At 39.6% G+C, this 57,671-nt stretch carries 52 protein-coding genes and 1 tRNA gene (1 of these 53 running past the window's edge); 9 read left to right on the top strand and 44 right to left on the bottom strand.

Going from position 1 to position 57,671, the window contains the following annotated elements; genetic code table 11:
* The 9 genes from G585_RS0110970 to G585_RS0110930 form a co-directional block, all read right to left on the bottom strand.
* Positions 1–93 carry the start of a glycoside hydrolase family 3 protein gene (locus G585_RS0110970; RefSeq protein ID WP_022775000.1) on the bottom strand. It extends 2,316 nt beyond the left edge of the window, so only the first 93 of its 2,409 coding nucleotides appear in the window; it begins with the start codon at positions 91–93; the stop codon falls past the left edge of the window.
* Positions 94–230: 137 nt separating this feature from the next.
* Positions 231–611 (bottom strand): hypothetical protein, encoded by a 381-nt coding sequence (locus G585_RS0110965; protein ID WP_022774999.1) that lies wholly within the window; start codon positions 609–611, stop codon positions 231–233.
* Positions 612–629: 18 nt separating this feature from the next.
* On the bottom strand, positions 630–1,613 hold the full coding sequence (locus G585_RS0110960; RefSeq protein WP_022774998.1) for a transglutaminase domain-containing protein: 984 nt from the start codon (positions 1,611–1,613) through the stop codon (positions 630–632).
* 18 nt (positions 1,614–1,631) lie between these two features.
* On the bottom strand, positions 1,632–2,720 hold the full coding sequence (locus tag G585_RS0110955; RefSeq protein WP_022774996.1) for a hypothetical protein: 1,089 nt from the start codon (positions 2,718–2,720) through the stop codon (positions 1,632–1,634).
* Between the two features lie 190 nt (positions 2,721–2,910).
* Complete coding sequence (locus G585_RS0110950) at positions 2,911–4,647, bottom strand: hypothetical protein (protein ID WP_022774995.1); 1,737 nt, start codon at positions 4,645–4,647, stop codon at positions 2,911–2,913.
* Positions 4,648–4,790: 143 nt separating this feature from the next.
* Complete coding sequence (radA, locus tag G585_RS0110945) at positions 4,791–6,173, bottom strand: DNA repair protein RadA (protein ID WP_022774994.1); 1,383 nt, start codon at positions 6,171–6,173, stop codon at positions 4,791–4,793.
* Between the two features lie 56 nt (positions 6,174–6,229).
* Positions 6,230–6,640 carry a hypothetical protein gene (locus G585_RS0110940; RefSeq protein WP_022774992.1) on the bottom strand — a complete coding sequence of 137 codons (411 nt, stop codon included), beginning with the start codon at positions 6,638–6,640 and terminating at the stop codon, positions 6,230–6,232.
* A gap of 81 nt (positions 6,641–6,721) precedes the next feature.
* Entirely contained in the window at positions 6,722–9,307 is a 2,586-nt protein-coding gene (locus G585_RS0110935) for an ATP-dependent Clp protease ATP-binding subunit (RefSeq protein ID WP_026663941.1), read from the bottom strand.
* Positions 9,308–9,324: 17 nt separating this feature from the next.
* Positions 9,325–9,702, bottom strand: coding sequence for a GntR family transcriptional regulator (locus G585_RS0110930; protein ID WP_022774989.1), 378 nt, complete (start codon positions 9,700–9,702; stop codon positions 9,325–9,327).
* 152 nt (positions 9,703–9,854) lie between these two features.
* On the opposite strand from G585_RS0110930, the gene G585_RS17905 reads away from it, so the two are divergent.
* Complete coding sequence (locus tag G585_RS17905; protein WP_022774988.1) at positions 9,855–12,479, top strand: translation factor GTPase family protein; 2,625 nt, start codon at positions 9,855–9,857, stop codon at positions 12,477–12,479.
* A gap of 61 nt (positions 12,480–12,540) precedes the next feature.
* Here G585_RS17905 and G585_RS0110920 read toward each other — a convergent pair whose 3' ends face one another.
* The 3 genes from G585_RS0110920 to G585_RS0110910 form a co-directional block, all read right to left on the bottom strand.
* Positions 12,541–13,566: an SH3 domain-containing protein gene (locus G585_RS0110920; RefSeq protein ID WP_022774987.1), complete on the bottom strand. Its 1,026-nt coding sequence runs from the start codon at positions 13,564–13,566 to the stop codon at positions 12,541–12,543.
* Positions 13,567–13,579: 13 nt separating this feature from the next.
* On the bottom strand, positions 13,580–15,364 hold the full coding sequence (locus G585_RS0110915) for an ABC transporter ATP-binding protein (RefSeq protein WP_022774985.1): 1,785 nt from the start codon (positions 15,362–15,364) through the stop codon (positions 13,580–13,582).
* 74 nt (positions 15,365–15,438) lie between these two features.
* Entirely contained in the window at positions 15,439–17,220 is a 1,782-nt protein-coding gene (locus G585_RS0110910) for an ABC transporter ATP-binding protein (RefSeq protein WP_022774984.1), read from the bottom strand.
* A gap of 220 nt (positions 17,221–17,440) precedes the next feature.
* Here G585_RS0110910 and G585_RS0110905 point away from each other — a divergent pair, with 220 nt between their 5' ends.
* Positions 17,441–19,132 (top strand): sensor domain-containing diguanylate cyclase, encoded by a 1,692-nt coding sequence (locus G585_RS0110905; protein WP_022774983.1) that lies wholly within the window; start codon positions 17,441–17,443, stop codon positions 19,130–19,132.
* A gap of 67 nt (positions 19,133–19,199) precedes the next feature.
* Here G585_RS0110905 and G585_RS0110900 read toward each other — a convergent pair.
* The 12 genes from G585_RS0110900 to G585_RS20060 all read right to left on the bottom strand — a co-directional run bounded on the left by G585_RS0110900 (position 19,200) and on the right by G585_RS20060 (position 28,631).
* Positions 19,200–19,272 (bottom strand) — tRNA-Thr (locus tag G585_RS0110900).
* Between the two features lie 53 nt (positions 19,273–19,325).
* Complete coding sequence (locus tag G585_RS0110895) at positions 19,326–19,850, bottom strand: DUF4364 family protein (RefSeq protein WP_022774981.1); 525 nt, start codon at positions 19,848–19,850, stop codon at positions 19,326–19,328.
* A 15-nt stretch (positions 19,851–19,865) separates the two neighbouring features.
* The gene (locus G585_RS0110890; protein WP_022774980.1) at positions 19,866–21,014 is read right to left on the bottom strand and encodes an NAD(P)-dependent malic enzyme; all 1,149 of its coding nucleotides are present in this window, start codon (positions 21,012–21,014) and stop codon (positions 19,866–19,868) included.
* Between the two features lie 13 nt (positions 21,015–21,027).
* Positions 21,028–22,830 (bottom strand): DUF5722 domain-containing protein, encoded by a 1,803-nt coding sequence (locus G585_RS17900; protein ID WP_022774978.1) that lies wholly within the window; start codon positions 22,828–22,830, stop codon positions 21,028–21,030.
* A gap of 8 nt (positions 22,831–22,838) precedes the next feature.
* Positions 22,839–24,173 (bottom strand): replication-associated recombination protein A, encoded by a 1,335-nt coding sequence (locus tag G585_RS0110880; RefSeq protein ID WP_022774977.1) that lies wholly within the window; start codon positions 24,171–24,173, stop codon positions 22,839–22,841.
* A 148-nt stretch (positions 24,174–24,321) separates the two neighbouring features.
* Positions 24,322–25,761, bottom strand: coding sequence for an MATE family efflux transporter (locus tag G585_RS0110875; protein WP_022774975.1), 1,440 nt, complete (start codon positions 25,759–25,761; stop codon positions 24,322–24,324).
* Positions 25,762–25,808: 47 nt separating this feature from the next.
* Positions 25,809–26,234 carry an HIT family protein gene (locus G585_RS0110870; RefSeq protein WP_034482051.1) on the bottom strand — a complete coding sequence of 142 codons (426 nt, stop codon included), beginning with the start codon at positions 26,232–26,234 and terminating at the stop codon, positions 25,809–25,811.
* 19 nt (positions 26,235–26,253) lie between these two features.
* Complete coding sequence (locus G585_RS0110865; RefSeq protein ID WP_022774973.1) at positions 26,254–26,739, bottom strand: NUDIX hydrolase; 486 nt, start codon at positions 26,737–26,739, stop codon at positions 26,254–26,256.
* The gene (locus G585_RS0110860; RefSeq protein WP_022774971.1) at positions 26,718–27,680 is read right to left on the bottom strand and encodes a DMT family transporter; all 963 of its coding nucleotides are present in this window, start codon (positions 27,678–27,680) and stop codon (positions 26,718–26,720) included. Before G585_RS0110860 ends, G585_RS0110865 begins: the two co-directional genes overlap by 22 nt.
* Before the next feature lie 102 nt (positions 27,681–27,782).
* A complete protein-coding gene (gene dtd, locus G585_RS0110855; protein ID WP_022774970.1) occupies positions 27,783–28,238 on the bottom strand; it encodes a D-aminoacyl-tRNA deacylase in 456 nt (151 codons plus the stop codon).
* Positions 28,235–28,444 (bottom strand): DNA/RNA nuclease SfsA, encoded by a 210-nt coding sequence (locus tag G585_RS20115; protein WP_022774968.1) that lies wholly within the window; start codon positions 28,442–28,444, stop codon positions 28,235–28,237. The genes dtd and G585_RS20115 overlap by 4 nt, the downstream gene beginning before the upstream one ends.
* On the bottom strand, positions 28,383–28,631 hold the full coding sequence (locus G585_RS20060) for a hypothetical protein (protein ID WP_081644817.1): 249 nt from the start codon (positions 28,629–28,631) through the stop codon (positions 28,383–28,385). The genes G585_RS20115 and G585_RS20060 overlap by 62 nt, the downstream gene beginning before the upstream one ends.
* Positions 28,632–28,767: 136 nt before the next feature.
* On the opposite strand from G585_RS20060, the gene G585_RS0110845 reads away from it, so the two are divergent.
* From G585_RS0110845 to G585_RS0110830, 4 genes are all read left to right on the top strand, one after another.
* Entirely contained in the window at positions 28,768–29,208 is a 441-nt protein-coding gene (locus tag G585_RS0110845; protein WP_022774967.1) for a LytTR family DNA-binding domain-containing protein, read from the top strand.
* Positions 29,209–29,679, top strand: coding sequence for a hypothetical protein (locus G585_RS0110840; RefSeq protein ID WP_022774966.1), 471 nt, complete (start codon positions 29,209–29,211; stop codon positions 29,677–29,679).
* Positions 29,680–29,780: 101 nt separating this feature from the next.
* Positions 29,781–30,476 carry an ABC transporter ATP-binding protein gene (locus G585_RS0110835; protein ID WP_022774964.1) on the top strand — a complete coding sequence of 232 codons (696 nt, stop codon included), beginning with the start codon at positions 29,781–29,783 and terminating at the stop codon, positions 30,474–30,476.
* A gap of 2 nt (positions 30,477–30,478) precedes the next feature.
* Positions 30,479–31,270: an ABC transporter permease subunit gene (locus G585_RS0110830; protein ID WP_022774963.1), complete on the top strand. Its 792-nt coding sequence runs from the start codon at positions 30,479–30,481 to the stop codon at positions 31,268–31,270.
* Here the strand turns inward: G585_RS0110830 and G585_RS17895 are convergent.
* Positions 31,211–32,140, bottom strand: a complete 930-nt coding sequence (locus tag G585_RS17895) for a nucleoside hydrolase (protein ID WP_022774961.1) — start codon at positions 32,138–32,140, stop codon at positions 31,211–31,213. The genes G585_RS0110830 and G585_RS17895 overlap by 60 nt on opposite strands.
* Positions 32,141–32,213: 73 nt before the next feature.
* Complete coding sequence (locus G585_RS19710) at positions 32,214–33,338, bottom strand: tocopherol cyclase family protein (protein WP_022774960.1); 1,125 nt, start codon at positions 33,336–33,338, stop codon at positions 32,214–32,216.
* Positions 33,339–33,571: 233 nt separating this feature from the next.
* On the opposite strand from G585_RS19710, the gene G585_RS0110815 reads away from it, so the two are divergent.
* Both G585_RS0110815 and G585_RS17890 read left to right on the top strand, forming a co-directional pair.
* A complete protein-coding gene (locus tag G585_RS0110815; protein ID WP_022774958.1) occupies positions 33,572–34,381 on the top strand; it encodes a hypothetical protein in 810 nt (269 codons plus the stop codon).
* On the top strand, positions 34,368–35,165 hold the full coding sequence (locus tag G585_RS17890) for a hypothetical protein (RefSeq protein ID WP_022774957.1): 798 nt from the start codon (positions 34,368–34,370) through the stop codon (positions 35,163–35,165). The genes G585_RS0110815 and G585_RS17890 overlap by 14 nt, the downstream gene beginning before the upstream one ends.
* 363 nt (positions 35,166–35,528) lie before the next feature.
* Here G585_RS17890 and G585_RS0110800 read toward each other — a convergent pair whose 3' ends face one another.
* From G585_RS0110800 to G585_RS0110735, 14 genes are all read right to left on the bottom strand, one after another.
* A complete protein-coding gene (locus G585_RS0110800; protein ID WP_022774956.1) occupies positions 35,529–36,953 on the bottom strand; it encodes a flippase in 1,425 nt (474 codons plus the stop codon).
* A 31-nt stretch (positions 36,954–36,984) separates the two neighbouring features.
* Complete coding sequence (locus G585_RS0110795; protein WP_196802908.1) at positions 36,985–37,800, bottom strand: ATP-grasp fold amidoligase family protein; 816 nt, start codon at positions 37,798–37,800, stop codon at positions 36,985–36,987.
* A 104-nt stretch (positions 37,801–37,904) separates the two neighbouring features.
* A complete protein-coding gene (locus G585_RS0110790; protein ID WP_022774953.1) occupies positions 37,905–39,065 on the bottom strand; it encodes an O-antigen ligase family protein in 1,161 nt (386 codons plus the stop codon).
* 12 nt (positions 39,066–39,077) lie between these two features.
* Positions 39,078–40,232, bottom strand: a complete 1,155-nt coding sequence (locus G585_RS0110785) for a glycosyltransferase family 4 protein (RefSeq protein ID WP_022774951.1) — start codon at positions 40,230–40,232, stop codon at positions 39,078–39,080.
* Entirely contained in the window at positions 40,232–41,272 is a 1,041-nt protein-coding gene (locus G585_RS18990; protein ID WP_022774950.1) for a glycosyltransferase family 2 protein, read from the bottom strand. Before G585_RS18990 ends, G585_RS0110785 begins: the two co-directional genes overlap by 1 nt.
* Positions 41,273–41,301: 29 nt before the next feature.
* Positions 41,302–42,108, bottom strand: coding sequence for a LicD family protein (locus tag G585_RS0110775; RefSeq protein ID WP_022774948.1), 807 nt, complete (start codon positions 42,106–42,108; stop codon positions 41,302–41,304).
* Positions 42,086–43,174, bottom strand: a complete 1,089-nt coding sequence (locus G585_RS0110770) for a glycosyltransferase (protein ID WP_022774947.1) — start codon at positions 43,172–43,174, stop codon at positions 42,086–42,088. Before G585_RS0110770 ends, G585_RS0110775 begins: the two co-directional genes overlap by 23 nt.
* 221 nt (positions 43,175–43,395) lie before the next feature.
* Positions 43,396–43,896 carry a gamma carbonic anhydrase family protein gene (locus tag G585_RS0110765; protein WP_022774945.1) on the bottom strand — a complete coding sequence of 167 codons (501 nt, stop codon included), beginning with the start codon at positions 43,894–43,896 and terminating at the stop codon, positions 43,396–43,398.
* A gap of 22 nt (positions 43,897–43,918) precedes the next feature.
* Positions 43,919–44,911, bottom strand: coding sequence for a hypothetical protein (locus G585_RS17880; protein WP_022774943.1), 993 nt, complete (start codon positions 44,909–44,911; stop codon positions 43,919–43,921).
* Between the two features lie 343 nt (positions 44,912–45,254).
* Positions 45,255–46,004 (bottom strand): SIMPL domain-containing protein, encoded by a 750-nt coding sequence (locus G585_RS0110755; RefSeq protein WP_022774942.1) that lies wholly within the window; start codon positions 46,002–46,004, stop codon positions 45,255–45,257.
* Between the two features lie 136 nt (positions 46,005–46,140).
* The gene (locus G585_RS17875) at positions 46,141–46,800 is read right to left on the bottom strand and encodes a hypothetical protein (protein WP_022774940.1); all 660 of its coding nucleotides are present in this window, start codon (positions 46,798–46,800) and stop codon (positions 46,141–46,143) included.
* Between the two features lie 17 nt (positions 46,801–46,817).
* Positions 46,818–48,809: a 2-isopropylmalate synthase gene (locus tag G585_RS0110745; protein ID WP_022774938.1), complete on the bottom strand. Its 1,992-nt coding sequence runs from the start codon at positions 48,807–48,809 to the stop codon at positions 46,818–46,820.
* 445 nt (positions 48,810–49,254) lie between these two features.
* A complete protein-coding gene (locus G585_RS0110740) occupies positions 49,255–50,115 on the bottom strand; it encodes a sugar phosphate isomerase/epimerase family protein (protein ID WP_022774937.1) in 861 nt (286 codons plus the stop codon).
* A gap of 60 nt (positions 50,116–50,175) precedes the next feature.
* On the bottom strand, positions 50,176–51,330 hold the full coding sequence (locus G585_RS0110735; protein ID WP_022774935.1) for a Gfo/Idh/MocA family protein: 1,155 nt from the start codon (positions 51,328–51,330) through the stop codon (positions 50,176–50,178).
* Between the two features lie 220 nt (positions 51,331–51,550).
* Here G585_RS0110735 and G585_RS18985 point away from each other — a divergent pair, with 220 nt between their 5' ends.
* Positions 51,551–52,384 carry a helix-turn-helix domain-containing protein gene (locus G585_RS18985; protein WP_022774933.1) on the top strand — a complete coding sequence of 278 codons (834 nt, stop codon included), beginning with the start codon at positions 51,551–51,553 and terminating at the stop codon, positions 52,382–52,384.
* Positions 52,385–52,389: 5 nt separating this feature from the next.
* Here G585_RS18985 and G585_RS0110725 read toward each other — a convergent pair whose 3' ends face one another.
* From G585_RS0110725 to G585_RS17865, 4 genes are read right to left on the bottom strand one after another with little or no spacing between them, the layout of a single operon-like run.
* On the bottom strand, positions 52,390–53,904 hold the full coding sequence (locus G585_RS0110725; RefSeq protein ID WP_022774932.1) for an AAA family ATPase: 1,515 nt from the start codon (positions 53,902–53,904) through the stop codon (positions 52,390–52,392).
* A gap of 21 nt (positions 53,905–53,925) precedes the next feature.
* On the bottom strand, positions 53,926–55,374 hold the full coding sequence (locus G585_RS0110720; RefSeq protein WP_022774930.1) for a vWA domain-containing protein: 1,449 nt from the start codon (positions 55,372–55,374) through the stop codon (positions 53,926–53,928).
* Positions 55,358–56,548, bottom strand: a complete 1,191-nt coding sequence (locus G585_RS0110715) for a DUF362 domain-containing protein (RefSeq protein WP_022774928.1) — start codon at positions 56,546–56,548, stop codon at positions 55,358–55,360. The genes G585_RS0110720 and G585_RS0110715 overlap by 17 nt, the downstream gene beginning before the upstream one ends.
* Before the next feature lie 19 nt (positions 56,549–56,567).
* Entirely contained in the window at positions 56,568–57,488 is a 921-nt protein-coding gene (locus G585_RS17865; protein ID WP_022774926.1) for a leucine-rich repeat protein, read from the bottom strand.
* Positions 57,489–57,671: the final 183 nt, after the last annotated feature.

The raw sequence follows: 57,671 nt of genomic DNA, 5'->3' as shown, positions 1-57,671 counted from the left end.
TGATATTTCAATATGCTCTTTACTGCCTGTTATCCTTGTGTCTCCATATAATGGAATTCCGGGCTGATATAATAGCCTTGCCCATTTCTTCATTTTAGTTCCCTCCAAATGCATTACATTATTAATCCACGTGGACTCATTCTACCATTTAGTTCTTTAATTTAAAATCTGTTTTCATGCTGTTTTTTGCAAAAAAATAAAGAACCTTTGCGGTTCTTTATCCTTTACTATTATTCAACTATCTTACTGCCATCATTGTAGGTTATAACCCAGTAGCCTTCGCCGGTTCCGCAGTCCTCATAATATACTTTATCGATTATTACTTTTTCAGGTTCCTTTTCACTCTCCTCATTATCAGATGATCCAGTAAAAGAAATAGCTGTTTTCCCTTCCGCTGCTGTTGCAGTAGTTGCATCTTCTATTTCGGTTATCTCATCTGCATATATCACAGGCTCGTTACTGGCCTCTACCACAGGAATATCCTCTTTTCCAAGTGCTCCATTTAATGCCTCCCTATAAAAAGGAACTGTAGTATACAGCATTATGTTAAGCATGAAAAGGAAAACAAATGTAATAGGAATCGCCATAAATATACCCGAAAATCTTCTCATAAAAGGTAACCCTCTTTCTTAATAATAGACAGTCCAGGTCAGCTGTTTTTCCAATGGCCCCGCCGGATAACTGTCATATGTCTGTTTGTAATATCCTCCCCCTTTAGCATCCTGCATCTCTGAATCAAAGATGTACCATTTGTCTCCCAATTTAACTTCAGTCCAGGCGTGGGGCGTTCTCCCACCAAGCGAAGACTGAACCATTCCGCTGCACACTCTTGAGTCAAACCCGATTCCCTTTGCTATATATGCAAAAGCTGCTGCGTACCCATAACAGTTCCCCTTGCCATTCAAGAGCATGTCTGTCGCATAACTTCCTGTCCAGTTTCCTATAGGAATATCCATCTTTCTCTCATAAGAAACTGAAGAAACCAGATAATTAAAAGCGCATTCAAGCTGCTGCCTCTGGTTCATGGACTCTGTAGTACTTGCTTCCAAAACTGAAGCAATGAGCTTTTTTAGATCTGTGTCAGGCTCCACCGTATTTCCTGAAGCATCTTTCCATTTAACCCCGAAAGCTGTGTGAATGAAATGTGCCCCTGGAACCTGCCATTCCATGAGATTGCTCTCAGCCTGCGCCTCGATCAGCTGCCTTATATCTGCCCTTAAGCTGTCTGCCACGCCGTACAGAGCATTTTTTCCGATAGATGTGACCGTTTCCGGAATATACGCCCCTGTCAGAGCTGCAGGAAAGCACAAAAGCTCTGTTTGGTCTTTGTTATAAAGGCAATTGCTGTATGAAGAATAAAAAGGATTGTTCTCGCTTACAGTAATTGACCTAAGGGCCATCAGCCCTCTGAATGCGTTGGAGGAGATGTCCGTCACATCACTTCCTATGTGGATCGTAGAGATATCCGGTGTTCCTCTGAAGGTAGCTGAATCAATCGTAGTTATCCCACTTGCCCTTGCTCGTATAGAGCTGTTCATGAGAGCCATCATAACCATAAATATTATAAGAAAAACACATATAATATTTGTTGCATTTACTTTACTTTTTCTCATATGTCTCGCCTAAATATATCAATAGTCATTAGCTTGACCGCTCATTGGATTATCATTCTTAGGTAAATCTTCTGTACTTGCCTCTCCATTATCCCCATAAGGAGGTCTCGTATTTATGATATTACTAAGTGTTGCATAATTTACATAATTCTGAATATCCTGTTCCACGCCGCCTTCAAGGGGATGTTTTCCATACCCGGCTATCCCCAGAATTCCATCAGCATAAGCTTCATGATTATCACATGCTATCTGGCAATATTGCTGAGCCCACGTATTTGCATTTACATGAACCCATTTTAAAGGTGCTGCCCCTGGGTTATTCTGCTGGATAGTTGCATCCAGATAATCCAGGATCAACCCTAATGCCCTTGTAGCTCCAGCACTTGTAAATTCATGAGCACAAAACACTCCATATGCCGTCCTATATACCTTGCTATTTGTTTTTTTTACCTCATCCTGAGTCAGTTCTCTTCCAGCATTGCAATATGCCTGTACAATACCAGTGGCATAGGCTACCATCTGTATCTCAGACACTACAGGCACGTTACTTGCATTATTAGAATTATTTGTATTTTTTTTACTTTTCTTATTATTGTTATTATTGGTTACCATAACCTGATTATAAATACTATTCGCCAGCTGCTTGGCTATACTCCTCGCTTCAGCATCCTGACGTCTGTTCATACCCCCATTGTTATGAAGTTGTTCCGGAATAACTACCATTCCATCCTTTTTTTCTTTAGTCAGCTGATTTGAAGGAACTATATACTCATTACTACTTCCCCAAGCGTGAGCTCCCCTTGTTATTAACTTATTAGCAACTCTCTTTTCTTTTATTCCAAATATTGCATAGTGTTCTACCAATTTGGCTGGGTCAGCTCCAAAAGCAATTCTGAGATCATTGTAGTTTAAAAAATAATACAGTGGATTATATCCATACTTAGTACCATAATCCACCCCATTATACACAGTAGTCCCTTTGGCAAGGGTATTATACGTATCTTCTGACAAATCAACAGAATCATCGTATGCATAACAATTTAATGGAACAGCAAAAGTAAAAGCAATTATAACAATATAGCAAACTACTAACCATTTTCTAAACATTTCACCCCTCCAATACATAATATTTTCAAAAAGGCACAGACTATCCTTGAAATGCTTACATGAATATTATCGTCATTTTATAATTTTTTTTAACCTTTTAATGAAAAAATTCAAAAAATACATGAAATCTTTTGTAAAAGAAATGTGCCAGATGATATGTGTTGCTTAGCATCCCATATCACCTGGCACATTATAAGATCATAGTCAAAATTAAGAAAAAGCAAATAGCTAATGTTCTCATACTTAAAGATACACTTGTATCACCTGTCGCAGACATCCTGGCTCCCAAAACAGATGAGCCGGGAACAACACTAAACAAATCCTCATCAGCCTCCAAAAGAGTTACATCAGCGCTGCTGCTCAAAATAGCCGATGTATCAGGTGCATTGACGCTTAAAGATACGTTTTCACTAGTGTCATCTTTAACTGTTGATGTCTCGTAGTTTAAGGCGGCCTCATTCCCACTTGCATCAACAAGAACAAGTCTTCCCTTCTGGCACTTTACAACATATTGTGAAGAAACATCCCTACCCTCACTATCCACAATAACAACAGAAGTTATCTCGTTGCAGCTCTCGCCTACTCCTGTCTGGCTTCCATTGAACACTACTTTGGATATAGTATGTCCATCCTTTAATTTGCCGTCAACGATGGTGTAACTATCATTGGTGAGAGTCCGCCCATCATCATTTTTAACTGTGCTGCCGGCTTCGATAGTGATCACGTTACTCACATCTATCGCAGCCTGTTTTGTCTTTATCTCAACAGAAGACTCGCTCTTTAATGCTGTGATAACACCTGTAACCGCATCTTTAATTCCAACCCTGATATTTTCAGGTTCAATTTCTTTTCCATCAAAAATAAATGGAATAGTCAGTCCTTTTTCTGATAAATCCTTGGCGGTAACATAGGCATAGGCAGCATCAATGCTCACCCAGTATTCCCTGTTTTTGTATTTAAATGTTGTACCATTGCCATCAGATGCTGTTACTGTTAAGACATCTGTTCTAAGGAACTTACCAAAGGCATCATAAATCTTCTCTGTAAGTGTCTCTGGCTCTTTTTCATCAATGATCCTGATCTTAAATCCATCTCCCACAAGATGAGCTTCGCCATCATCAGGAACTATGGGATTATTACAGATAGTTTCAATCTCTATTGATATTTCAGGTTCCTCTGTATCATCTGCAGAGACAGATGAACTCTCTGAAGCAGATGACGCCTCCGAAGAAGCACTTCCGGCACTTTCCGATGATGCTGACGATGCAGAAGTTGCTTCACCTGAGTTTTCTGATGAAGCACTAGAAAGAGCCTCTGAAGAGGCTTCTTTTGATTCCCCATTGCCGGGATCGTCTGTAATCTCAGAAATCGGATCTTCTGAAGGCTCCTCAGTAGGATCTTCTACCGCTTGTCTTGTCCTTATAACACCGTCAACATGCATTACATAGTCTATATTTTTGATAACATACCATTGAATATAATGGACAGAAGGATCAAAATCGCTTCTAACTGACTGAATCTCCTCCAAAGAAGGGACCTTGCTCAGGGACTGCAAAACTTCATTATCACAATAAAGATCATCCTCTGAAGGTTCGTCTTCAAGATCAGTTCCAACAATCTCATCAAAGCTGTTTACAGCTCCAAACTTATAAATCCCATCAGAATAGTTAGATGTTGGATATGATGAAATTTCATATGGAATATCAGAATCTATTCCATTAAGAAGGTAAAAATATGTTGAACAATAAAAAGCTGTATCCAGTTCAGTAGCTTCATCTATTGCAATTTCTGTACCTGAATCTGTAGCGGCATCCGAGCTGTCATCATCAGCGTATGACACAAAAGCAGTAAGTCCACTACTTAAAACTGCTATCACTGCCATCAACATTATCAAACTAAATACTACAGCTCTTTTTATCCCTTTCACCTTGATTCTCCAGTCATTGCCACCAGGCTTTTCTGATTTACCTCGTTAAAAACATATCTTCATAAATATAGCAGAAGAACAATCATACAATCAATCACAATTTGCCATAAAAATGATAAAAAAAGACCAAATATCTTTCAGCCTCAGATAAGGCCCATGGCATCACTGACTGAATAAACACCTATTATCTCAATTCCCTTACAGCTTGATTTAAGCTTTTTTTCAAGAGCTTTAGGAACGATGCAGCGCTTAAATCCAAGCTTCTTTGCTTCCTGAACGCGGGCCTCTGCCATATTTACTGACCTCACTTCTCCTGAGAGACCAACTTCACCAAAAGCAATCGTGTCATCACTGATAGGTTTATTTTTAAAACTGGAAATAATCGCAAGGCAGATGCCAAGATCCAATGAAGGCTCTGCAATCTTCATTCCTCCGGCAAGATTGATGTATGCATCATAGTCTGCCATCTGAAGACCTATCCTCTTTTCCAAAACTGCCATGAGAAGATTAACTCTGTTATAGTCTGTTCCATTGGCCTGACGTCTCGGAAAGCCGAAATTAGTCCTGCACACCAGCGCCTGAATTTCTATCAGTATAGGACGTGTTCCCTCAACAGAACAGGTAACGATAGATCCGCTTGCATTGACTGGTCTTCCATCCAACATGAATTCTGAAGGATTGGTGACCTCCATAAGGCCTTTTTCCTGCATTTCAAATACGCCAATTTCATTGGTTGAACCAAATCTGTTTTTAACTGCCCTTAAGATCCTGTAAGAGGCATGGCGATCTCCCTCAAAATAAAGAACTGTATCAACCATATGTTCCAGCACTCTAGGGCCTGCAACCTGTCCTTCCTTGGTCACATGTCCAACAATAAACACTGAGATATTCATACTCTTGGCAATTCTAAGAAGGACTGATGTGGACTCCCTTACCTGTGAAACACTTCCTGGAGCAGATGAAACATCCTCGTTGTACATTGTCTGGATCGAGTCAATAACAAGCACCTGAGGTTTCTCTCTATTGATAGCCTCTTCTATATTGGAAAGATTTGTCTCACACATGAATTTCAAAGTATCAGAAAAATCTCCAAGTCTGTTCGCGCGCAGCTTTATCTGTCTTAAAGATTCCTCACCTGAAATATAGAGAACATCTCTTTTATCTCCGGAAAGATTCCCTGCGACCTGCAAAAGAAGCGTTGATTTACCGATTCCCGGATCACCGCCCACAAGAATAAGAGAGCCTTTCACAAGCCCTCCACCAAGAACTCTGTTGAGTTCACCTATATGTGTATCAAAGCGGTCTTCATCTGTCATCACTATCTCTGACAGAGTCTGCGGCTTTTTATACTCGCCGTTTGTTAATGCCGTTCCTCTGGTTGAACCACTTGCTGCCTTGGGAGCTGATTTAACCGTTTCCTCAACAAATGTATTCCATTCTCTGCATCCTGGACACTGCCCCATCCACTTGGATGATTCATACCCACACTTTTGACAAAAAAATACAGTCTTTATTTTTGTCGCCATAACTCCTCCAAAAAATAAGGGCCTTTCGAGTTTTCTCGAAAAGCCCTAAACATTTTTTACCTTTCAACTCTTACCTGTGTTGCCTTTTCTTCAGAAAGTTCAACACTCAAATTAAGTTTTCCACCGACGTTCGTAGTCATCTTACCAATGCTGGTACCATTTACGAACACGTTATATTCAGTTTTTTCAAGAAGTCCCAATGTGATCTGAGCATCACTGGAGCCTTCAACAGCGAACTCTACGCCTTTCTCAGTCTCTTTAAACTCAGTAACTGTAGTTCCGGGCACGGACTCATATACGAAGTTCTCATTGCTTTCAAGCTTGGTAATATCCTTAAAAGTCTTTACCTTATAGATGTCTCCGCCATGCTCAAAATTTTCGAGTTTCTTTTTCTCTGGAAGCTTATAGTTACCAAAACTGATGCTCCCATCCTCTTCAGCACGAATCAACTGCTCAACAACAGCCATATCTAAACCTCCTAAAATGTATAGCTCGTTTCTTATAAAACATTATAAGTCAAAGAACCTTAATGTAAAATTAAAATTTTGTTACTTTTTTGAAGTTTTTTTCGCTGGCTTTTTTACAGTTTTTTTAGCAGGTTTTTTTGTTGTTACAGTGCTTTTTGTCTTAGAAGACTTTGAAGGCTTTGTGGTCTTGACACTTACCTTCCTCACTGATGTTTTGGAGCCTTCTGCTGTAGTGAAAACAATCTTGTCATCCTTAAGTCCAACTGTCACATCTGTTCCGGCCTTTATATTGCCCTTCAAAAGCTCTTCTGCCATTGCATCCTCAATAGTCTGCTGAATAGCTCTCTTAAGAGGTCTTGCACCCATTTTTGCATCTGAATGCTTGGTCACAAGGAACTTTTTAACAGCAGGAGATATTGTAAGATTGATATCCATCTGGTTCTTGCAGCGCTTGCTGAGGTTCTGTGAAAGGAGTGTCACAATATCCATCATCTCTTTTTCATTGAGAGTATGGAATACCATGATCTCATCTATTCTGTTGATAAACTCAGGCTTAAAGAGACGCTTAACCTCTTCCATAACACCTGACTTCATATCTTCATAGTCCTTTTTGGCATCAGATCCGGCACCGAATCCAAGCTTTTTAGGATCAACAATCTTCTGGGCTCCAACATTTGAAGTCATGATGAGGATAGTGTTCTTAAAGCTTACTTTTCTGCCCTTGGAATCTGTGATATGTCCGTCATCCAGAACCTGCAAAAGAACATTAAAGATATCAGGATGTGCTTTTTCAATCTCATCAAAAAGAATTACTGAATACGGATGTCTTCTTACTTTCTCACTGAGCTGTCCGCCGTCATCAAATCCAACATATCCTGGAGGTGATCCGATCATCTTGGATACGGAGTGACCTTCCATGTACTCAGACATATCTACTCTGATAAGAGCATTCTCATCACCAAACATTGCTTCAGCAAGGGCCTTTGAAAGCTCTGTCTTACCTACACCTGTCGGTCCAAGGAAAAGGAATGAGCCAATTGGTCTGTTAGGATCCTGAAGTCCTACACGACCTCTTCTGATAGCCTTGGATACAGCCTTAACAGCATCCTCCTGACCGATAACTCTTTTATGAAGGACAGCCTCAAGCTTAAGAAGCTTTTCAGATTCTTTTTCTGCAATCTTCTTAACAGGAATTCTTGTCCACTCTGCTACGACCTCTGCTATATCATTCTCATTAACAACATAGGCAGATGTCATTTCTTTTTTCTTTTCAGCATTCTTTGCTCTGTTTAACTTGGAGATAAGAGCGTTCTGTTCTTTATTAAACTCACCTGCTGCCTTGAAATCCTGCTCTTTAAGGGCAGTTTCGATCTTGCCATCGTAGGACTTTATGAGTTCCTCAAGCTCTTTTATCTTGGGAGATACGCCCATAGTCCTAAGTCTTACAGCTGATGCAGCCTCATCAATAAGGTCAATCGCCTTATCAGGAAGATTTCTGTCGTTAATATATCGCTCAGACAGCTCAACTGCAGCCTTGATAGCCTCAGGAGTTATAGTAACCTTGTGATGCTCCTCATACTTGCTGACAATTCCATTGAGGATCTCAGTAGCCTCTTCCTTGGTAGGTTCATCCACATTAACAGGCTGGAATCTTCTCTCCAAAGCGGCATCTTTTTCAACGTACTTGCGATACTCAGTAATGGTTGTAGCACCTATCATCTGAATCTCGCCTCTTGCAAGAGATGGCTTCAAAATATTGGAAGCATCAATTGCTCCTTCTGCACCACCGGCACCGATAAGTGTATGCATCTCATCAACAAAAAGAATTATATTTCCATCATCTGAAACTTCTTTGATGACTTTCTTGATACGTTCTTCAAACTCGCCTCTGTATTTGGAACCTGCGATCATTCCTGAGAGGTCCAAAGTAACAAGGCGTTTATTCTGAACTGTTAAAGGCACATCTCCGGAAGCAATCCTCTGGGCAAGTCCCTCAACAACTGCTGTCTTACCTACACCGGGCTCACCAATAAGACATGGGTTATTCTTGGTCCTTCTGCTGAGGATCTGAATAACTCTCTTTATCTCTCTTTCTCTTCCCACTACGGGATCGAGTTTATTTTCAACAGCAAGTGCTGTAAGGTCTCTGCTGTACTGTGCAAGGATTGATGCCTTTTTACCGGCCTTTGGAGCTGTCTTTCTTCCAAGGTCCTCTTTTACAAGGTTTGGATCCTCTCCCATGGCAGCAAGGGTCTCCGCATATATCTTCTGTGCAGGAACATTGAGGGTACTGATAAGTCTTACTGCAACATTCTCTCCCTCTTTTATAAGAGCAAGCAAAATGTGCTCAGTTCCTGTCTTGTCTGCGTGGAATCTCTCAGCAAGTCTGTGAGCTTCCTCAAGCACTTTCTCCGCACGTGGAGAAAAGCCGTCTTTATCAAGGGTACTGACTGTAGAATCGGGAACAATAAGATCTTTTATCATATCCATCATACGATTCTCGTCGATACCGTTATCAATAAGGATTCTGGAAGCAACGCTTCCATCTTCTAATATAAGTCCCATGAGAATGTGCTCAGTACCTACATAATTAAGTTTAAGGCTCCTGGCTGTTTTCCTGGCAAGCTTAAGTGCATCTGCCGCCATTAAGGTAAACTTTGAATCCATATTATCTCTTCCTTTCTTCAAGAATTTCTCTCGTAGTTGTCATAAAGCTGGTCTACAAGTTTGTGAATATCATCCCTTCCAATCCCCTTACAGATAGCTCTTGCAAGTACGACCGCAAGTTCCGATTTAGCTTCACTAAGAGCCTGAAGCTTGTCAATGTCAATAGCGATGATAGCTCCACGTCTCCTGTCAATCTTAACAAAACCCTCCTGTTGAAGGATTGAATAAGCTTTGTTTACAGTGTGCATGTTGATACCGATCGTCTCAGCAAGCTGGCGCACACTTGGAAGCTGTTCTCCCTCGCGGAATTGAGACGTAGCAATACCCAATATGATCTGATTGCAAAGCTGCATATAGATTGCTTCACCACTATTAAAATCAATCTCTATGATCATAAACGCCTCCTAATCTGTGATATATTTAGTATAACACATGCTACAGATTAATCAAATTAAGACTTATCCGCAAGATGTAACAAGGTTTTTACATCAAATTTGGCAAATATTTGATATTCAAGATTTCATGTTTTATCCGTATAATAGTACCTATGAATAAAAATATGACTATTGGCATCCTGGCTCATGTGGATGCAGGAAAAACAACAATTTCAGAAGGCATCTTATATATTGCAGGTGCCCTGCGCAAAATGGGCAGAGTTGACCACAGGGACACCTTTCTTGATAACTATGATCTTGAGAGAGACCGCGGAATAACCATTTTTTCCAAGCAGGCGATCTTTGAATACGGCGGATATCATTTCACTCTTTTGGATACTCCCGGCCATGCTGATTTTTCAGCTGAAATGGAGAGAACCCTTTCCGTTCTTGATGCGGCTGTTCTTCTCATCAGCGCCCCTGATGGCATAACAGGTCAGACAAGGACTCTGTGGAAGCTTCTTAAGCATTACCATGTGCCAACTTTCATTTTCGTGAACAAAATGGATCAGTACCAGGGTGACAAAGAGAATCTGTTAAATGAGATAAAATCAAGTCTTAGCAGCAGCTGCATTGATTTTAGTTCTGATCCTGCTTCTCCTGAATTTCAGGAAGAATTAGCTGTATGTGATGAGGAACTCCTAAACAGCTTTCTTGATGGAGAAGAGATAACAAATGATCAGGTAAAAGAGCTGATCTCAAAGAGGAAATGCTTCCCCTGTGCTTTCGGAAGTGCCCTTAAGATGGAAGGCATAGAGAGCTTTCTTTCTCTCGTTACCTATTTTGCACCTGTAAAAAAATATGACGAAAACGGTGACTTTTCCGCAAAGGTCTTTAAAATAAGCAGAGATGCAAATGGAAACAGATTGACCCATATTAAGATTGCCAGTGGATCTATCGCGCCAAAGACACTTCTTGGAGATGAAAAGATCGATCAAATCCGCTTCTACTCAGGAGAAAAGTATGACACTGCAACTAAAGCTGTCGCAGGTCAGATCTGTGCCGTAACAGGTCTGTCTTCTGCTCTTCCCGGAGAGATGATAGGTTCCTCCAAAGACTTATCAACAGGCAGCATTATGCAGCCCATCCTTTCCTGTTCAGTTCTTTTACCGGACGGCAAGGATCCAATCGCCTTTTACAAAGAGCTGAAGGTCTTGGAGGAAGAGGATCCGACTCTCCAGCTTAGTTTCAATAACAAAGCTCAGGTAATTGAGATCAAGGTGATGGGCGAAGTTCAGAAAGAGGTCCTAAAGCACATAGTAAAGCAGCGCTTTGGAACCGAAATAGACTTTGGCCCAGGTCACATTGTCTACAAAGAAACCATTGCAAATAAAGTTGAGGGTGTAGGTCACTTTGAACCTCTTCGCCACTACGCCGAAGTCCATCTGCTTCTTGAACCGGCAGCTCCGGGAAGCGGTATTTCTTTTGCCGCAAAGTGCAGTACCGATAAGCTCTCTCTTAACTGGCAGAGGCTCGTACTTACTCACCTTCAGGAAAAGAAGCATCTCGGAGTCCTTACAGGGTCTGAGATCACTGACATTAAGATAACTCTAATCGCCGGAAAAGCTCATGAAAAGCACACTGAGGGCGGTGACTTCAGACAGGCCACCTACAGAGCTGTAAGACAGGGCCTTATGAGTGCAAAATCAGTCCTTCTTGAACCTGTTTTAGATTACAGACTTGAGATTCCTTCAGATACTGTAGGAAGGGCACTTACAGATATGCAGCGCATGAACGGAACCACTTCTCTCCCTGATATTATTGGTGAAAAAGCTCTCATCACAGGGACTGTTCCTGCCGCCTGCTTTCTTGACTATGCATCTGAACTTTCATCCTACACAAGAGGCGAAGGTCAGATCTTTACAACCTTTAGGGGATACGAACCATGTCATAATGAGGAAGAGATTATAGAAAGCTTTGGCTATGACCCTGAGCTTGATGTAGACAATCCTTCATCTTCCGTTTTTTGCTCTCACGGAAGTTCTTTGATAATTCCTTGGGATGAAGCCCCTGAAAAAATGCATGTAGATTCAGGTCTTTTCCCTAAAGAGAGAACTGCTGCTGTCATAGAAAAAGAATTTGTGAAATATAAAAATTCTGAAGAAGAATTAAAAGCAATATTCGAAAGAACTTATGGAAAGATTGCTCCAAGATATGTGGAAACTGCCGTCACCTATGATTCTTTAAATCAGGCAGATACTCCCGAAAGCGATAACAGAGACTACGATCTTGAAGCAGCCAAAAAGGAAAAGCACCAGAACAGCACTTCATCCATAAAAAATGAGATGAATAAGGAATACCTTCTGGTTGATGGTTACAACATAATATATGCTTCATCTGACTTGTCAGACCTTGCGAAAACTGACTTAAAGGCCGCAAGAGATAAGCTTATCGATATTCTCATCAACTTTCAGGGATTCAGGCGTGAACAGGTGATCGTTGTGTTTGATGCCTACAAAGTCGCCGGAGGCAAAGAACATACAGATGAAATGAGTGGTCTTTTAATCGTCTATACAAAAGAAGCTGAGACTGCGGACCAGTATATAGAAAAGGCTGCACACGAAATAAGCAAAAAGTACAAAGTGACTGTTGCCACTTCTGATGCTATAGAGCAAGTGATCGTCCTTAGTAGCGGAGCCTATAGACTGTCTGCCAGAGACTTTTGGGATGAAATAGAAAGAACCAATACTCTCATCTCGGAGAGCATCGCATCGAAAACCAAAAAGGATTTGCCATGACTTGTAGTCCTGGCAAATCCTTTTATATCTTATTCTAATATTCTCCTACTATCGTTAGTATTTACACATCTGTTGCCACTACTGACATATAGTATGAGTAAAGATTCTTGTATGTAGTCTTGTCGTAGTGAAGGCCGTCAGCTGTACTAAAGCCTGTCTGAGTAAGATATGAGTAGCTGTCGATCCACTTGATCCTTGGGTCAAGTTCTGCCTGAAGTTTGGCGTTGAAGCTCTCAATCTGTGCATTGGATACTGAGTTGCAGTTGCCAACTGGTGTTACTGATGAATAATAAACTGTCACTCCTGCTGCATCCCAAACATCAATGTAGCTGTTTACAAGACTGATGTATTTAGACGCATTAGCCAGATCATTAACACCAAAGTTAATGATCATAGTGGTTCCGTTGCCCGCGTACTCCTGTATCTCTGAAAGAGCTGTGTTCTTAAACCAACTGTATCCCTCACCAACCTTGGCAATATATGCCTTATCGGTAGTTCCAACTGCATTCTCAAGCTGAACAGTTCTGGAATCACCAACGAAAAGATATGGGACACTTGGTAGTTCAGAAGTCACATAGTCTCCGCTGATAAAGCCTGCTCCATCGCCATAGGAAATCTCGTACCAGTTATTGTCTGTTACTCCGATAACCTGAAGTTCGCTTCCCCAGTTAATCCTTCCAAGCTTGTCATAATCTGTTCCGGCGCCATTTCTGACATTAACCGTATCACTGGCATACATAACAAGCGGAGTTTCATAAGCTGTTACAGTGTAAGGAAGCACTTCTTCGGCAGTTTCTTCTGAAGCAGCCTCTGTAGCTTCTACCATATCCACTGTTTCTGTGACAGCTCCATCTGCAAGATTATCCTCTCCAAGAGCTTCATCAATCTGGATATTCAAGACTTCACCTGCAACTTCCGTGGTCTCTTCTGAAGCAGCGCTGGCCATCGCAAGATGTTTGTCAGCAACAAGTCCTGCCAGCACAACTACTGAAAAAGCCGCAGCAAAAGACCCTAAAATTATTTGGTTTTTATTTGTTTTCTTTTTAAGCATGACACAAATTTTACAATAGTCGTAATAACTTGTCAAATTTCATTCACCTTTATACAGCTTCCATACCTTCCATCTGTGCAGTAAACAGATGATAGTAAGCTCCCTTGCGGGCCATCAGCTCATCGTGACTTCCGCATTCAGTTATACCACCGTTGTCTATATACATTATTTTATCACATTTAGTAATGGTAGACAGTCTATGGGCAATGATAAAGCTTGTCCTGCCTTCCAGCATTGTATCAAGTCCCTTTTGAAGAGCTTTTTCCGTCTGAACATCAATACTTGAGGTCGCTTCATCAAGTACCAGTATCGCAGGATCAGATAAAAGAGTTCTCGCAAAGGACAAAAGCTGCTTTTGTCCCTGAGAAAGAAGTGCACCTCTTTCCTTAACTTCAGTGTTGTATCCCTTAGGCATTACTTTTATAAAATCATGAGCGCAAACAGCCCTGCTGGCTCTTCTTATATCAGCCTCAGTTGCATCAAGTTTTCCATAGCGGATATTATCTCCAATTGTTCCGGAGAAAATAAAGCTGTCCTGAAGCATTATTCCCATCTGTGACCTCAGAGAATGAAGAGTCACCTTTGAAATATCCTGTCCATCAATAAGGATTCTTCCACTATCAACGTTATAAAATCTCGAAATGAGGCTTACAATAGTACTCTTTCCTGCTCCTGTAGGACCTACAAGAGCAATACTCTCTCCGGGTTTTACACTAAATGAAACATCATGCAGGATTTCTTTTCCCTTCTCATAGGAAAAAGAGACATGGTCAAAGGTCACTTCACCGACCATCTTCTTCATCTCCACTGCATCAGGCGCATCATCTACAGTTACAGGCTCATCCATAGTCTCAAAAATTCTCTCTAGATAAGCCATGTTATTGATGAAGTTGTTAAATATATTTCCAAGGTTCATGATAGGCTGCCAAAATCTTGATGCGTAACTTGAGATAGCAACGATCACGCCCAGGGACTCATTTCCCTTTGAAAAAACTACAAGTGCAAACATGAATATTGCAGCTCTGACAAGAACCGATATGGTATCAATTCCCGGCCAGACCATGGTTGAATAGCTGACTGCCTTCATCCATGCCTTTTTACAGTTGGAAGAAAGGACTTTGAATATCTCAGCATTTTCATCTTCTCTAGCAAAGATCTGTGTTATTCTTGCACCAACAATATTTTCCTGAAGATAGGCGTTTAAATTGGAGTTCTTGTTTGACACTGCCTGCCAGGCTTTTCTCTGCTTGTTCTTTATCCAGAACATAAATACCATAAGAAATGGCACACCGGCCAGAACCACAAAGCTCAGCTTGACATCTACTGCAAACATAAATATTACGATAAAAACAAGATTCAATATCTCAAGGACCACGTTGATAAGACCGTTGCTTAACATATCTGAAACGGAATTGACGTAATTAACTACCCTTACAAGGATCTTTCCATGTGGTCTGTCGTCATAGTATTGAAATGGCAGCTTCTGCAAGTGTTCAAAAAGATCGCTCCTTATCTGATAAATAATATTCTGGCTCACATTTACCATGATTCTTGAACGAATCGTGGTAAAGATCACACTACATACGTAAAACAACGCTGCAGCAACAACCAGTTTGTAGAGAAGGCTCTCATCGCCGCTTGGGATTGCCACATCCAAAGCCCTTTGCACGATCATTGGGCTCACAAGAGCTGCTGCTCCGCCAAGGGCGGAAAAAACAAGTGCCATCGCCATTTTACCTGCGTGCTTTTTTATATATCCTGAAGCCCTGAGAAGGTGCTTTATATCAAAGGGCTCTTCTAATATCTCATCTTCTTTATATGTATTTCGTCTCATGTACTTATCTCCTGTTTATATCTCCTGCCTATAGTTACACTAAATTCGGCTACGCCTCATTAAGTGCTCTCAGCTCAGCCTGCCTGCAGTTTCACAAGTTCTGCATAATATCCGCCAAGTTTGATGAGTTCCTCGTGAGTTCCACGCTCCGTTATCTCTCCATGCTGCATGATCAGTATCTGGTCTGCATCCTTGGTAGTTGATATACGCTGCGCAATGATGATCTTTGTGCACTCAAAATCAAGATTTCTTAGGCTCTCCTGAATCTCTTTTTCCGTCTCAAGGTCAACAGCTGAAGTTGTATCATCGAGAATAAGGATGGATGGCCTTACTGCCAGCGCTCTTGCAAGAGAGATTCTCTGCTTCTGTCCGCCGGAAAGGCCAACACCTCTTTCACCTACTATAGTTTCGTAGCCTTCAGGCATCTTGGCGATAAAATCGGAAGCCGCAGAATATTTGGCAAAACGAACAACCTCCTCACGACTTATTTCGCTATCACCATAAGCAATATTCCCATCAATAGTGTCAGAATAAAGAAGCACATCCTGGGTAGCAAGACCTATATTCTTTCTGAGCTGATTGAGTTTTAATTTATTGACATTTACACCGTCAATAAGGATTTCTCCGCTTGAAGGCTCATAGAATCTAGGAATCAGATGGATAAGAGAAGTTTTTCCGCATCCTGTCTCGCCCATGATTGCAATAGTCTGTCCTTTTTTAGCAGTAAAAGAAATATGCTCAAGGACTGGGAGATCATTGTCTGCATAGTGAAAAGAAACATCTTTAAATTCTATGTTTCCTTCGAATCTTCCAGGCTTATCAACAGCGTCTTTAGCATCTACGATCTCAGCTTCTGAATAGTAGATCTCCATAACCTTGGCAGATGCTGCCGAGAATCTCTGGAATTCATTCATAACGTTTCCAAGCTGTCTCATAGGGTTGGCTATGGCCCAGATAAGCCCCGAAAATGCCACGTATTCGCCCATTGTCATATCGCCATGGATAAGAAAAAGGCCTCCAACCAAAAGAAGTATTACCGCAAGGGCATTTGCAAGAGTTTCTACAAAAGGATAGAAACGAAGCCATATCATTGCTGTCTTTTTATTGGTATCTCTAAAATCAGAATTGCATTCATCAAATTTTTCTATCTCGTAGGCTTCCCTTGCAAAAGCCTTAACCACTCTGTTTCCGGCTATATTTTCCTGTGCCACCGTATTCATATATGCCAGCTTTTCACGAAGAAGTGCATGCATAGGCGCAACTAAAAGCTTAAATACATATATGATAAAGAAAATGAGCGGAGCCACGATCAAAAGGCTAAACGCCAGTCTCCAGTCCATGTAGATAAAGTAAATTGCAGTTGCTGTAACCAGAGAAAATGCTTCAACTACCATTCTGACAACCCACGCAACCATGTGCCTTACAGCATCAAGGTCTCCAGTAACTCTGGTCATCAGATCACCTGTACGATAAGTGTTGTAAAATTTCATGTCCTGTCTCTGAATCTTGTCATAGAGGAAATTTCTTACTTTGAAAAGAACCTGCTGCGATACAAACTCATATCCCATGCAGTCAAAATAGACTATGATGCACCTGAGTACAGTAAGGCCGATCATAAGAATAAGGAGCCTCACAAATTCATCAGGATGCCCCGTAAGATTCTCTTTTGCACCGGGACCGGATAAAAATCTGTCCACAATTTGCGCAGAAAAAAATGGCACAGTCAGTTGCAACATATTGTAGACAACTGTGCCAATCACCGCCAGTACATATAACGCTCTGTACCCTTCCATATTATCCCACAACCACTGCAGTCTCGTCCTGGGATACTTCCACCTCGAGTTTCGCTTTTTCATAATAACCACCCCATTAAATAAATAGTAATAATACAAATAGTTTCTGCTAATCTTGATTGTATTCCACCCATACACCTAATTCAATCTAAAATAATCTGATTTCTTATCTTTTTTTGCTTTGTTTTTATTCTTTTATCGCTTTATTAATCAAATTATTAGAATTAACGTTATATAGCACATGTTATAATTATAATCAGTAGATTTATGGAGGTTATTGCCTATGGATACGCGCTTTAGGAGACGTATAATTGCTTTTGCCTACATACTCATAATCCTATTGTTTATAGGACTTGGTTTTTGCTATTCAAACGAATCAAATAATTATTATAGAGAAAACTCTGTATCTCTTAATGACTATTGGAAAATTGATGGTAAATACATTACTTTTCCATTTAGCAGCGACGAAACCTTTACGATCAACAATACCCTTCCCACAGTATATGGCGATCAGCTCCTTGTAATCCGGTGCTACTATAAATCTTTTTCCGTTTTCATCGATGGAACGGAGGTTTTAGAGTCGAGAAACAATGTATTATTTGGTCATAGTACTGATGTTGGCAAAAAAGAGATCTGGATTCCGCTTGAATATGAATACACCGGAAAAAAAGTCGAAGTAAAGATTACTCCTCAAGAATCCCTTTATGGTGCAGAACTCACTGAAGCTTTTGTAACCACCAGATCTGCATACGTTATTGCCCAGTTAAGGAACAACGTTCCATCAGTTGTTCTGTTCATCCTTTTCACAGTTACCGGTATTTTTGAGATGCTGGTATCAACTGTATTTATCCTTAAAAGAGCTAACCTTATCAGAAAGCTTTCATTTGAAGCCCTTTTCTATGCAGGAGCTTTTTCCGTAGTTGCAGGGCAATGGATCATAAATGAGACAAGGATCCCTTTCATTGCAGTTGGCTATATGACAGGCTTTTCGATCCTAACTATAGTCTCATTTTTGCTGATGCCTCTTTTGTTCTTTGAAATCGCAAGATGCATCTTCCTACGTGTAGAGCTGATCGATCATATAATTGATGGCGCTATTGCTATTGTTATCCTGATTGCCTGCACTTTAGCGTCATTCGACATCTTCGAGTGGGGATGGCTGGTCTACGTAGCGCATGTACTTGACATAGTTGTTATGGTCATGGTCGGCTACTACTCATATTCCAGTATAAAAGAAGAAAAGAAGCTTTCAAGCAGAACAGGAATAGCTGTAGCTAATGGAATATTTATAATTCTGGCCGGATACTCACTTATTAAATACATCGACAACGTAGGCTATAATTACATCTTTTTCATAATAATAGCTCTTATGCTCTACATTATGGTGCAGGTTGGCCTCATTTACAGAAGGATAGGTCTTAACGTAAAAGAAGAAAAAGAATTTGCACAGGCCAAAATAGATGCCTATACAGATCAGCTTACAGGCATTGGTAACAGAAGGCATTTTTACGCTCTTGCTGATGACTATGAAAAGAACCGTCTTCCAAATGATCTTACTTATATAGCCATAGACGTTAACAGGCTTAAATACTACAACGACACCTTAGGTCATGACGCAGGGGATGAACTTTTAAAGGGAACAGCAACCTGCCTCAAACTTGCATTTTCCTCATCATCTACCAGCACCATTTCAAGGCTTGGTGGCGATGAGTTCGCCATTTTGATAATTGCGAATAGAAATGAGCTCGAAAAAAGAATCAGCTACTTAAGGACGCAGCTCGAACACTGGCACGGAAAATATGTAAAGGGAATCAGTATTGCTATTGGCTATGCCACAGTCAGAGAGAATCCTCACTGTAATATAGAGGAACTCGCTAAGATTGCTGACAACAACATGTATGAGGACAAAAAAGCCTTCTACGAAAAGACAGGCTATGACAGGCGAGGTCAGGGCGACGTCAAAAACGATGTTTAAAGCCATATTCAGATGAATTCTAGAAAAAAATCCCATCGGATAAATTCCGATGGGATTTAACATATACAGCTGCTGACGGGAATCGAACCCGTGACCTCCGCACTACCAATGCGACGCACTACCGACTGTGCTACAACAGCTTGGGCAATTTAGCCACGAATGATATTATAGCAAGTGATAACCCTTAAGTCAATCACTCATCAAACATTAAATTATCGATCAAAAACTGATATACTTCCTGATTTTTTTCAAGCCAGTTTCTGCAGATTGCCTGAGCCATTTCCTCTGTTGGAACGGGAATCTGAATATCTATAAGAGTATGTCCGCTCTCTCTTGCAATAACACGGGCTGTATACTCATTTTCACCTGTTTTCTGGTAATCTCCGATTATTGAGCCTTCACTTCTAAGCTTCATACTGTTGGCTTTTAAGTAATCATCGATCTGAGATTTGATAGAAGGATTGATCCTGTTTCCAAAAAACTTAAGGGCCTCTTCTCCCTCCTGTGTTATTTCAAGATAAGTTCTGTTGGCAACAGTTTTTTCTTTGATAAGATCAGAGGAAGCCATCTCTGCAAAAACTTCCTGCAAAGTTAAGAATGTCGTATATTCTTTTTCCAGTATAAAATCATAAATCTGTGACTTGCTAAGAGGCACTTCGCACCTCTTTAGCATGTACAGAACAATCATCTTGTATAAAGTAAGATACCTTGAGCTCACGCTCATACCTCCAAATTAAATAAGTTCTTTTACTGCTTTTGAAACAACTTCCGCACATCTCGGGTCAAATGCAGGAGGAAGTATATTTTCTTCGTTAAGTTCGCTATCAGGAACAAGACCTGCCAAAGCCTTTGCAGCTGCAAGCTTCATCTCATCAGTGATGCGCTTGGCACCGCCCTCAAGAGCTCCCTTAAAGATTCCAGGGAAAACAAGCACATTGTTTACCTGATTAGGGAAGTCGCTTCTTCCTGTACCTATTACCCTTACTCCTGCTTCTCTGGCAAGGTCAGGCATGATCTCAGGAACAGGATTTGCCATAGCAAACATTATAGCTCCATCATTCATTTCCTGTGCCATTTCTTTGGTAACAATTCCAGGTGCAGATACACCAACGAATATATCAGCTCCCTTTAAAGCATCAGCAAGTGTTCCGGTCTTCTGCTCAGGATTGGTAACATCCATCATCTTTTCCTGCATCCAGTTAAGATCTTCAGATGCCTTGGAAAGAATTCCTGACTTATCACACATTGTAACATTTTTAAATCCATAGGTAAGTAAAAGTTTTGTTATGGCAATTCCTGCGCTTCCTGCGCCGTTTACTACTACTTTGCAATCTTCTTTCTTTTTACCTACTACTTTCAGAGCATTTATAATACCTGCAAGAACAACAATTGCTGTTCCATGCTGATCATCGTGAAAAACAGGTATATCCAGCTTTTCTTTTAATCTCTCCTCTATTTCAAAGCATCTTGGTGCTGAAATATCTTCAAGATTTATTCCGCCAAAGCCAGGAGCAAGATATGTAACTGCCTTAATGATCTCTTCTGTATCCTGAGTATCAAGACAGATAGGCACTGCATTAACTCCTCCAAACTCTTTAAAAAGCACTGCCTTGCCTTCCATAACAGGCATTGCTGCATGAGGTCCGATGTTACCAAGTCCCAAAACTGCACTTCCATCAGATACGACAGCAATAGTATTGGACTTAATCGTGTATTTGTAAGCAAGGCTCTTGTCCTCAGCAATCAGCTTGCAAGGCTCTGCCACACCTGGTGTATAACATACAGCCAGATCTTCTTTTGAATTAACCTTTGCTTTGGAAACTATCTCAAGTTTTCCCTGCCATTTTTCATGCATCTCAAGTGCTTTCTCAGCGTTTGTCATAATAATGCTCCTCCTAAAACTTCTTTCCTATTATATCGTAAGCAAATGCGCATACTTCATCTCTTTTATCCGGGTCATCGATATATTTAAAAACAAAGTATAAATGTTTTGGTGAACCACTTGAAGTTTCAAGTCCAAGAGCAAGTCCAAGTGCCGCAATCTCTTCAGGGGCATCAACCTGCCTTGACAACATAAGAGCATCTATATATCCATTTTGAACCATCTTGGTGTAGGCATAGGCAAAAGCAGCCGCCTGAATGTTCTCACCCTGAGTAGATGAATAGCCTATTTCACTTAAGATAATAGATCTAACATCCCCATCAGGACTGAGCATACCTGGTTTTTGCATGTAATTGGTCAAAACCTCAATATTCTCCATTGTGATACAAGGTGTTGACTCAGTATGATTAACATATTTGGAAGTCTTCCAAAATGCGGTATTGTCATTAGGGAACGAGTACGGATGAGCTGCAAGTCCCCAGTCGACATTGCCATAATCATTCATGGAAGAAGCAAAAATATCAAGAACATCCTTGGCATCATAATCGCCTGTGCTCTCAGTATTATAGGTCCATCTCTGATCCAATGGAATATATACAAGTGCTCCAGCATTCTGGCTCTTTATAGCGTTGTAAAAAACTCTGAAAGCCCTTGTAAATGCCGTAGTATAAGTGTTCACATCTGTGTAAGACATGTAGTTATACTCTCTTCTGGCATTAACCTCGTTAGCGATGATCCACATGCTGACATTGCCATGGCCGGAACCTGAGTATCTGCCTGCAAGGAAGCTTCCAATAGCAGCAAGTGCCTTTACACCGCTCTCATCGGCAGCATTGAACATATAATATGGAGCCGTTGAGCCACTTCGCGCACTTGGATGCGTGATCTCAGGATAAGCTGAAGTGCTGGCGTCATTCAAGATGATGGCCGCTATATCTATGCCCATAGAATTGAGCTTTTTGAACAATGTATCATAGTCATTGATGATGCGGGCATTGAAGTGATATGTCACGCCGCCATATGAATAAGCAATCCCTCCTGATGTAGTAAGGATATGGGAAAGAGGAATATTATAGGCGCAATAATTAACTCCAAGGTCAGAAAGCTCATCAAGTCGAAGGGGATATGGCAAAATACCCTTTATAGAATCGTGGTCCATGCTGTCATAATAGTATCCTGCACATTCCTCAGGATTTGTAATGTACTTGGCATGTGCCACCTGAACGTACTGATCTTCCATCTTTACAGCAACTGCAAATTTGGAAAAGAGTCTTGTGTTTGAGAGGCCTTTGTTAAGCTTTATGGTAAAAGAAGCGTCGTCTCCTTTATAGATTTTGGAAAGAGGCTCTGCATCTGCAGCGATACCATCCTCATAAGTCGCCATCTCAAAAAGGTAATAGTACTTATCATCACTGGCAGGAATACCCTCAGAAGTAATGTTTACTTCAACGTTTGATGTTCCGACAATCTGACACTCAAGGTTGCCAAATTCTGCAGCATCATCAGCTGTAACTTCTACGGTCTCAGGTCTTTCAGAGAGGGCCTTTGACACTCTTTTTCCACCGTTTACGATCGTGTCAACAACGCTTTCCTGAACATACACGATCTCGCTGATGGATGTCTGTTCTATAGAAGCCTGATAAGGCGCTTCATCCTGTCCTTCATCAGTAACTCTTCCAGTACTGATAAAAAGCCACATTGTCATTGCTACAATGAACAAAACCGCAACTACTACGCCTATTCCTGTAAGAATTATTAACTTTCTATTGTGACGGGCTCTTCTCCCTGTGCGAAGCCTGCGTTTCTTTTTATCCATGTAACCCCTTAGTTATCTTTATCTTCTCTGTTTTTGAGCTTTCTCATGTGATCTTTTATCTTGAGCTCATAGCCGTTTCCTGAAGGGCTGTAGAACTCCTTGCCATTAAGCTCATATGGCAAATACTGTTGTTTAACATAGTGATCAGGATAATCGTGGGCATATTTGTAACCAATACCGTGGCCCAGCTTGGATGCTGATTTATAATGTGCATCCTGAAGATGTGGTGGTATCGGAAGATTACCTGTTTCTGTAACTGTACTCATTGCACTGTCTATTGCAACGATAGCTGAATTGCTCTTTGGCGCTGTAGCTATGTAGCTTGCAGCCTGGGCAAGTGTTATCCTCGCTTCCGGCATTCCAAGCCTCTCGACAGCGAGCGATGCCGCAACTGCCACCTGAAGTGCCTGCGGATCTGCATTACCAACGTCCTCAGAGGCACAGACCATCATACGTCTTACTATAAACTTAGGATCCTCTCCTGCATTCAACATTCGGGCAAGGTAGTAAACTGCCGCATCAGGATCCGAACCTCTCATGCTCTTGATAAAAGCAGAGATCGTATCATAGTGATTGTCACCATCCTTGTCATATCTGGCAACTTTTTTCTGTATACACTCCTCAGCAACCTCTTTAGTGATATGAATAAGTCCATCATCACTTCTCTCAGTTGTAAGGATTCCAAGCTCAAGAGCATTCAGAGCATGCCTTGCATCTCCATCAGCAAGATCCGCTAAAAAATCAGCTGCATCAGGCTCCAAAACCGCCTTGTAGGACCCCATCCCACGCTCTTTGTCAGTAACAGCTCTACCCAGCAGCTCTTTTATATCATCTGGTCCAAGCGGCTTAAGCTCAAAGATAACAGACCTTGATATAAGAGCTCCGTTCACTTCAAAATAAGGGTTCTCAGTTGTAGCCCCAATAAGTATTACCGTTCCATCCTCAACAAATGGTAAAAGATAATCCTGTTGCCCCTTATTAAATCTATGAATCTCATCTATAAAAAGAATTGTCTTTTTGCCATACATTCCAAGATTGTCCTTGGCCTTTTGTACGACTTCCTCCATGTCCTTTTTACCGGCTATGGTGGCATTTATCTGAGTAAACTCAGCCTTTGTGGTACCTGCTATGACCTTGGCAAGAGTAGTCTTTCCTGTTCCAGGCGGGCCATACAAAATGATAGAACTTAACTTATCCGCTAAAATCGCACGATAAAGAAGCTTGTCTTTGGCAATGATGTGCTGCTGACCCACTACTTCATCAAGGGTCCTCGGGCGCATCCTGGCGGCAAGCGGCGATTCCTTCTCATAGTTATTTTCTCTCATATATTCAAACAGATCCATAAATGCTTCGTTACTTTTCTTTATAATTGTAGACAGACTATATTATTCTACAATTTTTGCCCATAAAAATAAAGAGGATATATACACAAATTGCACAATCTTTTACAAGGTTTTCCACCTGTAAACGCAAAAGATTGTGCACTATAGATCAAGCGTGTTTAACTATATTGCGGACCCATACTCCGCTTCGTACTAAAAGAAATCCGATCGTACATTTCAGTAGTTCAAGAGCTGACACCATCATAAATATGCTAAGTACCGGAAGATTTGTAAACCTTGAAAGGATATAGGCTGCAGGTACACTGATAAGCCATGCAAAACAGCTGTCAAAGACAAATGTAACCGCTGTCTTTCCACCTGAACGAAGAGTAAAATACGACACATTCGCATATGAGTTGATAGGCATACAGATTGCAACAACCCAGATAAACCTGGTGGCAAGCTGTCTTATCTCCGGCTCAGTATTGTAGATCTGAGGTATTACAGGCGCTGCGATTGCAAGGAGCGAACCCATTACAAAGGTGGAAGCCACGCTAAGTGACGCCATTCTCCAGGCAGTCCTGCGGGCAGATACAAGCCTGTCTGCGCCAAGCTCCTGACCTACTATGATTCCTGTAGAATTACCGATTGATAAAAAGACCTCGTTAAATATCTGAGATACCGTTCCACTTATATTCATTGCAGCAATTACAGCTATTCCCCTTACGGAATACGCCTGCAACAGTGTTGCCTGTGCAAGGCTCCATAAGAACTCATTGCAAAGAAGTGGAAGGGATTTTACAAGTATCGTTTTTACCAGATAAAAAGGTACATAAAGGCTTCTGAAAACTCCCTTAAAGAATGGATACTTGGAGTTTTTCCTGTGTGCGCCTGCCATTACTATCAACAGCTCTGTGAATCTTGAAATTACAGTTGCAGTAGCCGCACCCATAACTCCCATTTTAGGAAGACCAAAAAGGCCAAAAATAAGAAGTGCGTTGAACACGAAGTTCACAAGCATAGCTGTCATACCTGCGATCATTGGAAGAGTGGTCTTTCCTGATTCTCGCATGGCGCTTGCATAGACCTGTGTAAGGCTAAAGGGGATAAGTCCCACAAGCATGATATCAAGGTATGATGCAGCATAGGCCAAAGTGGCAGCCCTGTCTGCATCTGCAGTTCCGGAAGCAATGTAAAGGGAAATCAGATTTTCTTTTGCCAGAAAAAGGAACGTTACTGCTATAGCGCAGATAACGACCGCATCCATCAGCTTAAATCTAATGGAATATCTGACGCCATCCATATCTCCTTTTCCAAAGAACTGTGTGCTGAAAATTCCGGCACCGGCAAGGGATCCCCATATACACAAATAGAAAATAAACAGCAGCTGATTGACAATAGCTACTGCTGACATCGGAAGTGTTCCGACCTGTCCGACCATTACGTTATCCAAAAGTCCCACGACATTGGACAGCGTATTCTGTATGATCATCGGGGCAACTATCATAGCTGCCCTGCGATAAAATACCCTGTCTCCGACAAGGCATTCACGCAAAGTAAACTTATATTTTATTGCTTCTTCTCTATTACTTGTTTCGTAGGTAGTCATAAGTATTTCCTTAATAACCGAAGCGGCTGCCTACTTTTAATGCAGCTTTACTCCAGATTTTCCTTTATCTTATTGATCATTTCGTCATATTCTGCATCTGTAAGGAACTTCTTGCCAGGGTTCATTTCAAAAACTCCGCCCCACTCAAATTCGTCCTTGTACTTTGGTACAAGATGCATGTGAAGATGGCAGCCTGTATCGCCATATGCGCCATAGTTTACCTTATCAGGGTTAAAGGCCTTATGTATAGCCTTGGATGCTCTGTTTACATCTCTGAAAAATGCATCTCTTTCAGCATCTGAGATATCAACTATCTCACTGACATGATCCTTGTAAGCCACGATGCATCTTCCCGGGTGGCTCTGCTCTTTAAAAAGAATAAGCTGGCTGACCTCAAGGTCGCAGATCTTTATACCAAATTTTGCAAGTGGCTCTCCGCCAACACAATATCCACAATTATTATCTTTTACCATTTTGTTTTCCTCCAAAAAATTACATCTTTTTCCCATTGAGAACTGCCTCAATAAGGTTATCCTCTTTATCATATACCATTTTCAGCGAAAAGAAATCATGACTTTTTTCCAGTTGCCTGAAAAATATCTTATCCCCTTCCCAGAGGTTTAAGTCATACACTTTTTCTTTTTCAACCCAGGTAAGTACTCCTTCATCGCAGTCTTTGGGCTCACCGTCAGGTGCTTTGGCAGTAAATAATGACATAAGCTCATAGTCACCTTTTTGTGAAATGAAGGTGACAACTGCGCGATATTCAAGCTCTTCAATCGGAATGTCATAGCCGGTTTCTTCAAAGATTTCTCTTTTTGCGCATTCTTCAGGGCTCTCATCATCTTCAAAGTGCCCGCCAACGCCGATCCACTTGTCTTTGCTGATATCATTCTTTTTTGATACTCTGTGAAGCATTAAGTATTTATCATCTCTTTCAAGATAACAAAGAGTCGTTAAGCCTTCTCTTCTTGCCATTTCTTTGACCTCTCATAATTTACTATAATAATCCCGGCTGAAACAAGCAAAAGTGCCACAATGCTCGCCACTGACAGTGCTTCCTGTCCCTCTCCCAGAAAAAGAGCTGACAGCAAAACTCCCATTATAGGATTAACAAATCCAAGGACTGAAACTTTGCTGACCGGATTGTATTTAAGAAGAACTCCCCAAAGTGTGTATGCTCCTGCGGAAATAAAGCCCATGTAGATCAGGTTAAGGTAGCAGCCTGTACTGTAGAAATTAAGGCTTCCTCCTAGGGCCAGTCCAATGATAAACAGAACTGCACCGCCTAAAAAGAACTGATAACCACTGAGGATAACAGGATTCTCATGCTTTGAAAAGATCTTGATACTGCAGCCTGATATAGCATAAAAAAAAGCCGCTGCAAGCATCGCACCCTCGCCTTTTAAAGTCATCGGTGCTCCGCTCACCAAAGCTCCTGCGCCGCCAAAGAACATAATAATTCCAAGAAAACCTGTTGCGCAGCCGATGAGTTTTTTTGCTGAAACCTTCTCAAGCTTAAATAGAAAAATAGCAAATAGCGGAGCCAGGAAGTTTCCTGATGCATTTATGATAGAGCCTCTTACTCCAGATGTATTAGCCAGTGACATAAAAAAGAAATAGTACTGACCGATGGTCTGAAAAAGCGAGAGTATCACAATGTATTTCCATGAATCTTTCTGCGGTTTCAAAGGCTTTTTGGCCAGTATTGAGCCAAAAAATATAGTCATAACTCCCGCAAGCATAAACCTTGCACCTGCAAGAACAAGCCTTGATGGCGTATCACTTGCATCTATCTTAAATAATTCATAAGCAATCTTGATGGCAGGTGATGCGCTTCCCCACAACACACAGCAAAATATGGCAACCAGCACAACCACCGGCGCAAATGTCCAAAATGAATTTTTGTTTTCTGTCATTTTAAGTTTCCTCCATATTGCATATGAAGTTCATTATACAAGAAAATGACAAGAAATAACTATAGCATAATCTTAGCATTAACAAATATCAATTCTAATTATTCACCCTTTTGAATATAGCTCGTCGCTGTCAAGAAGTATTGTCACAGGTCCGTCATTTATTGACTCAACCTTCATATCAGCGCCAAAGACGCCTGTCTTAACTTCAAAGCCTCTGTTTCTGCACTCTTCCACTACAAGCTCGTACAGCGGATTTGATATTTCAGGTCTTGCGGCATCTGTAAAGCCAGGACGCCTTGACTTGCAATCCGCATAAAGAGTGAACTGACTGACAATTAGTATCTGAGCGCCTGCATCTTTTGGATTAACATTCATCTTGCCATTCTCATCCTCAAATACTCTGAGGCCGCAGATCTTATCTGCAATTTTTACCGCAATTTCTTTTGTATCATTCGTATGGACTCCCAAAAGGACCATGAATCCTTTTCCAATTTCTGAATATTTCTCTCCATCTATTGTCACTGACGCCGAGAGAACCCTTGTAACAACTGCTCTCATTCTGCTTCTCCTCTTTCTGATACAATTTTTAGTGTATAAGGTGTCACTTCACACAGATAAAAAACAATCTCAACTCCTGCTTTTTTCGCCTCATAAAACACTTTGGCAAATTCAGGGTCAGTCTCCTCATTTGGTCTGACTTCACTAATTCCCTCTCCCTGAATAACAAAGGCAACTCTTGTCTTTTTCAACTGCAACAAGATCATACGGCGTCTTTCTCTCCGGATTGCCAGCCTTTTCAAGATATACCGTGCATCCTGGGATCAATAGTTCTTTGCATCTGCCGGTGTTCTTTACATGCACCTTGATTTCATCGCCATCTACGCTCACTATGGCAATGAATCTGTTTGGTCTTGATATGAATTTTGCTTCTACAATGTTTTCGTAAATCATAAGCTGATTTTACCATTACTTTGTAGCTAATGACCAGTAATTAAGAAATTTAGCGATTCAAGCTGCATTCCTACTATGATAAAATAATATTGAAGTAAAAAACAACACGATTCATGGTCAAAATAAATCCGCTCATATGAAAATAGATATTCAAAAAATCGATTCCGGAGAGGAAAGCGTTACCATCAGGTATAAAGCGCTTTCTCAGGATTTAAAAAGAATAATTGGAATTCTGGAGAAGTCTGAAAATAAGCTTTGGGGCAAGACCGATACAGAAACTGTAAGCATCAGCATTTCAAGTATCCTCTACCTGGAATCCGTTGATGATAAGCTTTTCGCATACACCGGAAACAAGGTCGTGCGTTTAGACGGAACTCTCAACTCATTTGTCATGGAAATCAGCGATGAAGCCTTTTTCAGATGCAGCAAGTCAATGGTGATTAATGTCAACAAGGTAAAAACCTTAAAGAGCCTGTCTTCAAACAGGATTGACGCGACCATGGAAAGTGGTGAACACATAATCATTTCAAGAAGATATGCATCAGATTTCAGGCGTCTTTTGAAAGGAGGGAGATAGATGAAGAACAAGAAAAAAGTAACACTTTGGGAGTTGTACCTTACAAAAGAAATAGGGATTGAGTTTAAGGCATGTCTTTACTTCTTTGCTCTCCTGTTCTATTACTGTGTATACAGGTTGATAAACGGTGTCTATGATGCCAGCATCCTGCACATGACAGAACTGATCCTCGCCTGCTATATCATCGGTTATATTCAGGTATATCTATTGTGGAACTTTGATGAAGCAGATGCTCTTAAGATAAAAGAAATTGCGGGAATGGTGGGGTGTACTTGCGTATACTGCCTACTTTCCTGGCTTTTTAACTGGTTTAACAAAAATCTGCTTGTCACTTTAATATTTGCAGCTTACATTCTTCTTGTTTACTTCTGCGTTTTTTTGATCTACAAATACAAACGGATCATCGATGATAAAAAGCTCAATGAAGATTTAAAGCTCTTTCAGACTGAGCACAAAAAAGAGGATAGTTAAGTGAATGTTAGCGGTAAAATAGTGCACCTTACGGGAACAGTTATTGTTCCCGTTTTTTATTTTTGCTATGAATGAATTACAAGAACAAGAGGAGGTGCATTATGAAAGAAAACGTGATCGAGATAAGTCATTTAACCAAAAGCTATGGCAAAAGCAGAGGCGTTATTGATGTTTCTTTTAACGTAAAAGAAGGTGATATCTTCGGTTTTCTTGGACCTAATGGCGCAGGAAAGTCTACTACTATCCGCTCCATGCTGGGCTTTTTGAAGATAAACTCAGGCAATATAAAAATACTTGGGATGGACAGCGTAAAAGATCATGAAAAGATTTTAAAGAATATTGGATATATGCCCTCAGAAGCATGGTTCTATGATTCCATGAAGGTATCCGATGTCATAAAATACGCTGCTGATGTCCGCGGACTTGATTGCAGTAAAGAAGCTGCCAAACTCTGTGAAAGATTGAAAGTCGACACCCATAAAAAGATCAAACAACTCTCCCTTGGTAACAGAAAGAAAGTCAGCATAGTCTGCGCCATGCAGCATAGACCTCGCCTTTTTATCTTTGATGAGCCCACCGGCGGCCTTGATCCTCTTATGCAAAAGAAATTCTTTGAACTTATAAATGAATATGTCGCCCAGGGAGCCACTTGTCTTTTGTCTACCCATGTGCTGTCGGAAGTCGACAAATACTGCAAAAATGCCGCGATCATGCGGGAAGGAAGGCTCACAATGCTGGGCACTCCACATATAGATGATGAAACGTTCCTTAGTTTCTATGAAGAAGAGGAGGGATAAAAATGAGATCGGTCTTAAAAAGAGAGCTATTACTTAATCTTAAAAATCTTCTGATATGGAGCCTGTCCGTTGGTGCTCTCGGGCTCGTCTGCATATTATTATATAAGTCCATGGAAGGTGAAATGAAGGATATGGCTGATGCCTTTTCTAATATGGGAGCCTTTTCAGAGGCCTTTGGAATGAGCACTTTGAGCATCGCAACTTTGAAAGGATACTTTGCCACTGAAATAGGCGCAGTTCACGGCCTTGGAAGCTGTATGTTTGCAGCGATCATCGCGATCAATATCATTTCAAAAGAGGAAGATGCCCACACAGGCGAATTTCTTTTTTCTCTTCCTCTTTCAAGGAATCGGATTCTTACTGCCAAATCGCTGTGCGTTGCTATTATGCTGGTGCTTTTTACCATTGTATGCACTTTGTTTTATTTGCTGGGCTTTAGTATTTTAGGAGAAGAAATGCCTCTGGATCTCTTTTTCACATTTATGGCAAGACAGTTTCTTATGAATCTGGAAGTCGCAGGAATATGCCTTGCGCTCTCATCTCTCACCGGCAAAAACAGGATGGGACTTGGACTTGGAATGGCTCTTTTGTTCTACGCCTATGACGTAATGGGCCGGGTTATTCCTGATTTAAAGAAGTATTTGTTCATCGGGCCCTTTTCCTATGCAAATGCTTCGGAGATATTTACCAATGCCCAGTTTCCGCTATCCGGAATTCTAGTGGCTGGTGCTGCCTTAGTCTGCTGCATAGCCTTTGCTTTTTGGTATTATGGCAAAAGAGATCTGGCTTCCTGAGAACAACTCCAGCTTAGCGATAAGGTCCTCAATTATGTACCTTGAATCCACATCTGTGTATATTCTGATGTCCGGATTATCATCTTTTACTGCAGATGAAGTGTCATCCAGCACCAGAGGTGCCTTGGCAGTGTGATAGTGGCCGCATCCGGGATTAATAGTCACTGCAATAGCTGGAGAATCGCCAAGAGACCAGCTCTCTCCCTGGGTCCAGCCTGCTGCCTCGGACATATTGTATTCAGTCATCTGAGTGTAGAGGTGATTTCCTATTTTTCCGCATGGCTTTATACGGCGCTCAATCTCTGCAAGACCTATATTTACTGTAATGTATACATGTGAAGGTATGAGCCAGATATTGGCTCCGCTCTGGAGCACGTAGTTGGCGGCCTCTATGTCATTCACTGAATTAAACTCTGTAAATGGCGCTTTGCATGGAGCCTCACCATGAGTTCCTATCCAGACTATCGTCATTTTGTCCTTTATCTCAGGACATGTTTGAAGTGCCTTAGCCACATTGGTTATTGCCCCCTGACACAGAACAAATAAGGGATTAGGCTCATCCTTTAGGGCTTCATCAATTATGAATTTTGAAGCTTCTGAAACTTCCTTATCCTCACTTAATGGTCCCTTTTGACCGTGAAGCACCGGAACTGATAAATCCATAGCATCAAGGATTGTCTCTATCTCTTTGTAGCTTCTTTGTTCTGAGTCTTTTACCTTAAAATGCTCTGCCGCTATGGCTTTAACAATAAGCTTAGGACTGAGCAGCCCATGCACAATTGCAAATGGATCATCAGCCTCGCAGGCCGCATCCGTGTCGATTATGACTCTGATTTTCTTGTAATCCGGAACTTTGTACTGTATCCCCATTTTGTATTCCCCCAATAACTGTGTTCGCTCGATAGATTATTAGACGCGCATCAAATAGATTCTGTAATCTTCATTATTGCTGATCATATTCCCCATACTCACAGCCGACATTCTCACATATAACTTCGTCGACAAGCTTTCCGCAATGGAAAAGCATTACTGTGCCCTTTCCGTTGCCGCCATTCCACAAGCGGTTGTGAAGTTTCTTGCCATTTGGAGCTTCGTAGTTCACAAGGAGCATGTCTTTTTTCTTGCATGTTATGTCAGTAACCATCCGGTTTGTCCAAGTCTTTTGCTCAACATGCCAGATTATTTCATCCTCCGTTTCCGAAGACTCAAACTTTGTTCTGGTAAATGTCCAAAACTTTGAAAAATTGAACTCATATGGCTTTCCTTCATACCAATAGGCTGAAAGAAGCTTTCTGTTCAATGCAAAAGGACCAACCTTTGGTCTTCCACCACCTATATCAAACACGCTGTTTTCAAGTTTTTTACCAGACCGCTTACTTGTAAGATTGTTGGATGAAAGCCACACCCAGGGAGACGTAAAATCTTTTCCCCAGTTCTTGTCAGCATATCCATAGCAGGTCTTGGGATCAACAGTGTACTTGTGCCCATCTAAAACTATCTCACCTGAGTACTCAGTCTTCATGCCCTCCGCGTGCCAGAACATCTCAAAAAGCTGAAGCTTTCTAAAAAGATTACCTGCTCCATATCCCACATTAAAGGCAATTTTCTTATTTATTGTGAGGTTCCATGAAAGTTCTCCACTTCCTGACATATATTCAGGGTGCTTATCCACTTCTTCCTCAGACAAACTCACTCTTCCCCAGGTTTTATTTTCTGTAAGGAAGCACTCTCCCGCTTTTATAGAAAACGGGACTCCCATTTCTACGTCAATCTTTTCCCAGCCGTAGAAGTTGTGTATCTGCCTTGCTCCTTCGCCCCAGCATCCAACCTTAACCATAAGGTATGAAGGCTTCACACCTTTCGCTCTATTCGCAGGAAGCTGCCCAAGTACTGGTTCAGCCCCTCCACAGGCAGGATTACATAAAAAGAACTCTATAAAAAACGGCTTTTCTTCGCCTGTCGCACTATCTATTGCAGTAAAAGAGTGCCACCACCAATCGTACCCAAGCTTCGCCTGGCCACCAAAGAGTTGGCACTGATTTCTGGTTATGTCTGATCTGTTAAACACTGGTTTGCCTTTCTGTTTTCTATCTTTATTTTTTTCAAATCCTCACTTACAAGCTACAAGCGTAAATATGATGATAACTACTATTAATTTACTCTTTCACCCCAAGAATGTCTATTATATAGTGATTATATATTTATTTATTCTATTTGACGCTCGTCAAATATTTATTTATAATAACTATATATTGTATTTGACGAGCGTCAAATGTTTTTTGCCAAATGAGGTGTTGAATAATGGCTAATCTTATCTTAGAAAAACAGGATCTAACATATTTGCAATGGTCGCACATACGCAGTTCAAGCGGAACAACCGGAACATTTTTAAAAGCGACTTCATCTCTTCATGGGAAAAAGAAATATTATAAGCTCTCAAACTTTGATTCCGTAAAAGGCATTATTGGACATGAGTGTATTAACGAAATAATAGTCGACAGACTTCTTTCGATTTTCGAAATAGAACACTTGGAATATGAACTCATCAATGCTGATATCGAAATAGAAGGGAAGGTATATAGCACTTATCTCTGTGCTTCTGAAGATTTCAAAGAGCGCGGCGAAAGCAAAATTGCCCTTGATGACTACTATCGCGCAAATGCCGAGAAAGGTGAGTCTCACTATGACTTTTGCAAAAGACAGGGTTGGCAGGAATATATAGATACGATGATTGCTCTGGATTATCTTATTCTAAACAGAGACAGACACGGCGCCAATATAGAAGTTCTCAGAAATGCCAGAAAGCATACTCTCAGAATCGCCCCCTTATTTGATCATGGCGTATCCCTTCTGTACTCTTGTGTCAATGATGACGCAGCCATAAACTTTGACATACTTGCTGATAAGCCCTGTAACAATTTCATTGGAAGCTTTTCCTGCTATGACAATCTGAGCCTTCTGCCTAAAGATAACCGCCCACTCAAAGGAATTTTAAAGCCCCATCACAAGAACATCATTTTTGAGAACCTTAATGGTATTATTTCAGAAACATTCATAAACAGAATTTGGGATATGATTTATGGAAGGTACATGATATATGAAAATTTATGAGATACTTGACGAAGAAACGAAAATATTAGTTGGAACCCTACTGTACTATGAAAAAGAAAGATCATTTATCATAGAACTTGCAGACTCCCTTGATGAATGGAATGCTCCATTACTTTTTACCAATTTGGTGAAAAAGGGAATCTATACTATGCCAAGGGACCTAAGTTTTTTATGGGTAAAAGAAAGAATAATTCCCAGCGGTCGTCAGAACATCGGTGATATTCTAAATAATCACAAATTAAAAGAATATGATGAAATGAAATTTCTAGAGCTCGCAAGTGGCCGCTGCAGCCAGGATTCTTTGTACATAAAAAAAGCTGCGAAGCTGCCGGAATATGTAATAAAAAGACAAAAGTATAATCTCAAGGATTGCACCGTCCTGACTGATTTTCATATGCTTTGTTTTTTTAACGACGATACCACAAGAAAAATTTCTCTCAAAGCCCTTGAAAATATAGAAGGCGTTGATAAAGTAGTTGCAAATGCCCCACTTTTTGCTTCCGCAGAACTTGGTATCGATGGCTATTTTGTCTCTTTTGACAATTCTATCGATGTTCCTGCCTGGGCTCTATATAAAGAAGGTCAAAAAGTTCCACTAACATATGATAATTTTCTTGCTTTTGCCAAAAACAATCTCGAAGATACATCTTCAAGCTGCGAGATCCTTGAATGCTCCCGCCAGAACCTCGCATACATGGTCAAAGAAAATCAGCTTTCTCCGTTTAAGGAAAATGTAAAAGGGAACCTGTATTTGAGAAAAGATGTGGTAAAAAACAGGTGGTAAAGCTCCATCAAGCCTTTCATCAAAATGATCTGTCAACAATTTTACAATGTGCTATTTTCAATCTTTAAAAAAACTGTCTTCTGTGCTAATATCATATTAACAAAAGTGCTACCGATAGACGGTTAGCCCTTTAAATGATTAGTTATGATAATAACCGTTCAGTTGCTAGGCTGGGGCGGTTATTTTCTTTTGCCTAAAAGATAAGCAAAGGTTGCTACGGCAACAATCATCATCGTGTATTGAAACAGATTTGAATAGTTCACCATTATGTATGCCCTCCTTTCGATTGGATTATTACCTCCTTTCGTTAGGATAAGGCTAACCGCCTACCGTTATGGTAGCACCAGTCTATTTTGGCAAACATCAGTTCGGGCGGCAACATATTCTTTTCTTCGCCAAAATGATAATTCCAAGAACTGCCATATAAAATGATCCGCTTATAATGATTTTAACTAACAAAGCAATTATATCATTTTGAATTGGCGGTCTATATCCTCTAAACACAACAAACATCAGAATTCCAGAAATGATGAACGGCAAGGAGTTGACAATATTTCTGCCTATGTTGGCTTCCTTGTAAACGAAAGCTGCCTGGACAACACATACCACTATCTCCGCTGTCAAAGTACCTATCGAAGCACCAAGTGAAGCATATTGTGGTATAAGCATTAAATTCAGCAACACATTTACTGCCGCGCCCAAAAACAAGGATGTAATAAATAGTTTATCCTTTTTCCTGGGCAACAGATATTGTGTTCTAATAACATTAGCAAACGCAAGAAACAAACAACTTGGAAGAAGTATATAAAACAATGATATACATCTTTCAAATCCCATTCCATAAAAAACCGGAACAAAAATATCTGCGACAGTCATGATCCCAAGACATATAGAAGTAGAAATGAACATAACAAAAAGAATCGATTTGTCAAAAATGCGTTCCGTCTCTTTTTGATCATCCCTATAAGCCAACATATTAGACATCCTAGGTAACATTACAGTCCCCAAAGCCGTAATAAATGCTAACGGAACGCGGATAACATTTTCACTTCCATGATAAAAGCCCAGTTCTTTTTCGGTAGAAAGAACTCCTAGCATTATTTTATCCATGGTCTTATAAAAACTCACAGCTACAGTTGGTAAAAACAATATTATATTAGGCTTTATATGCAACTTTACTTCATCGAAGGAAGGTCTGACATAATGCACTCGCGTAAATACGATTGGAACAGAAATAAGTTGACATGCAAAAAAACCAATACTATATATCAGTGCATATTTCCAAACATCGTTCTCATCCCGAACCAAAACAAAAATAGCTGCAGTAGTCAATATTTTTGTAATAATGTCACGGGTTGAAGTAACCTTAAACTCTTCTAGTCCGTATAATACCCACGTAAGATCAATAGTTCCAGATAACACAACTAGAGTAAAAATGAACGCTAATAAATTAGATGGCATGACAACAAAGCAATATGCCAGATAAACTATTGTTATTATCATTCCCATAAGCAACTGAAAATAATAAATTTGCCAAAAAACTGCAGATAGTTTATCTGTATCATTTCTAATAGAAGCTATAGTCCTATTCCCATAGCTATTCAAACCCAACCGTATAAAAATGTAAAAATAATACGCTATAGAATAAGAAAACGAATACGCGCCTAATCCTTTAGCATTTAATGTTCTTGACAGATATGGCAGTGTTACTAAAGGCACTATTATTGTAGTCAATTGATATACAGAATTATAAATAAAATTTGATTTCAAACTATTTTTTTTTGACATATAGAAAGCCTACTCAGTAATACTCCAGCACTCATCTGCGACCGCTAAAATCCAAATTCCATAATCTACCTAATTTCGCATCCCATTCCGGGGGAGTTATTATTTCAAATCCACTTCCATTAGTAAAAGTCATCTCACCAAAATATACTCTGCCATTACAATAGAAAAGATCGACTCTTACATGATCAAATCCAACACACAAATTCTTTACAATTTCTATCATCTCATCGAAATGCTTAGGTTTTTCTATGAAGCCATCATAATTACCATATGTCATTTGATTAAATGGTTGTAGTTTCCAGTCCAAATCATAAATATTTCTTTTATGATCTGCAAATCTGTCAACATCGACCCAACAATAATAGGGTGTCCCATCAAAACATAAAAACTTATAATCTTTAATATCATTTCCAAGGCACTGTTCAACTAGTATCTTGGGTTTTATATCAACATATTGCATTTCAAAATATCTGTATCCATAATTTCGCTTAAGATAAAAATGATCATATTTGTATTCCAATCGAGAGATGTCATATCGTGTGAGCTTATTTTTATCCTCAATAATTGTAGTACTGCCACTATCATGATTGCACTTCAAGACAAAGCTGTTTGGCATTTCAGGCAACTTTATTTCCGAAAAGCTATCAAACACACCAATAAACGGCACAAGATATTGCTTTCCCACCCTCTGTGAGACCCATTCTCTAGCTAAGACCTTGTCTGTCAACCTTGTCTTTACTTCAGATGAACAATACACTTTAGAAAAATTCAACTTCTCTGTATATGTCTGCGGGTTATCCCAATTTATATGCCTATTATTTTTTAAATAATACCTTTTATCAGTCACACGCTCTATGTACCGGGTGCTTCGTGTACTATTTATCTTATACTTCAAAAGTCTTAACTGATCAGACATCGTATCCGAAATAATATTCATCATTATCCCCATTGCTAATTATCGCTTAAAACCTGGAGTTTGACTTCTTCGCTATTATTTTCCAATCTTAATTCTTCTATTCTAAAGGCAAGAACAAATAAAACCATCCAAGTAGCAAAAAGGTATGGGTCTACCGTACTTCTTATGGACCATCCCAGAAAACCTAAAGAAATAATTCTTACCTCATATGAATCTCTATGCGGCCATAGCTTTATCCCAGTAGCTATAATAATTACAGTAAAAATGATCAAATAAATTAATCCACCAACATGTAATATCTCAAGAACTAAATTATGTGCATGTACCGCCCATGAATAGCCATAGTACGTTTTAATACGAGTGCCGGAATGTTCGATTCCCTTACCAAACAGCCAGTATTTATTAAGTCTGCTCAATTCAGTATTCCATACTCGTATTCTTCCCTGCAAAGAACTCCACTTTCCTAATAGATCACCAATAATCCACTTTAGTCGTTCTATCATTCCCAACTGTACAACGAATATAAAAAATAGAGGTTGAATCAGCCAGTATGTAAAATAGTTAAATATATAGGTATTACTAGATAGGAAATAAATAATTGTCAGTGCAAAAAGAGTCATAATACTCCCGCCAGCCCAAACCAAAACAGATGATATAACTACAGCAACATATAAAAATAATAGTCTAATCTTATCCTTTTTTAGAAATGCAAAAATCAACGCCGGCAAGAAAAACATCATATGAGTATTATAGTATCCCAGGAACCAGTTCTTATAGGAGATATTCTTGTACATTCCATGTGGATATACAATTTCACTGATTAAATTAAGATAAATCAGAACTTCATAACAAAATAATTGAGCATCTATAAATAATTGTCCATCACCACAAAAAACCTCATACACTAAAGACAGACATATCACCGAAAACGCTGTACTTGCGCAAGCATAGAAGTTAGCATTTTGTATGTAAGTGTCAGCCAACAAATAACATTCCATAATTATGATAAAGAGGGTTATTTTGCTTATACCGGACTGCATCTTGTGAAAATAATAGATTGTTATTACAAAAGCAATTATCTTCCATACATTAAGGATGAGATCGATGCTTTGGCAATAATCCAAATATCCATGTTTTAAATTTGGTATAGTCAATGCAACTATCAATAACCATTTTTTCGAAAAACTAATATTCACACTTAATATGCCTCACTTATTGTTTGATGTGCATTCATTATAGAGTTTAGCTATTCTCGCAGCATTTTTTTCAGCCGTCATATTATTTTGCATATATCTCTGACCATTTCTGGCTATTACTCTAGACTCTTCTATATTTGATATTGCAAACATCACTTTTTCCGCCAGTTCCTTGCTATCATGTGTTCTATATAACCATCCCGTTTCATTATTGACTATCAATTCTTTTGTTCCAGCACTATCAGCGCCTATTACCAAACATCCTGATAGCATTGCTTCAACCGTAACTCTTCCAAATGCTTCAGAATGCGAACACACAACAATTATATCTATATTATGGTACCAGCTTTTTATATCGCTCTGAAATCCCACCATTTCTATATTATGTATTTTTTTATCAGTTATTCTTTTGCAAACCCTTTCTACATCATCCGCCTTGCCATCCCCCACACAATATGCATGCACTTTACCATCTAATCTTTTGTTAATTATCGAAATCGCATCCACGAAATCAAGTTGCCCTTTGTGCTCACAGATTCTTCCTATTATCGCTATTTTTATCGGTTCCGATCTAAATATATCCCTATCGGGATTGTAAAACTTTTTTACATCTATCCCGTTATAAACTGTTATTGTCTTATTACGTAAATTACCTATAGAATATTTTTCTCTTAAGCTATCAGAAACACAAACAATCCTACTGGCGTAACCTATTATTCGATATGAAAAATCTCTTTCCCAAAATTCTGACTCATGATCCTCTTCTAAAAATTCTCTGAAATGCCATATAACTGGAATGTTCATTATTCTTCCTGCCAATGCTCCCACATAAGAATCAATGGAATTGATATGTATGATCTGTGCACCAAAATGCTTAGCTATTATGCTTATCCTGACAACAGCTATGTAATTGAGAAGCTTCTTTATTTTCCATTTAAGCACATTGACAGCCTTATTCTTTTTTTTAGAAGAAACAACCCAACTATACGAACGTACAAGGCTGTAACATAATCCTTCTTCGGCAAGGAGTTTTGCCCCATCATCCCATTTAGGAATGATATATTTTGTTACTATTCCCATTTTTTGTAGTTCTTTTCCAAGAGACAAAACACTCAAAAAAGATCCATGTTCAGCATTGCAATCCGACAAAACGAAAAGAACCTTCATTATGTTTCCTTTTCTATACTCAACAAAATCGGTCTAATTACTAAAGCCACTAAGTAATACAATTTAAAAAGAAACAAAAACTTATAATCCAAATCCCTTATAACTTTTGCAAGCAATCCCCGTGTCCCTAATTCTTCTAATTTTATAAAAACATCCGGAGACATATTTTGTATAGTTTTCTCATAATCTACTATTTTTTTTCGAGACTGTTTGCCTGGTAATAGGATTGAAGTCCAAAACAAATATTTATAAGTTAACGCTGTCCTTTCTAATGTCCACCCCAGATTTAATGAATTTTTTTCCTTCTCTTCTTCATAAAACCTTACCAGTAATTTAACCACTTCATATTGATCATCTATTTTCTTTATTCTCTGCCTTACACTAATACTTTGCCCCGGCCTGTCATGTCTATAGCAATATAAAGCTCCTTCAAACAATCCAAATGTACGGGCATTAGCAATAGGGATCGTATCCAAAATATTATCAGTATACAGACAATGATTTGGAAGCTGTATACCGCTTCTTCTAAGTAATTCAGTTTTAAATGTAATCCCCCATATTTCAAGAAGTTTAATGCTAGATAAGCCATCTATACTATCTACATTAGCAGTATCAGATACTTTATCTACGAAACTCCTTTTCCTATAACAATGTCTTACATCAGAAAAAATAACATCCTCATTGCATTTCAAAAGCATTTTTATAAAGCTTTCAAGCTGCTCACTGTCAAACCAATCATCTCCATCCAGCGTCTTAAAATATTTTCCTCTGGCATGTTCTATTGAATAATTTATTGTACTTCCATATCCGCCATTACTCTTATGCACAGCAATGAAACTATTGGGATACATATCCGCGTATTTTAGAGCAATTTTATAACTATTGTCGGTAGCTCCATCATCTACTACTATCACCTCGATGGAATTCAATATTTCCGTATTAACACATAGTGATGAAAGGCAATTGTCCAGATATTCTTCAACATTGTACGCTGCTACAGATATAGTTAATATTTTCTTGATATTGTTACTACTACGCATCAGACGCAATCCCCAGTCATATGATCAAATTATTTCTTGCTACTATGCATCACTCTGTCTTCTTCATTTGGATAAACCATATATTCACCATATATTTTTTTTAGATACCAATGATATCCAGAAGGAATCCTGACAATCGAGTCTTCAAAAGGAACAATCATCCCTTCTCCCCACCAGCTCTTAGGATATATGTCAGAAAAATGATACTTTCCACAATAATCAGCTATGTATTTTTCATCCGTATATGCATATTTTTTCATAGCACGATCATACTCATATGCCTCATGTTCTAAATCTTTAGGCCCCTGCCATAATTTATCAACAAGCACCATTATTACCTTTTCAATAAATGGCCTTTTTCCTTTATATACTCTGTCCGATTCAACCATTTTAAATCGTGCCCTTTTGTATAGTACATACCCTCCTCTAAAGAGAGCTCCGAGTCTTGTCTGTGCAACTCCATCTAATGGATGTAAATCTATAAATACATATTGCTTTTCACCTTTATCTATAAGGCCTTTCCAATCATCATCAAGTTCAATTTCATATCTCTTATCAATAATTGTGTAATGTCTTCCCCTCTGCATCCATCTAATTTTCATATATGGAGGCAATTCTGATTTCGCTATTTTTTCAAAAACTTCAAACTCGTTTCTTGGCAAAGCCAGATCAATATCATCATCCCAAGGAATGAATCCTTTATGCCTCACAGCCCCAAGCACAGTACCTCCTGTTGCAAAAAGATGTAGGCATTGTTTTTGGCATATGTCCCATATTATTTTATACATATCAAGCATAATTGCTTGTTTTTCCTCAATTGATAAAACCGATTTCATTAAATAGCTCCGTATATTTCTCCTCTAGTAATGAATTATTATGTTTTAAAAGAATATCCTGCCTGGCGTGAGCACCAATTCTTTTTTGTAGGTCATTATCTTTTATCAACATTTCAATTGTCTTAACATAATCATCTACCGTATTACATAAATATCCATTTTTTCCAGATACTATTACGTCCTTATTACCATCACACTTACTGGCAACACACGGCTTTGCAGCATACATAGCTTCCATCAAAGCAATTGATAATGATTCCCAACTTGAAGTAAATAAAAAAATATCAGAATCAACTATAGTTTTAATTGCATCTTCCTTTTTTATCCACCCTGTAACTTTTATATTTGAACTATCCAGTTCTTGTTCTAATGGCCCCGCACCAATCCATAAAAACTTATAATCTGGAAGCTTTTTAGCAATCTCATTAAACATCTTTGGATTCTTTTGACTAACCACTTTTCCTAAATTACATACGACCACCTCTTTTTTAGCTTTTTCTGTATCTCTTTTGCATTGATTAATTATCAGGTCTAATTCCTTAGTATCGATACCATTTTGTATACATTTCCTATTACGAGCAACATCGTTGCCTGCTATATACTCCCCATCAGAATCTGCTATAGTTAAGACTCTTTTCCTATCTGATAACCTTTCAATTGTTTTATATATACTTCTTTTCCAATTTGGACAATTTTCCATTAGAAAGCTATATGCATGTGGCGAATAAAAAATAATATATTTTCTTGAATCTATCGCCCATCTGCCTATGACACCCGCTTTTGTAGAATGTAAATGAACCAAGTCCGGTTTCTCATCTCTTACAATTTTCCTAATATGTCTAAACGCTTTCCAATCGTTAACAGGTTCAATCTCTCTTGTAAATCCATTCACTCTGATAAACTTTATCCTAGTATCAAATAAATCCTGAAAATTCGCTGGGGTTTCGGGCCGCGTAGAATATGCAATCACAATTTGATACTTATTCACCTGCCAACTTGAAAGATTTCTGATATAACTTAATACACCACTTCCTAAACACTCTGTAATGTGAAGAATTTTTTTCATATTGATTTTCCCTAAGGTAATACGTTCAGCCTATAATAATCCTATGCACATAGTTCTGCACTGCCATCAAATTAATTATAGACTATATATTGTCCTTTGTCATAGAAAAAAGCGTAGATTTTGTATCAAATCTACGCTTGTCATATCCTTTTATTACTTGTCTTTTTCAATTGGCGTCAAAAGGTTTTTGGATAGGATTATCCGATTATTTCCTATTAAAGTTAACAGCTTTTATCCATCGCCTTCCTTGCATGCTCCACATAAAGAGCAGCATTATCAAGTATCCCCTGCTTTTCCTCATCTGTCAGCTGTCTTACTACTTTTGCAGGAGAGCCATAAACCATGGAGTCCGAAGGTATCTCTACATTCTCCGTCACAAGGGCGCCGGCACCGATGATGCAGTCATCTCCAACCTTGGCACCGTTCATTATGATGGCTCCCATACCTATAAGGACTCTGTTTCCAACCTCACATCCATGGACTATTGCGCTATGGCCTATAGTGACATCATCTCCAACTACAAGCTTATATTTTTTATCAACATGAAGGCAGGCAAGGTCCTGAATATTGGTGCGTTCACCAATTGTAATCTTACATGAATCTCCTCTTACTACAGCGTTATACCAGACAGCACTGTCCTTCCCTATCGAAACATCACCTATTACTTTTGCGCCATCTGCTATGTAAACAGTTTTATCAATTACATGTTCAGTATTTTTCATTACGCCACTTTTCCCATGTTTATTATGTATTTTTCTTTTCCCTATATTCCGCATAAACAGCTTCAATGTCATATTCAGGAGCATACTTTTCAGCACATGAAACTATATCTTTTATTGTGCTTTCTGTTTCTTCTAGCTCTTCAGCTATAGTTGAAATAGTTTTTCCCTTAATAAGTTTTTTGCATACTTGCTCAACAATATGCTTATCAGCTCCTTGTTCTATTCCCTGTTCTATTCCCTGTTCTATTCCCTGTTCTATTCCCAGCTCTATCCCCTGTTTCTCTGCATTTTTTAGGTCATCAGCCATTAATTCTCTCAATGCTTCACACATATCTTTTTCTCCTCGTATCTTTTCAAATATCATCTTGTTAATGTTTGCACTTATTTGAAGCACAGCATCAGCATTGTTCTTATCACCTTGTGTTTCCAATTTACTTATTTCCGCAATGAAGCTCCTTATATCGTCTTCATCCGCGTTAGAAATCATAATTTTAAGAGCCTTAAGTTCTTTATCATTTAGTTCAGAAAGAACTACAATCAAAATTGGAACTATTATTATTCCACTGATCTGATATATCCCCGGATACAACTTGGTTACTATATATCCGTCATTTTCCAGCTGTTCAAATAACTTTATTGGCTTTCTGCTTCTACAAATAGTGATTGTTATTTCGTCAGCCTTTATTTCATCTACAACATTGCCAAGTCCTTTATAGATTCCTCCATAACCGATACATTTCCATAGAACATCGATATTGAGCGCGTCGTCAGGATTTTTGTACTCAATTATGTTGTATTTCCTAAAGCTTCTACCTATATCATTATCAATTACTATTTGAGTATTCTTTTTTACAATTAAAAAATCAATACGTAACGGCTCTTTGGAAAGAAGATGTTCTCTCTCTATTTCAATATCATCAGCATAGTTTCTAAAGCTATATCTAAGCCCTCCTTCAAAGCCGGAATGCCAGTCCAGCCGCTTCTTTCCACCATCTTTATTACTTTTTTCGCTCATTAAAAATTATAGCACCTCCTATTTTTATCAACAATGTTCTTTACACTTGAGATACTTCCAACACCAGATTTTTTCACAGCATTTTAGACATGCTGTTCGCATTAGCAGTCGCCTGATGGCAAGAATAAACAATCAGCCAAAAGAACTTATCATAAACTTTTGACCGAGTAAACATTTAGCACGTAATCTTAAGAATTTCTACTGCAAATCTTAAGGATATCTTAAGAAATAAACTAAATTCAGAATTTAAGCAAAGAAAAAAGCGCAAACCTTATAATGGTCTGCGCTAAATCACATCATGTCATTAAATCATTATCAAACAACTTTTCTCATTGAGTCCCGCTTACTTCAGATCATACTCCAACCTGACAGTTATTGTAGCAGTCTTATAACGTGAGCTTGTGTCGAAGGCTCCGTCGTAAGAGTAGCTGCTTGTGCCTGAGTTTTTGGCTGTGATCTGGAAAACTCCAAGGCTTGAATTTTTGAGTTTTCCAAGCTTGGCACCGGAGTTCTCAGCAACTATATCGATCCTGTCCTTGGCATTTACAGAAGCTTTATCGATAAGATCAAGCTTTAAGGCATCAAGATCTGAATAGTAGTACTCAGGATAATCAGATGTCAACTCAACTCCTTTATCCAAAAGAGTTGAGATATCTCTGGAGATCTTTTCAACATTGTCAAGATTGCCTGATGAAACAGTTACGCTCTGGGTAAGCTGATAACCATCCGGCTCAGAGCCTGTGTAATTGCCGTTAGTATCATAAATATCTCTGTAGGTTCTGCTGATATCAACAGAGCTGAAAACTATCTCATCCTCAGATACGTTGTTATCCAAAAGATACTGTCTTACGTAATCAGCGTCCTGCTTAACTTTAGCATAGGCTTCCTGGGATGTATATGCAACTGATGAAAAAGAACCTCTCCAGATAATAATGTCTGCTTCAAAATCAACGCTTGCGCTTCCCGTAGCAGAAATGACATGGCTGCTTTCTGATCTGAAATGAGACAAGCCAAATGCCAAAAGTGCACAGCTTGCTACAATGCAGACCCCAATAATAAGTGCGTTTACCCAACTATTTTTCTTTACTTCCATAACAACCTCCTGATAAGTAAAAGTGATGCCATTCACAAATAGCACCACTTTTATCATAGCATTTTTATTAAATTTACGCATTTCATATGATGGTTCAAATAGACCATTATCCGAAATCTACTCTTGCCACTCCCGGTCAAATCAGTCCGCACTCGTAGGTCTCGACGGGATGCCCTAAAAGCTCTATGATTTTAAGCTCATCCACAGCATCATATACTGCGTTATGAACTTCACGGTATCTGCTATCACCTGTTAAATAATGCATGATCGGCTCAACGCCATAGCCTGTCTTAAGCCTTCCGGTCTTACAGCATGGCAAATCATCCGGAATAGATTCATTGAACTGCCTGTAGGCAGCTATACGCATAATGTCGTACCAGTCAAAATCCTGCAGTTCAGGAAGGTGATTATAATCAAACTTTGCATTGTAAGCAAAAATTTTATCTATACCATTTTTATCTAAAAAAGCCTTAAGATCATCCAATGCATCTGACCTGGTCATCGACCTTCCGTTAACTCCGCCATAGTACATAACATTGGAATATATGCCGCCCACTCTGCATTCCGGGTCAAAGACATAATATCTTTTCTCCAGGAGCTTAAAAGATATAGCATCCGCTATTGCAACACCAAGACTCATAACTTCATCATTCCAATTGGTCTCAGTATCGATAACTGCAATTGTAGTGCCAGAATCATAGCTCTTCGCTTCTTCCGCCAGTCTATTTTCCTTTGCCTTTTCTTTATTTCCGGACTGGTTTTTTATCATATTCAAAAACTCGAGTGAGCCGTTCATATAAATCCTGCTTTCAATTATCTGGAACTTCTGTACTGAACAGGAGTCATTCCATATTTCTTTTTAAAGAGTCTGTTGAAATGCTCAACATTCTGATAGCCCGCTGCCTCTGCTACTTTCTCAACTTTCATGTTGCCATTGCGAAGAAGAGTGCTGGCCTTATTGAGTCTTATCCTCTTCACATTCTCTCCAAAGGTCATTCCGGATTTTTCCTTTATATACTTTGAAAGATATGGTTTTGAAAGATAAAACTGTTTTGAAAGATCATCAAGTGTTACTGTCAGGTAATTCTCCTGAATATAATTGATGATGGAGTTAATTCTTTCATCTTTGCTATTCTTGATGTCTTTTACCGTATCAATCTGATTAACTGCTATTACAAGAGCGTTGATAGAAGATTTGATAATATCCTCATCAATTCCTACGCCCCAAAACTTCTTGCCATTGAAGGTAATGCCCACATATGTGCAGGCCTTTGAAGAAGATCCTCTTGAAAGAGCATGCTCTTCATAAGTCGAAAGTTCATAACTCACGTTAAAGTACTGCTTTATAGCATTACTTACAGCGTCAAGGCGACCGTTACCATTGGCCTCAACAATATGCTCTTTATCCGCATGAGCAATTGTAACCTCTGCAAGTATACCATCAATCTGCTTAAAGTGAACAGAAGGAATCTTGAATACGTTGTCGTTGTGGACGTATTTGTCCTCGAAAATCTGATAGATTCTGGCAGGTGAAAGCTCAGCATGCTCTCTGTCAGAAATATCCTTGATGGTGTAGCTGACATCGGCCTGCATTTCCTTAGGAACCATCATGCCATAGTTAGTCTTAAGAATGTAGCTCACGCCGCCTTTACCGGACTGGCTGTTGATCCTGATAACATCACCGTCATACTCTCTTCCAAGGTCTTTGGGATCAATAGGAAGATATGGAACTGACCAGATTCCGCCATCCTTTTTCTGCTCATGCCAGGCAAAGCCTTTTGAAATAGCATCCTGATGGGATCCTGAAAAAGCAGTAAATACAAGCTGTCCTGCATATGGCTGTCTCTCATATATGTGCATTCTTGTAAGGCGCTCATAGGTCTCACCGACCTCTGTGATATGGCTGAAGTCAAGCTTTGGATCAACACCATGTGAATACATGTTAATTGCAAGAGTCACGATATCAACATTTCCTGTTCTCTCACCATTTCCAAAAAGAGTTCCCTCAATCCTGTCTGCACCGGCGAGGCATCCAAGCTCAGCATCACTGACGCCGGTACCTCTGTCATTGTGTGGATGAAGAGAAAGAACTACTGCATCACGGTACTTGAGATTCTTACTGATATACTCAACCTGAGTTGCAAAAACATGTGGCATTGCAATCTCAACAGTTGTTGGAATGTTGATGACTACTTTATTCTTTGCTGTTGGCTTCCATACATCCAAAACAGCATTGCAGACATCAACTGCATAGTCAACTTCTGTTCCCGGGAAACTTTCAGGTGAATATTCAAAAGAGAAATTGCCTGTTGTCTCTTTTGCAAGCTTGTCAAGAAGCTTTGCGCCATCAACAGCTATTTTCATTACTTCTTCTTTGCTCTTTTTAAACACCTGCTCACGCTGTGCTACAGATGTGGAGTTGTAGAGGTGAATGATGGCTCTTGGAGCACCCTTTACAGCTTCAAAAGTTCTTTTAATGATATGCTCTCTTGCCTGTGTAAGAACCTGAACTGTAACGTCATCAGGAATCATGTTCTTCTCGATAAGAGTCCTTGCAAACTCAAACTCAGTTTCAGAAGCTGCAGGGAATCCAATTTCAATCTCCTTAAAGCCGAGGTTAACAAGCATGGTAAAGAACTCTAGTTTCTCATCGAGACTCATAGGCTCAATAAGTGCCTGGTTACCATCTCTTAAATCAACACTGCACCAGATTGGTGGATGATCAAGGTAATCTTTTTTTACCCAGTCATAGGTTGCTTTTGGTGGCATAAAGTACTGACGCTGATACTTGTTAACGTTTTTCATTGCTTTCTCCCCTTGATGTTTTTTATTATAGCGATATTAATTATGTTCATCTTTTTTGATATTTTTTCGCAAAAGAGATTAATATTGCTCTGTTTTATTGATAAATATTATGTTACCACAATTTTGTCCAATTACATCATGGTGAATTTAATCACTTTTATTGATTAAAATTAATGTGATTCCTTGCAAAGAAATATTTATGCAAAAAGAATCAGCCACGTTGGCAAGACGTGGCTGAAATAGGTAGGAGATTTCTTATGACTATGTATGTCATTTGATTGTTAGCTTTTGCTAACAATATGTATGTTAGCATTGTCTAACATGTTTGTCAAACACTTTTTTAAAATTTATTTATTTTTTGTTTATTCTTTGTTTTTTTGGAGTCAGGAAAAGGGGAGTCAGTGGGGACTTCCCCGTCCCACTGACTCCCCCTACTGCAGCTTTCTTATATCTCTTCCAAAACCTTAATAAGTGCATCATGAGCAAGGGTAAATGCTTCAATTCCGGACAATTTTCTGCCTTCGCCGGAGGCAATTGAAACATTGTTCTGCTCAAGGTCTGCAAATCCAACAAAATCAAAAAGGTGTGGCTCGAGAGATAAAAATCCATCAAATCCCTTTTCGAAAAGTTTTGTCAGTATCATCTTTACATTTCCATCCCCAAGACCTGCAGGAACAACACTGCCCTCTTTTGAAAGCGCGTCCTTGACGTGAACATAAACAATGAACTCTTTCAAAAGCTCATAAGCTTCCAGCGTATTCTGGCCTACCTGAACAAAATTCGCAAAATCAAATATAGCCTTGAAATTATCACCATAGAACTCATCCATAAGCTCACGGCATTCTGCTGCCTTGTCGCCATAGATTCCCTTTTCATTTTCATGAAGGAGAAGAATTTCTTCTGACTTTGCATAATCTACAAATTTCCCAAGGCGATCAAAGACCTCTCCCTTATACATTTCATGTTTATCTTCAGGAACATAAAAACTGAACATTCTGATCCTTGGTGTTTCCATCATATGTGCGATCTCGACAGCCCTTTTGAACTCTTCGAAATGCTTTTCAAAAGGATCTGTTATCTGGATCTTTCCAAGAGGTGATCCAAGGGCTGAAAGCGATATTCCATTTGCATCCAGTTTTTCCTTAATTTCTTTTACCTTCTCGTTGCTGTGGAAAATAAGGTTGTTTCCGTCAGCACCGCGCATTTCAATGTGCGCCATGCCAAGTCCCTTTATTCCTTCTATCTGTTTATCAAGTTCAGGTGCAATTTCATCTGCAAAGCCTGTAAGAATGTATTTTTTATTCATGATCTGTCTCCCTATTTTTTAATTTTTTATACTCAACATATATCTATCTTCAATACGCTTTTAGTATGTTCCCGTAGTGTCAAAAACAATTCCCTTATCTTCCTTCAGTTTCGATGTTGCTCTCCTTTTGTCCAATTCTCGAAAAAAAAGGTCTTCATCAAAAGGAAGTTCTATAGTCTCATCGAGCCAGGATGAAAGATACATAGCATTTGAAAGAGTAAGCCCGTTGATTCCCTCTACTCCTTCTGCAACAAGCTCTCCTTTTCCAAGGATTTTATCCGCAAATGCCTTTAAGACTCCAACATGCTGTTCATTTAGCCCATCTGTCTCAATCTCCACTCTGGTGCAATCCGGCTTTTTAAATCCTTCTTTTTCATGCTTGCAATGCTCAAAAACACTCTCTGATAGCTTGTCAAAGATAAGCTTATCGTCTTCACAAACTATCTTGCCCATTTCAAAAGTAAGTTCAAGCCTGTTTGTTCCGGGAGCATCACCTGTTGTAGTGACAAAAACTCCTGTAGCGCCGTTTTCGAACTCCATATAAGCTGTAACATCATCTTCAACTTCAATATCATGCCATTTTGCATTGTGACAAAAAGCTCTCACTTTTACAGGCATGCCGCAGAGCCACTGCAACAGATCAAGCTGGTGAGGGCACTGATTTATAAGCACTCCGCCACCTTCGCCTGCCCATGTTGCCTTCCACCCGGCTGCATCGTAATAACTCTGAGTCCTGTACCAGTCAGTAATTATCCAGTTCATGCGCTTTAGCGCACCAAGTTCTCCACTTTCTATCATCTCATGGAGTTTTCTGTAAACACAGTTTGTTCGCTGATTGAGCATTATGGCAAAAACTTTATCACTCTTACCTGCTGCCTCATTCATCTCTTTTACCTGCCTGGTATATACACCCGCTGGTTTTTCTGTGATAGCATGAACTCCGTGAGAAAGTGCATAGATCACATAATCAGGATGCATATAATGTGGCGTTGCTACAAGTACCGCATCAACATCTCCTGAATCGATCAGTTCCTTTCCATCTGAATAAAGAGCCAGATCCTTTGACAGCTCTTTTTCTGCAAATGAAAGTCTTTCAGGCCTGGTATCAGACACAGCAGTCAAAACCATATTGGGCACTTTACCTTCCAAAATACTGCGTGCATGGTTGGTCCCCATTCCTCCAATACCGATAATCCCAAGTCTTACCTTCTCCATGTAACCACCTTGTCAGTAAATCTACTTTTACCGACTCCTTTCCATTTATATTCCCAAATAAATGAATCAAAACATGTATTTAGAAATACTTTATTTTCCACTATTTTAGTCCAGTGATCCATGATATGATATATACATAAAAAACTATTTATATGTATATATCCGACTTTTTACCAGCTAATCAATTTATTAAAAAACAGTGAATTTATATTAAGAGCTTATGAAACATCCGATTTTTACGCAGGGACAGCCCTATACAATTGCATACAGAAAAAACAAACCGCAAAACCCGGTTGCAATTCATTCACATGACGCAGCTGAGCTATATCTCACATTAACAGATTTAGAGGATGTGATTTTGGAGGATAAAGTCCTGAGGGTACCGGCTGGAACTTTGATAGTAATTCCACCCTTCTGCCTTCATCAGCTTTACCACAACAGTGATGTTTTCTATGAACGATATGTCATCAACATTCAGATGAAATGGCTTGATGATGTATTTTCAGGGACAGATGATTCTCTGCACTACTTAGGCCAGAGCTCAGCTCCTGTTTTGATCTCTCTATCTGATGATCAGTTAAAAGAAATAATAAAACAAATAAGAAAAATGATAGTTTTGGGAAATGAATTTAACTCAAAGTCATTTTCAGAATTCTTTCTTCTGATGGCCAAGATTGACGAGGCAGTATCTGAAACTGTCTCCAAGAATAAAGATGTGTACAACACAAATAAAACTCAGGAAAAAGTCAGCGAAATGATCAGCTACATAAACGACCATATATGCGATGAAATATCCGTTTCATCTATCGCTGACCATTTCTACCTAAATCCTGACTATATTTCCAGGTTGTTCAAGAGGTATGCTCATGCTTCCCTCGGAAAATATATAAGCCTATCAAAAATGAGTGCAGCTCAAAACCTTTTAAAACAAGGCTTTTCCGTTAAAGAGGTACAGGAAAAACTAGGGTATTCAAGCTATGCTCACTTCTTTAAAACCTTCAAAAAAATCGTTGGCATATCACCAAGTACTTTTAGGAAAAACAACGCAAAATAACCAGATTATAAAACAAGTTCTTTTACAATATCCTTAAGCTCCTGCTTTCTGTCATTTAGCAGCAGGAGTTTATTGTATTTATAATAAGCATCATTGCCTGTCTCACGGACAAATTTAAGACTGTGATAAGCGCTTGATAGCTCCGTAAGGAAAATAACCATTTCCTGACTTCCTGACAGAGACTCCTTATCTCCAAAGGTCTGCTCCAAAAACTCAAAGCTGTTTGTTAAATGCTCGGAAGTAGCAGCTATCCTTGCCTGCCTTGCATCTTCTCTTTCTTTGAACCAGCTCTTTGAGGCTTCAAACTGATCCCCATCAGTTAACGTTAGTTTTTCCACAAGCTCTTTCAAAATAGTAACAACAAGTCGCCTTGTTCGCTCATCCTCTCTGCTGATCATGCCTATAGAAAGCTGATCCTCAGTCTCTTTTTCCAACAAAGCAGCCCTGTTATCCAGATAATCGCGCACACCTTCTGCATTCTCTGCCTGAAGCTTCCCTGCTGCCTTGATGATTTCAAACAGCTCCTTCTGAACAGCCTCATCCTGCGCATAATCTCTGAATTCTTCCATAAGCTTATCAGACAAAAGACCTATGATACTGAGTTTCTCATCGAAAGATCCTTTTCGTAAAGTCTCCTTATCCTCAGGAAACCTTCCTTCCAAAATATCAGGAATCTTGTAAAGCTCATTGTATCTTCTGTACAGCTCGTAGTAAGTAGCAAAATCCCTCGCTATTTCCTTATTCTGCAGATACTGGGCAGTAAGATTCTCATCAACACCAATACCAAGTTTCTCATAAACCTTAATTATCCTCGATAAATCTTCCCAGCCTCTGGCTGTCACAAAGCTCCTGCCATTTACATCTGTACTTATGCTGTAGAAATTATCTTTTTTAATCTCAAGATAGGCCAAAATAGAGCCATGAACTCCCGCCTTGTAGGCGTAATCCTTCCAGGCTTCAAAATCTTCTTCAATGTTGATCTGTCGTACTCTGTCCAAAGTTACAATATCAAAATCCCTAACAGACTTATTGTACTGAGGCGGATTGCCTGCGGTAACAATTATGTAGCCTTCAGGGAGCTTGTGTGATCCAAAGGTCTTGTACTGCAGGAACTGAAGCATAGTAGGCGCAAGCGTCTCAGATACGCAGTTTATCTCATCGAGAAAAAGAATTCCCTCTTTTACCCCAGACTTTTCAATCTGTTCATATACAGCTCCAATGATCTCACTCATGGTGTACTCAGTCACTGAATACTCTTTTCCACCAAAGCTCTTTTCCGTGATCTTGGGAAGACCAATTGCGCTCTGTCTTGTGTGGTGAGTTATTGTATAGGACACAAGGCCGATTCCCAGCTCATGAGCTATCTGTTCCATAACTGCAGTTTTACCTATTCCGGGAGGGCCCATGAGAAGGATTGGCCTTTGCCTCTCCACAGGAATCTCATACTGTCCCACCTCATCTTTCTCAAGATAAGCTCTCACTGCATTTTTGACTTCAACTTTCGCTTCATCTATATTCATGATCTGCTTCCTCTTTAATCGTCATACATACAATTTCATTGCCCAATCAGGCACATTTTCATCCTCATAGTCACCGTCCTTCGGAAAAATAAAGGCAGTGTCATACGAAGTCTCTTTTTCCGGATAGATGCCGTAGCCATCAGTAAAATAGATAAGGCCCTTGAGATTCTCAAACTCTCCGTCCGACTGCAACTTATCCACATATTCAAAGACAGGCCTGAAATCTGTTCCATAGCCGCCTTCAACATGTATCCCGGTGGCATATTTCTTCATTGCATCTACGCTGTCAATAAGCTCATCCCTCTGAACCTGATCATCACACTGTATAACATGTATTTTTATCTTTTGGAAAAAAGATCCTTCTGTAAAAAGAAGTCTTGCTGTCTCATTAAGAAAGTGCTGAACAAGTTCGTCTTTACAAGACGCCGAAGTGTCGATGGCTATTACCAGCTCTTTTACCTTGCGAACTTCCTTAAACTCATTCTCCTCGATCAGAGGCATATTACCATAGTGCTCTATTCCAAAGCTGTACATGCCATAGTCAAAACTGTCCATGTCTATGCCGCCCTCTTCACGAATAACCTTAAATCGGTTTAAAAACTCCCTGTAATCAGTTCGTGAAGTATTCTCATACTTCAGTATCCATGCAAGTTTCCCGAGTTTATCGCTATGTCTTTTGCCGATAGTCTCTATCTCGGTTTCCATACGCTTTGCTGATTTTTCCCAGTCTTTTTCTTTGTCCTGTATAGCCTTAAGCCTTTTGGGATTTATGTACTTTTCCGTCGTTTTCTGATCTTCATTTTTACCGGAAGGGCCATCAAAATCCTCATCTATCGGAGGCTTCTCTTTGTCATCAGGCTTTTGGTCGTCTTTGGGAAGCCTTTGCCAAAAGCTGTGGTCATCCATCTTAAACTCTCTTGAGAGCTTTTCTATTTCCAAAATATCTATGTTATTTTCAGGATCAGAAAAGAACTTGTATAGCTTTTCTACCGTCAGGACCTTCAGCTCTTTTTCCAGGCGCTCGTACCACCTTTCGCGATAGTCCGATGTAACCCTGTAAATGCACTGATAGTCCATCCCATCAAGGATCATCTCCACTACTATATCCGCACACAGATCAAAAAGGTCCACATCCTCATATTTGGCCGAGGTGTACATGTGCCTGAAGATGCAGTGAAGTATCATGTGAAGATAGGTTCTGTTTAATTTCCCAGGTTCCTCCACGAACAGTGATGACACGTAAGTCGGGTTATACCTGATGGACACAGCATCAGTACCTACCGTAGTCGTAGAAAGATCCATCTCATAAGTGAAGGATGAAAGAGCTTCTCCCATAAATCTCATGGCTACATAAAGCTCTGTCCTGGATGCTTCAAGAACCTGCCTTCCTATCTTTTCAAGTTTTTCTCTGTAACTTATCTCCTCTTGTAACATAAGCTTATTATCGTTCTCATTATATAGTGCTGACAAATCTGCCTAGCGGGTTTTCATGTACTTTCATAGCTCCCTTTGGACAAAACTCCTGACAGCAAAAGCACTTGATGCACTTACTTCTGTCAATCTCAGGGATCAATAAAGCTTTCCCCTTCACATTTCGTTCAACCATAGTAATAGCCCCCGCAGGACAAGTTTCATAGCATTTCTTGCAGCCAATACATTCTGACGCCTTTACCTGTGGCCTGGTCTGTAAAAAGAGCTTTACCAAAACGGACTTCATCTTATTGCCAAATCCGCCTCCACTAAAGTCAATTAACTGATGTATAGTTGCTCTCTTAAAATCAGCTATCTTAATATTCTCTCCATCAGATGACGAAACAATATCAACATCTGCAATGCTTTCAGGTCCAAGGCCCCTTTCAAAAGCAGCCCCTATAGTCGGAACATCCCTGATGCCCATTCCAATCATGTCTCCGCAGACAACGTCAAGAGCATAGGGCTTTTTAGAGGCCAAGACTGCACCGATATGTCTTTTGTCTCCTGCTGTAGGGCCATTGCCCTCCATTCCATCTATGGCATCAACGATATAAAGCTGCGGCTTAAAAAACTCATTGAGATCCACCATGACATTGGCAAACGCCCTCTCCTCTGGAAATCTCATATGATACTGAGGCTTAGTAACTCCGGGGATAGTTCCGAACATATTTTTAACCGCACAGCTCATACCCATCATAGCGTGAGTCTTAAGCTTTGATACATTTATGATAGCATCCACATCATCAAGCCAGCCTGTATAGGTAAAAGTCTTTATGCTGACTGCATCTGCAAACTCTGCATCTTTTTCCGAGTAGTTTCCATTAAGCTTCACTTTCCCGTCAAAATCCTTTTCAAGCTCAAGAAGCCCGCATGCCTTATAAATTCCAGACACGTAGTTTTTGTTAAATACTCCTCCCGGGCTATCTCCAATGACAACCCTTGCCCCCATTTCTGTCAGGCGCTCACAAAGCCTTCTGACAATCATAGGATGCGTTGTCACCGCCTTTTCCGGCGCTGCTGCCCCTACGAGATTAAGCTTAAGCCCAACAGTCATGCCTTCCTCAACAAAAGAAAGACCATCTATCTCATCAATTGCCTTATCAAGGCTGTTTTTCACAAGTTCTTTATCGTATGATGCACACTTTTCTACAGATACTTTTTCAAACACCATTTATCCTCAACATTTTACACTAGAATTCAAATCTTGAAACACTGGTCGCAGACTGCTTCTTGCTTCCTATCAAAACTGCACTCAAAAGGGTAAGCCCCTTTTCTGACGCCAGCTTTATTGCTTGATCCATGGCCTCATCATCCAAAAATGGGATCAGCTTTTTTATCAGATTCATCGGAGAAACCTCATCAGCATCAAAAGCTGCATATTCTCCACTGCTTTCAATATTTTTAATGAGTCTTTCCACAATACTTTTGCCATTTTTCTTTATAAAGCTCTCGTACTTTTCTTTATAGCCTTCTGCAAGCTCATATGGAAAAAGAACTCTTCCTATGGCGATATCTTCTGAAACAGCATTCCCATCTATAACAGCCTTTTCAAAAAGCTTGTCATACTCCCTGTAGTTCACGTTCTTTCGGTCAACGCATTCCCTGTAGATCATACCACTGCCGCCAATGGAAAACTGAATTGTCCTTGCCATGGTATTTTCAGAAAAATCGTAGACATACTCGGGAAAAACAAGGCAGGATGTAAATTCATCTCTTTTTGTCAGAAATCTAAGTGTCTTGTCATTATCAGCCAGAAAGTTTCGAATTACCTCATACCAGTTTCTCTCTATACGTATTTCAATATCGGACAAGGAGTCGCACTGCCTGCAGACTCCGTCATAATAGTCATCAATACTGTCAAAAAGGCTTATTTTCCTTAATTTCCTGCAATTATGAAAAGCAAAGCCGTAAAGAGTCTTTATAGTATTCGGAAGAACAACACTTTCAATATCATCTCTTCCGGAAAAAGCATGATTCCCTATAGCCTCAACCACATAGCCATCAATTTCCTCAGGAACTACCAGCTCTCTGACACTTCCTTCATAACCTGTGATCACAATAAATTTATGACTATCTTTCCTGCTTTCGCTAATCTCATAAACAAATGGCATATTGCCTTCACCCGACCTTAAATAGATTCCACCTCATAATAATATACATTCTAAAAATTACCAATTCAAGAATATATACTTTATTGTAAACAGACGCAGCCGAACTGAAAGTGTAGGCTGCTGTTCTTGCAAAAAAATTATTCTTTATATGTGTAGTAAACCATAAATCCATAAGTGCCCATA

This window comes from Butyrivibrio sp. AE2015 (genome assembly GCF_000420825.1).
GTDB lineage: Bacteria > Bacillota > Clostridia > Lachnospirales > Lachnospiraceae > Butyrivibrio.
Note: the sequence above shows the minus strand (reverse complement) of the source record. Positions and strands in the feature narration are given on the sequence as shown.

Bases quoted from the DNA above. Each gene is read 5' to 3' on its own strand.
- G585_RS20060 (WP_081644817.1), bottom strand. From the start codon at position 28,631: ATGATTTACGAAAACATTGTAGAAGCAAAATTCATATCAAGACCAAAC.
- G585_RS0110725 (WP_022774932.1), bottom strand. From the start codon at position 53,904: ATGAATATAGATGAAGCGAAAGTTGAAGTCAAAAATGCAGTGAGAGCT.
- G585_RS0110785 (WP_022774951.1), bottom strand. From the start codon at position 40,232: ATGAAGGTTCTTTTCGTTTTGTCGGATTGCAATGCTGAACATGGATCT.
- G585_RS0110965 (WP_022774999.1), bottom strand. From the start codon at position 611: ATGAGAAGATTTTCGGGTATATTTATGGCGATTCCTATTACATTTGTT.
- G585_RS0110880 (WP_022774977.1), bottom strand. From the start codon at position 24,173: ATGGATCTGTTTGAATATATGAGAGAAAATAACTATGAGAAGGAATCG.
- G585_RS0110815 (WP_022774958.1), top strand. From the start codon at position 33,572: ATGGCTAATCTTATCTTAGAAAAACAGGATCTAACATATTTGCAATGG.
- G585_RS0110840 (WP_022774966.1), top strand. From the start codon at position 29,209: ATGAAGAACAAGAAAAAAGTAACACTTTGGGAGTTGTACCTTACAAAA.
- radA (WP_022774994.1), bottom strand. From the start codon at position 6,173: ATGGCGACAAAAATAAAGACTGTATTTTTTTGTCAAAAGTGTGGGTAT.
- G585_RS0110735 (WP_022774935.1), bottom strand. From the start codon at position 51,330: ATGGAGAAGGTAAGACTTGGGATTATCGGTATTGGAGGAATGGGGACC.
- G585_RS18990 (WP_022774950.1), bottom strand. From the start codon at position 41,272: ATGCGTAGTAGTAACAATATCAAGAAAATATTAACTATATCTGTAGCA.
- G585_RS17880 (WP_022774943.1), bottom strand. From the start codon at position 44,911: ATGAGCGAAAAAAGTAATAAAGATGGTGGAAAGAAGCGGCTGGACTGG.
- G585_RS17900 (WP_022774978.1), bottom strand. From the start codon at position 22,830: ATGGATAAAAAGAAACGCAGGCTTCGCACAGGGAGAAGAGCCCGTCAC.
- G585_RS17875 (WP_022774940.1), bottom strand. From the start codon at position 46,800: ATGAACGGCTCACTCGAGTTTTTGAATATGATAAAAAACCAGTCCGGA.
- G585_RS0110770 (WP_022774947.1), bottom strand. From the start codon at position 43,174: ATGAAAAAAATTCTTCACATTACAGAGTGTTTAGGAAGTGGTGTATTA.
- G585_RS0110775 (WP_022774948.1), bottom strand. From the start codon at position 42,108: ATGAAATCGGTTTTATCAATTGAGGAAAAACAAGCAATTATGCTTGAT.
- G585_RS0110940 (WP_022774992.1), bottom strand. From the start codon at position 6,640: ATGGCTGTTGTTGAGCAGTTGATTCGTGCTGAAGAGGATGGGAGCATC.
- G585_RS17865 (WP_022774926.1), bottom strand. From the start codon at position 57,488: ATGCCATTTGTTTATGAGATTAGCGAAAGCAGGAAAGATAGTCATAAA.
- G585_RS0110905 (WP_022774983.1), top strand. From the start codon at position 17,441: ATGGATACGCGCTTTAGGAGACGTATAATTGCTTTTGCCTACATACTC.
- G585_RS0110930 (WP_022774989.1), bottom strand. From the start codon at position 9,702: ATGATCATAGAGATTGATTTTAATAGTGGTGAAGCAATCTATATGCAG.
- G585_RS18985 (WP_022774933.1), top strand. From the start codon at position 51,551: ATGAAACATCCGATTTTTACGCAGGGACAGCCCTATACAATTGCATAC.
- G585_RS0110740 (WP_022774937.1), bottom strand. From the start codon at position 50,115: ATGAATAAAAAATACATTCTTACAGGCTTTGCAGATGAAATTGCACCT.
- G585_RS0110870 (WP_034482051.1), bottom strand. From the start codon at position 26,234: ATGGTAAAAGATAATAATTGTGGATATTGTGTTGGCGGAGAGCCACTT.
- G585_RS0110835 (WP_022774964.1), top strand. From the start codon at position 29,781: ATGAAAGAAAACGTGATCGAGATAAGTCATTTAACCAAAAGCTATGGC.
- G585_RS0110865 (WP_022774973.1), bottom strand. From the start codon at position 26,739: ATGGCAAGAAGAGAAGGCTTAACGACTCTTTGTTATCTTGAAAGAGAT.
- dtd (WP_022774970.1), bottom strand. From the start codon at position 28,238: ATGAGAGCAGTTGTTACAAGGGTTCTCTCGGCGTCAGTGACAATAGAT.
- G585_RS0110935 (WP_026663941.1), bottom strand. From the start codon at position 9,307: ATGGATTCAAAGTTTACCTTAATGGCGGCAGATGCACTTAAGCTTGCC.
- G585_RS0110860 (WP_022774971.1), bottom strand. From the start codon at position 27,680: ATGACAGAAAACAAAAATTCATTTTGGACATTTGCGCCGGTGGTTGTG.
- G585_RS0110755 (WP_022774942.1), bottom strand. From the start codon at position 46,004: ATGGAAGTAAAGAAAAATAGTTGGGTAAACGCACTTATTATTGGGGTC.
- G585_RS0110800 (WP_022774956.1), bottom strand. From the start codon at position 36,953: ATGTCAAAAAAAAATAGTTTGAAATCAAATTTTATTTATAATTCTGTA.
- G585_RS0110960 (WP_022774998.1), bottom strand. From the start codon at position 1,613: ATGAGAAAAAGTAAAGTAAATGCAACAAATATTATATGTGTTTTTCTT.
- G585_RS0110955 (WP_022774996.1), bottom strand. From the start codon at position 2,720: ATGTTTAGAAAATGGTTAGTAGTTTGCTATATTGTTATAATTGCTTTT.
- G585_RS0110830 (WP_022774963.1), top strand. From the start codon at position 30,479: ATGAGATCGGTCTTAAAAAGAGAGCTATTACTTAATCTTAAAAATCTT.
- G585_RS20115 (WP_022774968.1), bottom strand. From the start codon at position 28,444: ATGATCTTGTTGCAGTTGAAAAAGACAAGAGTTGCCTTTGTTATTCAG.
- G585_RS0110845 (WP_022774967.1), top strand. From the start codon at position 28,768: ATGAAAATAGATATTCAAAAAATCGATTCCGGAGAGGAAAGCGTTACC.
- G585_RS0110915 (WP_022774985.1), bottom strand. From the start codon at position 15,364: ATGAGACGAAATACATATAAAGAAGATGAGATATTAGAAGAGCCCTTT.
- G585_RS0110765 (WP_022774945.1), bottom strand. From the start codon at position 43,896: ATGAAAAATACTGAACATGTAATTGATAAAACTGTTTACATAGCAGAT.
- G585_RS0110745 (WP_022774938.1), bottom strand. From the start codon at position 48,809: ATGAAAAACGTTAACAAGTATCAGCGTCAGTACTTTATGCCACCAAAA.
- G585_RS17905 (WP_022774988.1), top strand. From the start codon at position 9,855: ATGAATAAAAATATGACTATTGGCATCCTGGCTCATGTGGATGCAGGA.
- G585_RS0110715 (WP_022774928.1), bottom strand. From the start codon at position 56,548: ATGGTGTTTGAAAAAGTATCTGTAGAAAAGTGTGCATCATACGATAAA.
- G585_RS0110910 (WP_022774984.1), bottom strand. From the start codon at position 17,220: ATGAAAAAGCGAAACTCGAGGTGGAAGTATCCCAGGACGAGACTGCAG.
- G585_RS17895 (WP_022774961.1), bottom strand. From the start codon at position 32,140: ATGGGGATACAGTACAAAGTTCCGGATTACAAGAAAATCAGAGTCATA.
- G585_RS0110890 (WP_022774980.1), bottom strand. From the start codon at position 21,014: ATGACAAACGCTGAGAAAGCACTTGAGATGCATGAAAAATGGCAGGGA.
- G585_RS17890 (WP_022774957.1), top strand. From the start codon at position 34,368: ATGAAAATTTATGAGATACTTGACGAAGAAACGAAAATATTAGTTGGA.
- G585_RS0110875 (WP_022774975.1), bottom strand. From the start codon at position 25,761: ATGACTACCTACGAAACAAGTAATAGAGAAGAAGCAATAAAATATAAG.